General features: G+C 66.2%; 49 protein-coding genes, 1 tRNA gene and 1 riboswitch (2 of these 51 only partly in view). Of the genes, 21 read left to right on the forward strand and 29 right to left on the reverse strand.

What is annotated here, in order from left to right; all coding sequences use genetic code 11:
* The 4 genes from gspK to ACI0FO_RS07415 all read left to right on the forward strand — a co-directional run.
* A protein-coding gene (gene gspK, locus ACI0FO_RS07400) for a type II secretion system minor pseudopilin GspK (protein ID WP_416025391.1) crosses the window boundary here: on the forward strand, window positions 1–673 show its 3' portion. 281 nt of this gene lie to the left of the window's left edge; the window shows 673 of its 954 coding nt (coding positions 282–954); the start codon falls outside the window, past its left edge; it ends in the stop codon at window positions 671–673.
* Window positions 674–914: 241 nt separating this feature from the next.
* The gene (gspL, locus tag ACI0FO_RS07405; protein WP_416025392.1) at window positions 915–1907 is read left to right on the forward strand and encodes a type II secretion system protein GspL; all 993 of its coding nucleotides are present in this window, start codon (window positions 915–917) and stop codon (window positions 1905–1907) included.
* Window positions 1904–2491, forward strand: coding sequence for a type II secretion system protein GspM (gspM, locus tag ACI0FO_RS07410; RefSeq protein ID WP_416025394.1), 588 nt, complete (start codon window positions 1904–1906; stop codon window positions 2489–2491). Before gspL ends, gspM begins: the two co-directional genes overlap by 4 nt.
* Window positions 2491–3249: a type II secretion system protein N gene (locus tag ACI0FO_RS07415; RefSeq protein ID WP_416025396.1), complete on the forward strand. Its 759-nt coding sequence runs from the start codon at window positions 2491–2493 to the stop codon at window positions 3247–3249. The genes gspM and ACI0FO_RS07415 overlap by 1 nt, the downstream gene beginning before the upstream one ends.
* A gap of 101 nt (window positions 3250–3350) precedes the next feature.
* Here ACI0FO_RS07415 and gspE read toward each other — a convergent pair whose 3' ends face one another.
* Window positions 3351–4778 carry a type II secretion system ATPase GspE gene (gene gspE, locus ACI0FO_RS07420; RefSeq protein WP_416025398.1) on the reverse strand — a complete coding sequence of 476 codons (1428 nt, stop codon included), beginning with the start codon at window positions 4776–4778 and terminating at the stop codon, window positions 3351–3353.
* On the reverse strand, window positions 4775–7153 hold the full coding sequence (gene gspD / locus ACI0FO_RS07425) for a type II secretion system secretin GspD (RefSeq protein WP_416025400.1): 2379 nt from the start codon (window positions 7151–7153) through the stop codon (window positions 4775–4777). The genes gspE and gspD overlap by 4 nt, the downstream gene beginning before the upstream one ends.
* A gap of 177 nt (window positions 7154–7330) precedes the next feature.
* Between gspD and gspF the strand changes: the two genes are divergently transcribed.
* Window positions 7331–8536: a type II secretion system inner membrane protein GspF gene (gene gspF, locus ACI0FO_RS07430; protein WP_416025402.1), complete on the forward strand. Its 1206-nt coding sequence runs from the start codon at window positions 7331–7333 to the stop codon at window positions 8534–8536.
* A 130-nt stretch (window positions 8537–8666) separates the two neighbouring features.
* On the opposite strand, the gene ACI0FO_RS07435 is transcribed toward gspF, so the two are convergent.
* From ACI0FO_RS07435 to ACI0FO_RS07445, 3 genes are all read right to left on the reverse strand, one after another.
* Complete coding sequence (locus tag ACI0FO_RS07435; protein WP_006218942.1) at window positions 8667–9005, reverse strand: P-II family nitrogen regulator; 339 nt, start codon at window positions 9003–9005, stop codon at window positions 8667–8669.
* 118 nt (window positions 9006–9123) lie between these two features.
* Entirely contained in the window at window positions 9124–11190 is a 2067-nt protein-coding gene (locus ACI0FO_RS07440) for an NAD(+) synthase (protein ID WP_416025404.1), read from the reverse strand.
* 76 nt (window positions 11191–11266) lie between these two features.
* Window positions 11267–12631 carry a mechanosensitive ion channel family protein gene (locus tag ACI0FO_RS07445; RefSeq protein ID WP_416025405.1) on the reverse strand — a complete coding sequence of 455 codons (1365 nt, stop codon included), beginning with the start codon at window positions 12629–12631 and terminating at the stop codon, window positions 11267–11269.
* 147 nt (window positions 12632–12778) lie between these two features.
* Between ACI0FO_RS07445 and argH the strand changes: the two genes are divergently transcribed.
* Both argH and ACI0FO_RS07455 read left to right on the forward strand, forming a co-directional pair.
* Window positions 12779–14200 (forward strand): argininosuccinate lyase, encoded by a 1422-nt coding sequence (gene argH / locus ACI0FO_RS07450; RefSeq protein ID WP_105560116.1) that lies wholly within the window; start codon window positions 12779–12781, stop codon window positions 14198–14200.
* 255 nt (window positions 14201–14455) lie between these two features.
* Complete coding sequence (locus tag ACI0FO_RS07455) at window positions 14456–16471, forward strand: PEP/pyruvate-binding domain-containing protein (protein ID WP_416025408.1); 2016 nt, start codon at window positions 14456–14458, stop codon at window positions 16469–16471.
* Window positions 16472–16502: 31 nt separating this feature from the next.
* Here ACI0FO_RS07455 and ACI0FO_RS07460 read toward each other — a convergent pair whose 3' ends face one another.
* On the reverse strand, window positions 16503–17663 hold the full coding sequence (locus ACI0FO_RS07460) for a CaiB/BaiF CoA transferase family protein (RefSeq protein WP_416025410.1): 1161 nt from the start codon (window positions 17661–17663) through the stop codon (window positions 16503–16505).
* A gap of 117 nt (window positions 17664–17780) precedes the next feature.
* A complete protein-coding gene (locus ACI0FO_RS07465) occupies window positions 17781–18683 on the reverse strand; it encodes a LysR family transcriptional regulator (RefSeq protein WP_416025685.1) in 903 nt (300 codons plus the stop codon).
* A gap of 211 nt (window positions 18684–18894) precedes the next feature.
* On the opposite strand from ACI0FO_RS07465, the gene ACI0FO_RS07470 reads away from it, so the two are divergent.
* On the forward strand, window positions 18895–19884 hold the full coding sequence (locus ACI0FO_RS07470) for a tripartite tricarboxylate transporter substrate binding protein (RefSeq protein WP_416025412.1): 990 nt from the start codon (window positions 18895–18897) through the stop codon (window positions 19882–19884).
* 51 nt (window positions 19885–19935) lie between these two features.
* Window positions 19936–20397 carry a MaoC family dehydratase gene (locus tag ACI0FO_RS07475; protein WP_416025414.1) on the forward strand — a complete coding sequence of 154 codons (462 nt, stop codon included), beginning with the start codon at window positions 19936–19938 and terminating at the stop codon, window positions 20395–20397.
* Window positions 20398–20537: 140 nt separating this feature from the next.
* Here the strand turns inward: ACI0FO_RS07475 and lpdA are convergent, their stop codons facing one another.
* From lpdA to ACI0FO_RS07525, 10 genes are all read right to left on the reverse strand, one after another.
* Window positions 20538–21941, reverse strand: a complete 1404-nt coding sequence (gene lpdA, locus ACI0FO_RS07480) for a dihydrolipoyl dehydrogenase (RefSeq protein ID WP_416025415.1) — start codon at window positions 21939–21941, stop codon at window positions 20538–20540.
* Window positions 21942–21943: 2 nt separating this feature from the next.
* Complete coding sequence (locus tag ACI0FO_RS07485) at window positions 21944–23302, reverse strand: dihydrolipoamide acetyltransferase family protein (protein ID WP_416025417.1); 1359 nt, start codon at window positions 23300–23302, stop codon at window positions 21944–21946.
* 1 nt (window position 23303) lies between these two features.
* Complete coding sequence (locus ACI0FO_RS07490; RefSeq protein ID WP_416025418.1) at window positions 23304–24347, reverse strand: alpha-ketoacid dehydrogenase subunit beta; 1044 nt, start codon at window positions 24345–24347, stop codon at window positions 23304–23306.
* Between the two features lie 2 nt (window positions 24348–24349).
* Window positions 24350–25582 (reverse strand): 3-methyl-2-oxobutanoate dehydrogenase (2-methylpropanoyl-transferring) subunit alpha, encoded by a 1233-nt coding sequence (locus tag ACI0FO_RS07495; RefSeq protein WP_105560109.1) that lies wholly within the window; start codon window positions 25580–25582, stop codon window positions 24350–24352.
* 204 nt (window positions 25583–25786) lie between these two features.
* Entirely contained in the window at window positions 25787–28180 is a 2394-nt protein-coding gene (locus tag ACI0FO_RS07500; RefSeq protein WP_416025421.1) for a TonB-dependent siderophore receptor, read from the reverse strand.
* A gap of 61 nt (window positions 28181–28241) precedes the next feature.
* On the reverse strand, window positions 28242–29213 hold the full coding sequence (locus tag ACI0FO_RS07505; RefSeq protein WP_416025423.1) for a FecR domain-containing protein: 972 nt from the start codon (window positions 29211–29213) through the stop codon (window positions 28242–28244).
* Window positions 29210–29722, reverse strand: coding sequence for a sigma-70 family RNA polymerase sigma factor (locus tag ACI0FO_RS07510; RefSeq protein WP_416025425.1), 513 nt, complete (start codon window positions 29720–29722; stop codon window positions 29210–29212). Before ACI0FO_RS07510 ends, ACI0FO_RS07505 begins: the two co-directional genes overlap by 4 nt.
* A gap of 100 nt (window positions 29723–29822) precedes the next feature.
* The gene (locus ACI0FO_RS07515; RefSeq protein WP_416025427.1) at window positions 29823–30416 is read right to left on the reverse strand and encodes a nitroreductase family protein; all 594 of its coding nucleotides are present in this window, start codon (window positions 30414–30416) and stop codon (window positions 29823–29825) included.
* A gap of 90 nt (window positions 30417–30506) precedes the next feature.
* Window positions 30507–30941, reverse strand: coding sequence for a Cd(II)/Pb(II)-responsive transcriptional regulator (gene cadR / locus ACI0FO_RS07520; protein ID WP_416025429.1), 435 nt, complete (start codon window positions 30939–30941; stop codon window positions 30507–30509).
* A gap of 79 nt (window positions 30942–31020) precedes the next feature.
* Complete coding sequence (locus ACI0FO_RS07525; protein ID WP_416025431.1) at window positions 31021–31308, reverse strand: hypothetical protein; 288 nt, start codon at window positions 31306–31308, stop codon at window positions 31021–31023.
* 9 nt (window positions 31309–31317) lie between these two features.
* On the opposite strand from ACI0FO_RS07525, the gene ACI0FO_RS07530 reads away from it, so the two are divergent.
* Window positions 31318–33483, forward strand: coding sequence for a heavy metal translocating P-type ATPase (locus tag ACI0FO_RS07530; RefSeq protein ID WP_416025433.1), 2166 nt, complete (start codon window positions 31318–31320; stop codon window positions 33481–33483).
* A 39-nt stretch (window positions 33484–33522) separates the two neighbouring features.
* On the opposite strand, the gene speG is transcribed toward ACI0FO_RS07530, so the two are convergent.
* Window positions 33523–34107 carry a spermidine N1-acetyltransferase gene (gene speG / locus ACI0FO_RS07535; RefSeq protein WP_105560101.1) on the reverse strand — a complete coding sequence of 195 codons (585 nt, stop codon included), beginning with the start codon at window positions 34105–34107 and terminating at the stop codon, window positions 33523–33525.
* 325 nt (window positions 34108–34432) lie between these two features.
* Here speG and ACI0FO_RS07540 point away from each other — a divergent pair, with 325 nt between their 5' ends.
* Window positions 34433–35926 (forward strand): M81 family metallopeptidase, encoded by a 1494-nt coding sequence (locus ACI0FO_RS07540; RefSeq protein WP_416025435.1) that lies wholly within the window; start codon window positions 34433–34435, stop codon window positions 35924–35926.
* 54 nt (window positions 35927–35980) lie between these two features.
* Here the strand turns inward: ACI0FO_RS07540 and ACI0FO_RS07545 are convergent, their stop codons facing one another.
* Both ACI0FO_RS07545 and ACI0FO_RS07550 read right to left on the reverse strand, forming a co-directional pair.
* The gene (locus tag ACI0FO_RS07545; protein WP_416025437.1) at window positions 35981–36685 is read right to left on the reverse strand and encodes a riboflavin synthase subunit alpha; all 705 of its coding nucleotides are present in this window, start codon (window positions 36683–36685) and stop codon (window positions 35981–35983) included.
* Window positions 36686–36797: 112 nt separating this feature from the next.
* Window positions 36798–38234, reverse strand: a complete 1437-nt coding sequence (locus tag ACI0FO_RS07550) for an aldehyde dehydrogenase family protein (RefSeq protein ID WP_416025687.1) — start codon at window positions 38232–38234, stop codon at window positions 36798–36800.
* 272 nt (window positions 38235–38506) lie between these two features.
* Between ACI0FO_RS07550 and ACI0FO_RS07555 the strand changes: the two genes are divergently transcribed.
* The 4 genes from ACI0FO_RS07555 to ACI0FO_RS07570 all read left to right on the forward strand — a co-directional run bounded on the left by ACI0FO_RS07555 (window position 38507) and on the right by ACI0FO_RS07570 (window position 41841).
* Window positions 38507–39310: a FadR/GntR family transcriptional regulator gene (locus ACI0FO_RS07555; RefSeq protein ID WP_416025439.1), complete on the forward strand. Its 804-nt coding sequence runs from the start codon at window positions 38507–38509 to the stop codon at window positions 39308–39310.
* Window positions 39311–39422: 112 nt separating this feature from the next.
* Window positions 39423–40661 carry a hypothetical protein gene (locus ACI0FO_RS07560; protein WP_416025440.1) on the forward strand — a complete coding sequence of 413 codons (1239 nt, stop codon included), beginning with the start codon at window positions 39423–39425 and terminating at the stop codon, window positions 40659–40661.
* A gap of 253 nt (window positions 40662–40914) precedes the next feature.
* Window positions 40915–41697: an exodeoxyribonuclease III gene (xth, locus tag ACI0FO_RS07565; protein WP_416025441.1), complete on the forward strand. Its 783-nt coding sequence runs from the start codon at window positions 40915–40917 to the stop codon at window positions 41695–41697.
* Window positions 41698–41765: 68 nt separating this feature from the next.
* Window positions 41766–41841: transfer RNA gene (locus ACI0FO_RS07570), tRNA-Ala, on the forward strand.
* Window positions 41842–41993: 152 nt separating this feature from the next.
* Here ACI0FO_RS07570 and ACI0FO_RS07575 read toward each other — a convergent pair.
* Window positions 41994–43445: a sodium:solute symporter family protein gene (locus ACI0FO_RS07575; RefSeq protein WP_416025443.1), complete on the reverse strand. Its 1452-nt coding sequence runs from the start codon at window positions 43443–43445 to the stop codon at window positions 41994–41996.
* Window positions 43446–43549: 104 nt separating this feature from the next.
* Window positions 43550–43657: riboswitch (TPP riboswitch) on the reverse strand.
* A 112-nt stretch (window positions 43658–43769) separates the two neighbouring features.
* Between ACI0FO_RS07575 and ACI0FO_RS07580 the strand changes: the two genes are divergently transcribed.
* Both ACI0FO_RS07580 and ACI0FO_RS07585 read left to right on the forward strand, forming a co-directional pair.
* Window positions 43770–44552 carry a 3-oxoacyl-ACP reductase gene (locus ACI0FO_RS07580; protein WP_416025445.1) on the forward strand — a complete coding sequence of 261 codons (783 nt, stop codon included), beginning with the start codon at window positions 43770–43772 and terminating at the stop codon, window positions 44550–44552.
* Window positions 44553–44557: 5 nt separating this feature from the next.
* Window positions 44558–45844: an LLM class flavin-dependent oxidoreductase gene (locus tag ACI0FO_RS07585; RefSeq protein WP_416025447.1), complete on the forward strand. Its 1287-nt coding sequence runs from the start codon at window positions 44558–44560 to the stop codon at window positions 45842–45844.
* A 433-nt stretch (window positions 45845–46277) separates the two neighbouring features.
* Here the strand turns inward: ACI0FO_RS07585 and ACI0FO_RS07590 are convergent, their stop codons facing one another.
* On the reverse strand, window positions 46278–47333 hold the full coding sequence (locus tag ACI0FO_RS07590; RefSeq protein ID WP_416025449.1) for a DUF4105 domain-containing protein: 1056 nt from the start codon (window positions 47331–47333) through the stop codon (window positions 46278–46280).
* The gene (locus ACI0FO_RS07595) at window positions 47320–48006 is read right to left on the reverse strand and encodes a MarC family NAAT transporter (protein WP_416025451.1); all 687 of its coding nucleotides are present in this window, start codon (window positions 48004–48006) and stop codon (window positions 47320–47322) included. Before ACI0FO_RS07595 ends, ACI0FO_RS07590 begins: the two co-directional genes overlap by 14 nt.
* Window positions 48007–48131: 125 nt before the next feature.
* Between ACI0FO_RS07595 and ACI0FO_RS07600 the strand changes: the two genes are divergently transcribed.
* Window positions 48132–49304, forward strand: coding sequence for a hypothetical protein (locus ACI0FO_RS07600; protein ID WP_416025453.1), 1173 nt, complete (start codon window positions 48132–48134; stop codon window positions 49302–49304).
* Between the two features lie 74 nt (window positions 49305–49378).
* On the opposite strand, the gene ACI0FO_RS07605 is transcribed toward ACI0FO_RS07600, so the two are convergent.
* Window positions 49379–50764 (reverse strand): amidase, encoded by a 1386-nt coding sequence (locus ACI0FO_RS07605; RefSeq protein ID WP_416025455.1) that lies wholly within the window; start codon window positions 50762–50764, stop codon window positions 49379–49381.
* Between the two features lie 76 nt (window positions 50765–50840).
* Window positions 50841–52139: an MFS transporter gene (locus ACI0FO_RS07610; RefSeq protein ID WP_416025456.1), complete on the reverse strand. Its 1299-nt coding sequence runs from the start codon at window positions 52137–52139 to the stop codon at window positions 50841–50843.
* A gap of 108 nt (window positions 52140–52247) precedes the next feature.
* Between ACI0FO_RS07610 and ACI0FO_RS07615 the strand changes: the two genes are divergently transcribed.
* From ACI0FO_RS07615 to ACI0FO_RS07625, 3 genes are all read left to right on the forward strand, one after another.
* Window positions 52248–53219 (forward strand): LysR family transcriptional regulator, encoded by a 972-nt coding sequence (locus tag ACI0FO_RS07615; protein WP_416025457.1) that lies wholly within the window; start codon window positions 52248–52250, stop codon window positions 53217–53219.
* 141 nt (window positions 53220–53360) lie between these two features.
* Window positions 53361–54164: an N-formylglutamate deformylase gene (gene hutG / locus ACI0FO_RS07620; RefSeq protein ID WP_416025459.1), complete on the forward strand. Its 804-nt coding sequence runs from the start codon at window positions 53361–53363 to the stop codon at window positions 54162–54164.
* Window positions 54165–54196: 32 nt separating this feature from the next.
* The gene (locus ACI0FO_RS07625) at window positions 54197–55210 is read left to right on the forward strand and encodes a LysR family transcriptional regulator (protein ID WP_416025461.1); all 1014 of its coding nucleotides are present in this window, start codon (window positions 54197–54199) and stop codon (window positions 55208–55210) included.
* Between the two features lie 53 nt (window positions 55211–55263).
* Here the strand turns inward: ACI0FO_RS07625 and ACI0FO_RS07630 are convergent, their stop codons facing one another.
* The 4 genes from ACI0FO_RS07630 to ACI0FO_RS07645 all read right to left on the reverse strand — a co-directional run.
* On the reverse strand, window positions 55264–56193 hold the full coding sequence (locus tag ACI0FO_RS07630; protein WP_416025463.1) for an electron transfer flavoprotein subunit alpha/FixB family protein: 930 nt from the start codon (window positions 56191–56193) through the stop codon (window positions 55264–55266).
* The gene (locus tag ACI0FO_RS07635) at window positions 56193–56942 is read right to left on the reverse strand and encodes an electron transfer flavoprotein subunit beta/FixA family protein (RefSeq protein WP_416025464.1); all 750 of its coding nucleotides are present in this window, start codon (window positions 56940–56942) and stop codon (window positions 56193–56195) included. Before ACI0FO_RS07635 ends, ACI0FO_RS07630 begins: the two co-directional genes overlap by 1 nt.
* Before the next feature lie 66 nt (window positions 56943–57008).
* Window positions 57009–57563, reverse strand: coding sequence for a HutD family protein (locus ACI0FO_RS07640; RefSeq protein ID WP_416025466.1), 555 nt, complete (start codon window positions 57561–57563; stop codon window positions 57009–57011).
* Window positions 57547–57671, reverse strand: partial view of an NAD(P)/FAD-dependent oxidoreductase gene (locus ACI0FO_RS07645; protein WP_416025468.1) — the 3' portion only. 1063 nt of this gene lie beyond the right edge of the window; the window shows 125 of its 1188 coding nt (coding positions 1064–1188); its start codon lies beyond the right edge, outside the window — the gene reads right to left on this strand; it ends in the stop codon at window positions 57547–57549. The genes ACI0FO_RS07640 and ACI0FO_RS07645 overlap by 17 nt, the downstream gene beginning before the upstream one ends.

Consider the following 57671-nt stretch of genomic DNA (forward strand, 5'->3'; position numbering starts at 1 on the left):
TGGCGACGAACGCGTCGCCGTATTCTCGGGACGCGTCCAGGACGAGCAGGGGAAGTACAACCTGAGCAATCTGGCCCGCAACGGTGTGCCGAACCCCGAGCAGGAAAAGGTGTTGCGCCGGCTACTGAACATCCAGCAACTGCCCGACAGCCTGGCCGGCCACATCATCGACATCATCGCCGCCGCCCAGCCACCGGCGCTGGCGGCGGACTCGCCGTCGTCGTCGAATGGCCGGCCCGTCGCCGCGCCCGACGCGCGCGCGCCGCTGCCCCGAGGCGTGGACGAGATCGCCGCCCAGCTTGGGCTGGAACCGCCCGCGCGCAACGCGATGCGCCTGACGATGACGGTCTTGCCAGTCGCCACCAGCGTCAACGTCAACACCGCGCCCGCCGAGGTCATCGCCGCGCTGGTGCCCGGCCTGTCGCTCAGCCAGGCGCGCGCGATAACGGGCGAGCGCGACCGCGGCAACTGGTTCAACAACACCGGCGACTTCGCCAACCGGCTGACCGGCACCGGCGTGGACTCGCCCGCGCCCACCGTTACGACGGCCAGCGGCTGGTTCATGGCCAGCGGCACCGTGGTCTACGAACGCGCCCGGGTTTCCATGCAAGCCCTGGTACGCAGCGCGCCGCCGGCGGCGCCCGACACGATATGGACACGAGAAACCCCTTGAATAACGCCCCCACGCTACATCCGCTTCGCGGACTTGCTGCCCCCCAGGGGGGCCTTTTCATCTCTGGGACGGCCCCGCTGAATAATGCCCCCATGCCGCACCCGCTTCGCGGACTTGCTGCCCCCCAGGGGGGCCTTTTCATCTTGGGGACGGCCCCGCTGAATAATGCCCCCATGCCGCACCCGCTTCGCGGGCTTGCTGCCCCCCGGGGGGGCGTTTTCATCTTGGGAACGGCCCCGCGATGAAAAACTCCCTGCGTATCGCGTTACCTGTTCTGGATGAGTTCGGCGCCGGTTCGCCGTTGCCTTATGCCTGGTTTGACCGGCGTGGGCGTTGCGTGCAGCAAGGCGAAATGACCTTGCAGGCGCTGGGCAACGCCTATCCGAATGCCGCGTGCGAGGCGGTGCTGCATCCCGCGGATGTCATCGCCACCACCGTGCAGATTCCCGCCGTCGCCCGCGCGCGCATGGCCGCCGCGGTCCATAGCGCCCTGGAACCGCTGGTGCTAAGCGATCTGGACGCGCTTGCGATCGGCTATGGCCCGCGCGGTGCGGACGGCAAGGTTCCGTTGGCCTGGGCGCCGCGCGAACCCGTGCGCCGGGCCTGGGGCCTGCTGAATGCGCAAGGCTTGCGCGCGCATGCGCTCATCGCCCCGCAGACGCTGGCGCCCGCCTCGGATGCCCCCTTGCGAGACCCGGCGGATCCGCGTTGGCAGGCGGCATCGCCGTCGTGGTCGCTGGCAATGCCGCAATTGGCCCCCGCCCGTGTCTCGCGCTGGCGTCCCGTCTGGCGTTGGGGCGCGGCGGCAGCCGTGGTCTGGATCGCAGGCCTGAACATCCATGCGGCGCAATTGAGCGCCGAAGCCGACGCATTGAAGAACGGCATGCGCCAGCAGGTGCTGGCCGCCTTCCCCGACTTGCCCGTGGTGCTGGACCCGGCACGGCAGGCCCAGCAAGGCCTGGACGCGCTGCTGGCCAATCGGGGTTCGGCCAGCGCGGCGGACTTCCTGCCCCTGGCCCGCGCCGCCGCGCAGACGCTGCCCTTCGCGGCCGACAAGGTGGCACGCCTGAGCTATGCCGACCAGGCGCTGACCCTGCAACTGGCCGATGCCGGCGAGCAAGCCCAACGCGTCGCGGAAACCCCGGCGCTGATCCAGCAGGCCGCCGCATTGGGCCTGAAACTGGAGCGCAGCGACACCGACAACACCTGGCGCATCCTGCGCAAGCAACCATGACCCTGAACCAACGCCTGCAACACGCCTGGCAATCCGTCCGCAAACCCGTGGACCCAGCGCTGGCCCGCGCGCGCCAGCGCTACGCGGCGCTGGCGCCGCGCGAACGCCGGCTGGTCACCGGCGCAGCCGCGCTGTTAGGCGCGGCCATTGTCTTCGTCGTCTTCATCGAGCCGCCTTTGAACACCGTCCGCAAGCTGCAAGCGGAATTGCCCGCGCTACGCACCCAGGCCGCCAGCGTCGCCGACCTGACATCACGGGCGCGGTCGTTGCGCCAACGCTCGGCTGCCCCGGCCGCCAGCATGCCTACCCCGGCGGAATTGGGCGCCAGCCTGGAACGCGGCGGCCTGCCGGCGGGCATGTGGACGCTGGGCCAACCGGAATCCGGCAGCGGTGTACGGCTGGAACTGAACCAGGCGCCATCATCGGCGCTGCTGCGCTGGCTGGAAGGGGCGGGCCGCGATTGGGGGTTGTCCACGCAAAAGGTCGAGTTGACCCGCGCCGCCAACCCGAACGGCCGGCCGCTGCCCGGTCTGGTCAACGGTCAGGTGACGCTGGCCTTGCCGGACAAGGCAGGCGCCCGCTGATGGCCCTGCCCCCGATCAACAAACGCGCCGCCGCCCTGCTGCTGGCCAGCGGCGCCTGTGCGGCTGCCGCCGGTATCAGCGTGCTGCCGGCGCGCTGGCTGCTGGCTTTGCAGCCCGAGCCCGCGCTGGTGACGCTGGCCGACGCCAGCGGCACCTTATGGCAAGGCAGCGCCTGGATCGCGCTAGGCGCCCAGGGATCGCGGCGTGTTCTGCCGCAAGCGGTGCAATGGCGATGGCGCTGGGATGCGATGGCGCTGGAAGTCTCGCATCCGTGGCTGCAAGGCCCGCTTCGCGCCCGCGTGGGCTGGGCCGGCATCTCATTGCCGGCCCAGTCGCTGCGCGTGCCGGCGTCCGTCTTGCCCGCCCTGGGCGCGCCGTGGAACACGTTGGCGCCCGAAGGCATGCTCGAGATCAGCTGGCAGGCATTGCGCCTGGGCGGCGCCCTGCCGTCCGGTCCGATCGCCGATCTGCGCTGGCGTAATGCCGGCACGGCCTTGACCTCCGTTGCGCCGGTGGGCACCTACCTGCTGCGGCTGCAAGGCACCGGCAAACCGGGCGCCGCCCTTCTCCTCAGCACCGAAAACGGCGTGCTGGCAGTGTCCGGACAGGGCAGCGTGACGGCGCGCGGCGTCAATTTCGAAGGCCAGGCCACGTTCGCGTCTTCGGCGACGCAAGCGCAACGCGCCGCCCTGGACGGACTGATGTCGACCCTGGGGCGGCGCACGAAGGATACGGTGGTGTTCGGCGTCGGCAAGTAGCGTCGACCGGCGCCTGGCCGCGCGCGTGGCGCGGGCGCCAGAGCCTCCAGATTCCGGGCGCCGACTTGCCGCCGGCGCCACCCGCTACGCCATGCCAGGCATCATGCGTCGCGCGTCACGCGCACGATTTCCTCGGGCGCCGTCTGCCCCCCATCCACCCAGCGCTGGCCGTCCTGGCGCATGGTGCGCATGCCCGCCGCCACCGCGGCCAGGCGCAATTCGCGTTCGTCGCGCCCCTCGTGGATCAGGCGCCGGGCCTCGTCGTCCACCGTGAATAGCTCGTGGATGCCCGAGCGCCCGCTGTAGCCCGTGTGGTTGCAGGCCGGACATCCGACCGGGTGGAACACCTGTTTGCCATCCAGCATGGCGGGCTTCTTGCATTCCGGGCAAAGCTTGCGCACCAGACGTTGCGCCAGCACGCCAAGCAGCGACGACGCCAGCAGGAAGGGTTCGACGCCCATGTCCGTCAGGCGCGTCACCGCCGACACGGCATCGTTGGTGTGCAGCGTGGCCAGCACCAGATGGCCCGTCAGCGACGCCTGCACGGCAATCTGCGCCGTCTCAAGATCGCGGATCTCGCCAATCATGATCACGTCGGGATCCTGGCGCAGGATGGCGCGCAACGCCAGCGCGAAACTCATGTCTATCTTGGCGTTGACCTGGGTCTGGCTGATGCCGTTAAGGTCGTACTCGATCGGGTCTTCGACCGTCAGGATGTTGCTGGTGGCAGCGTCCAGCCGACTCAGCGCGGCGTAAAGCGTGGTGGTCTTGCCGCTGCCCGTCGGGCCGGTCACCAGCACGATGCCGTGCGGCTGGCGGATCAGGCGATCCAGTTGGGCCAGCACCTCGGGGCACATGCCCAGCCGCTCCAGCTGCAGCCGCCCCGCCTCCTTGTCCAGCAGGCGCAGCACGGCGCGTTCGCCATGCCCGGTCGGCAACGTGGATACCCGCACGTCGATCGGCCTTCCCCCCACGCGCAGCGCAATGCGGCCGTCCTGCGGCAAGCGCTTTTCGGCGATATCCAGATGCGCCATGATCTTGATGCGCGAAATCAGCGCGGCGTGCAGCGCCTTGCGCGGCGACACCACGTCCCGCAAGGTGCCGTCCACGCGGTAGCGCACCACCGAATGCGTCTCGAAGGGCTCGATATGGATGTCGCTGGCGCCGTCGCGCGCCGCTTGCGCGAACAGCGCGTTGATCATCCGGATCACCGGGGCGTCGTCCTGCGCGTCCAGCAGGTCCGCCACTTCGGGCATGTCCTGCAGCAACCGGTCCAGATCGATTTCGTTTTCGGCCACGCCCATGACGGACGCGGCGTCCTCGGAATGGCTGTAGGCCGCCGTCAGCAAGGTTTCCAGCGCGTCGTCGTCCACCTGCGTCAACGCGACATCGCCGTGGCAGCGCCGGATCTCGCGCACCGCCCATTCCGGGGTGCGCGGGCTGACCGTCAACTGCACCTGCCCCGCGCGCAGCGACAGCACGGCGCGCTGTGCGCGCGCCCAGGCATAGGGCAAGGGATGCGCGCTCATAGCAACGACTCGGGGTCCACTGCCACGCCCATGGTGAGCGACCGCGACACGCGAAACGCCGTCGAAGCATCGCGCTGGGACGCCATGCCCGGCACCTGCCGGACGGCGAAGGATTCAACGGTGGCGGGCGGCGGGCGGCGCATCGTGGCCGCCTGCTGGTCGGGGCGCAGGTCGTAAGCATTGTTCGACACCGACGGCGGGGAGCCCGCCGCGGGCAGCATCGGCGCCTGCATGTCCGGCAGCGCCCAATGATTGGCGGGCTGCGCCACCCCTTGCGCGCGGCGCATGTAGTCGTAGCGGTCCATGGTGACGCTGGCGCTGCGGTTCGCATCCCGCACGACATAGGGCCGCAAGAAGACCATCAGGTTGGTCTTGGTGCGTTTGCGCGAATCGTAGCGGAACAGCGAACCGATCACGGGCAGCGAACTCAACCCCGGCACGGCGTTGGTGGTCAACGTCACGTTATCTTCCAGCAGGCCGCCCAGCACGATGATCTGGCCGTCGTCGATCAGCACGCTAGTGTCAATGGCGCGCTTGTTGGTCACGATGCCGGTGGTAGAGTTCGAACGGCTTTCGTCGATGCTGCTGACTTCCTGATAGATATCCAGCTTGACCGCGCCGCCTTCCGATATCTGCGGTCGGATGTTCAGCTTCAGGCCCACGTCCTCGCGTTCGATTGTCTGGAACGGATTGGAACTGCCGTTGCTGCCCGAGGTCACGTATTGGCCTGTCACGAACGGCACGGTCTTGCCCACGAGGATGCTGGCGGACTGGTTGTCCAGCGTCAGCAGGTTCGGCGTGGACAGGATGTTGGCTTCGCCCGAATTCTGCATGGCGCGCGCCAGCACGCCCAGGTTGATGACCTCGTTGCCCAGCACGTCCACGGTGCCCTTCACCACGCCCAGGCTCAAGCCACCGCCCAGCGCGTCGATGGATGTCGGGCCCGTGCCCGTGATGCCGCTACCGCCCAGGTTGGTGCCGCCGATGAAGCTGGTGCCGCCACTGTTGATGTTGCCTGCGCCCGTCATCCACTGGATGCCGAATTCCGCCGCTTTCTGTTCACTGACTTCAACAATCAGGCTTTCCACCAGCACTTGCGCGCGCCGCTGGTCCAGTTGGTCGATCACTTCGCGCAGGCTGCGGTACAGCGGTTCCGGCGCTGAAATGATCAACGAATTAGTCGCCGGGTCCGCCTGGATGGTGGCGCCGCCCGCCGAATACGAGACGGCCTGCGTATTGTTGTCTTCGCGCGCGATGCGTTCCTGTTCGCCTGACAAGCCGCCCTTGGACGACCCCGACATGCCTTGCCCCATCTGGCTGCCAGGATTCGTCGCGGTGTTCTGCGGACGCGCGCCGCCTTGCGCGCCACCCGTGGGCGCCGACGCCCCGCCGGCGGCGCCGTTGGCGCCCGGCGCGGCATTCGCCTGCCCGGTCAGCAAGCCGCCCAGCACTTCGGCGATGCGCGTGGCCTGCGCGTTGCGCATATAGACCACATGCAGATTGCCCGCCCGGTTTTGCTGCGCATCCAGTTTCAGAATCAGATCGCGGGCCAGCCGTGTGCGCGCGGGGCTGCCGGACCGCACCAGCACGCTGTTGCTGCGCGGATCGGCCACGACGGCAATACGCTGCGTGGGGTCGCTGCTTTGCGTATCCAGCAACTGCGACGCCAGGATGGCGATGTCGGTCGCGATGCCGGATCGCACGGGCACCACGTCCGTGTCGATGGAACTGGGCACGTCGATGCGCGCAATGACTTGCGCGATTCGTTCCAGGTTGTCCGCGTAGTCCGTCACCACCAGCGTGTTGTTGCCGGGGTAGGCGTTGATGGGATTGTTCGGCGGCACCATGGGCCGCAGCACCGGCACCAGGTTCGCGGCGTTCTCGTATTTCAACGGGAACACGCGAGTCAGCATTTCGCCGCTGCTGCTGCCTTTGGCGAACGCCGCCACCGGCACCGGCCCGCGTGCCGCACCGCCGGCAGGCGCGCCCGGCGCGGGCGCAGCGGGCCGTGTGTTGCCCACGACTGCGCTGCCTTGCAGCTTGGCGTCAGCCTCGGGAACCACGCGCGTCACGCCATCGACATCGACGATCGCGAACCCCTGCAACCGCAGCGCGCCTGTCAGCATGGCCAGCGCCTGTCCGCTATCGACGGGCCGGTCCGACACCAGCGTGAGCTTTCCCTTGACGCGGGGATCCACCAGAAAATTCCGATGCGTGAACAGCGACAGCGCGCGCAACACGGCGGGAATATCGGTGTCGACGAAATTCAGGCTGACACGGTTGTCTGCCTGTTGGGCGTGGGCGGTGCCGAGTGCCGGTCCGATTTGGCTTGCTGCTAGCAAGACCGCAAGGCTGAACTGCGCAAGATGACGCATGACGAGATAGGTGCCTGAGACGTGAAATCGTGTGAAAAAACGTGAAAGCGCGTCGGAGTATACGGGGTGACAGTGCAACACTACGGTCATATTTGACATGCAACATACTGGCTGGAAACCCTTTAAATTCGGGGCTTTTGCACGTTTCGCTTTTGCGTGCGGCCCATGCCTTTCACCATGCCTTCCTTCCGTTACGAAGCCACCGACGCGCTTGGAAAAATCGTGCGCGGCACGATCGATGCCGACTCCGAGCGCGGTGCCCGCAACCAGTTGCGCGGCCGCGGTTTGTTGCCCTTGTCGACGGCATTGGCGGCGCGCGCGGAAGGCTTGGGCGCCAGCTTGCGCACCCGTCTATCCGACGCCGATCTGGCGTGGCTGACGCGTCAGCTGGCCAGCCTGCTGGCCGCGCGGCTGCCGTTGGACGCCGCGCTGTCCGCGACGCTGGAGCAGGCCGAAAAAAAGCACATCGCCGCCACGCTGGGCGGCGTGCGCGATGACGTGCGCGCCGGCCACCGGCTATCCACCGCGTTGGCGGCGCGGCCGCGCGACTTCCCCGAGATCTACCGCGCGCTGATCGGCGCGGGCGAAGAGTCCGGCGATCTGGCGCAGGTCATGGAAAAGCTGGCGGACTACATCGAAGAACGCAACACCCTGCGCAGCAAGGTGATGACGGCATTCATCTACCCCGCGGTCGTGGGTAGCGTGTCGATCATCATCGTGATCTTCTTGTTGGGTTATGTGGTGCCGCAGGTAGTGTCCGCCTTCAACCACGCCAAGCAGCAGCTTCCGTTACTGACCCGCGTGATGCTGGCGTTGTCCGACTATGTGCGCGAATGGGGCATGGCCACGGGCGTGGCGCTGGTGCTGCTGATCGCGTTGTGGCGCTATACCTTGCGGGCGCCGGCGGCACGGCGCGCCTGGCACGCGCGCGTGTTGCGGCTGCCGCTGGCGGGACGCTTCGTGCTGGGGGTGAATGCGGCGCGCTTCGCGTCCACGCTGGCGATTCTGTGCGGCAGCGGCGTGGCGCTGCTGACCGCGCTGGACGCCGCCCGCCGCACATTAAGCAACGATGTGCTGCGCCAGGCCGTGGACGAAGCGTCGGCGCGCGTGCGCGAAGGCGCCGCGCTGTCGGCGTCGCTGGGCGCGCAAAAAGTGTTTCCGTCGCTACTGGTGCACCTGATCGCCAGCGGCGAAAAGACCGGCCGCCTGCCCGAGTTGCTGGATCGCGGCGCGCAGAACCTGTCGCGCGACCTGGAACGGCGCGCGATGGCGATGACGGCGTTGCTGGAGCCGGCGCTGATCCTGCTGATGGGGGGATTCGTGCTGCTGATCGTGCTGGCGGTGATGATGCCGATTCTTGAGATGAACCAGCTGATCCGCTAACGCGGACCCGCGCCGCCATCCGCGCGCACATGCGGCCCGGAACACGATTGCCGTGAAGACGGCTGCACCGAAAAGGGCCGCCCCGCGCGGGGACAGCCCTCTGGTTACTTCAATGATCGACAGGCAAGGCTCACAATGCCTCTTCGTCGCTTTCGCCGGTGCGGATACGGATGGCTTGTTCGACCGGGCTGACGAAGATCTTGCCGTCGCCGATCTTGCCGGTGCGCGCGGCCTTGACCACGGCTTCGATGGCGGCTTCCACCTGGTCATCGGGCAGCACGACTTCAACGCGGATCTTGGGCAGGAAGTCCACCACGTATTCCGCGCCACGGTAGAGCTCGGTATGGCCTTTCTGACGGCCAAAACCCTTGACCTCGGTCACGGTCAAGCCGCTGACGCCGACTTCGGCCAGCGCTTCGCGAACTTCGTCGAGCTTGAAGGGTTTGATGATGGCGGTGACTTGTTTCACGTTGGTCGTCCTGGGTTTTTGATCTGTTGCGGCGCCCTGCCGTACCGTTCCGGCAGGCAAGGCGCAATGAATAAGAGAATACCACCGGCGTCGCGCCGCACTAGCGGGAGAACCCGTATCAGGCGTCCGGGGCCGTGTCCGGAATGCGATCGGCGTCGCGCAACCACACGACAGATTCGGAGTCGCTGGGCGCCCGCCAGTCCCCGCGGGGGGACAACGAACCGCCCGACCCGACCTTGGGCGCGTTCGGCACGCAGGTGCGCTTGAACTGGCTTGTGCGGAAGAACCGGTCCAGGAAGATCTTCAGGTTGCGCTTGATGGCGGCCAGATCGTACTGGTTGCGCACCACATGAGCGGCATCGGGCCAGGCGCCGGCATCGCGGTCGCGCCAGGCTGCCAGCGCCAGGAAAGCCACCTTGGTCGGCGCGAAACCGTAGCGCAGCGTGTAGTACAGGTTGAAATCCTGCAGCTCGTAAGGGCCGATGGACGCTTCGCTTTTCTGTACCGGTTTGTCGTCGGCGCTGCCCGGCACCAATTCGGGGCTTACGTCCGTTCCCAGCACGTCCAGCAGCACCTCGGCGCCCTCGCCGCCCAGGCGGCCGGACTCGGCCACCCAGCGCACCAGATGCGTGATCAGCGTCTTCGGCACGCTGGCGTTGACGCTGTAGTGCGACATGTGGTCGCCCACGCCATACGTGCACCAGCCTAGTGCAAGTTCGCTCAAATCGCCCGTGCCGATGACGATGGCGTTGCTGAAGTTGGCCAGGCGGAACAGATGGTTGGTGCGCTCGCCCGCCTGTACGTTCTCGAACGTAATGTCGTAGACCGGCTTGCCGTCCGCATAGGGGTGGCCCAGGTCTTTCAACATTTGCAGGCAGCTGGGGCGGATATCGATTTCAGAAGCCGTGCAGCCCACGACCGCCATCAGCCGGCGCGCCTGCTGCAGCGTGCGGGTACTGGTGGCGAAGCCCGGCATGGTGACGGCCAGGATGTTCGAGCGCGGCAAGCCCAGCGTATCCATGGCCTGGGCGCACACCAGCAGCGCGTGAGTGGAATCCAGCCCGCCGGAAATGCCGATGACGACCTTCGACATCTTGCTGGCCGACAGACGCTGCGCCAGCGCCTGCACCTGAATGCTGTAAACCTCTTTGCAGCGGGCATCCCGGCGCAGCGGATCGGCCGGCACATAGGGAAAGCGCGCCACGCGCCGCTCCAGCGGCAGCTCGGCGTCGTCCAATGGCGGGGTCACCGGCACCGGCACGGCGCGGAACTTGCGCACCTCGTCCTGGTGGCGGCGGGCCGACTGGCCAAACGTGGTCTGGCGCATGCGCTCGCGCGACAGGCGGTCCAGGTCCACGTCCGAGAAAAGCAGGTGGGAATGGTTCAGGAAGCGTTCGGATTCGCCCAGCAATTCGCCGTTTTCGTAAATCAGCGCCTGGCCGTCCCAAGCCAGGTCGGTGGACGATTCGCCCCGCCCCGCCGACGTGTACATATAAGCCGACAGGCATCGGGCAGACTGCTGCGCCACCAGTTGGTGCCGGTATTCCGACTTGCCGACGACGATGTTCGAGGCCGACAGGTTCACCAGCACGGTGGCGCCGGCCAGCGCGGCGAACGAGGACGGCGGGATGGGTACCCAGACGTCTTCGCAGATTTCAACGTGGAACTGGAACAGCGGCAGCTTTTCCATCTGGAACAGCAGCTCGGGCCCGAAAGGCACCGTTTCGCCCAGCAGGCGGATCTCGGTCGCGGCGGCGCAATCGGCGGCGCTGAACTGGCGCGCTTCGTAGAATTCGCCATAGTTGGGCAGGTAGCTTTTGGGCACCACGCCCAGCACGCGCCCGCCCGCGGCCACGATCGCGCAATTGAACAACTGGTGCGACACGCGCAGCGGCGCGCCGACGATGACGGCAATATCCAGTTCGGCCGTGGCCTGCACCACTTGCGCCACCGCTGCCTCGCATTCGTCCAGCAAGGCCTTCTGGTGGAACAAGTCGTCGCAGGTATAGGCCGACAGGCCAAGTTCGGGAAACGCCACCAGCACGGCGCCGCCCTGGGCGGCCTGCTGCGCCAGCTCGATGGTTTGCGCGGCGTTGAACGCCGGATCGGCGACGCGGCATTCGGGCACGCCGACCGCCACCCGGGCAAAGCCATGGGAATACAGGTTGAAGAACGGGTTCGACATCGGGGTGATCGCCTGGGTCAATGATGACTGAGTTCCAACCCCCGCATTATCTCACGGCGCTCCCCGGCGCCGCCGGCTAGCTGGGCATCTTGCCGTCGGTCAGCCCGCGTTCGAGCGGCATGGCGTCGATCGGCGGGGCCAGGGCCTGGCGGTCGCGCTCGCCGGCCAACGCGGCCTGAACCGCGCCCTCGCGCAGGTAGCTGCCCATTGCGCCGATATCCGCGCCTGAAGGCTGCTGATACAGCCGCAGGCCCAGTTCCGGCAGGATGGCCAGCAGGTGGTCGAAGATGTCGCCCTGAATCCGCTCGTATTCCACCCAGGCCGTCACTGCCGTGAAGCAATAGACCTCGACCGGAATGCCGTCCGACGTGGGCTCCATCATGCGGACCATCATCGCCATGTCCTGGCGGACTTCCTTGTTCTGCTTCAGGAACGCCAGGCCATAGGCCCGGAACGTGCCGATGTTGGTCAGGCGGCGCCGGTTGGCCGGTACGCTGGCCAGTTCGCCCATTGTCTGGTTCGCCTGGGCGATGTCCTGGGTCTTGGCTTGCAGATAGTCGTGCAGCAGGCGGAAACGCATCAGGCGCTGGGCTTCGTCGTCCGTCAGGAAGCGCACGCTGGAAGCATCGATCCGCAGGGTGCGCTTAATGCGCCGGCCGCCGGACTCGAACATGTGCCGGTAGTTGCGGTAGCTTTCCGAAAAGAGCTTGTAGGTCGGCACGGTGGTGACCGTGTTGTCCCAGTTCTGCACTTTGACGGTATGCAGCGCGATGTCCTTGACGAAGCCGTCGGCGTTGGATTGCGGCATTTCAATCCAGTCGCCGATGCGCAGCATATCGTTGCTGGTCAGCTGCGTGCTGGCCACCAGCGACAGCAGCGTGTCCTTGAACACCAGCAACAGCACCGCCGACAACGCGCCCAGGCCCGAGATCATCCATAGCGGCGACCGGTCGATCAGAATAGAAAGCACCAAAACGGTGCATACCGCCATCAGAATCAGCTTGCCGATCTGGATATAGCCCTTGATGGACCGGGTTTGGGCCCGCGTCGTGGCCGAATAGGTGTCCTGCCAGGCGCTTAACACGCCCGAGAACGCGACGAACACGCAGATCCAGGCGCCCGCGTGCGCCAGCCGGCCGACGATGGTCACCGCCTTTTCCACGTGGGGCACCAGGTCGATGCCCAGCGACACCACCGCGAAAGGCACGGCATACCAAAGGTTCTGATAGGCGCGGCGGCGCTGCAAGGCCTGATCCCAGTCGCCGCGGCCGCTCAGCACCAGCACGCGGTGCGCCAACAGCAGCACCACCCGGGCGACGACCCACTGGACAAACAGCGCCGTCAGAATCAGCACGCCGATGCCGACCAGCGTCTGCGCCCAGGCCTCGTGCGGCATGTGGGTATCAAGTTGGGTAACCAGTTCTTCCCATTCCAGGGGCATATATCGTGTACTCGCTTTAAGGTCTTGGAACTGACTGTGGATTATCCGACAAGTCGCGCCGGGCCGAGGCTGCGGCGCGGCGATATGGGGCCATGCTACCCCGCCGCGTGCGCCCCGGCGGCCGCAGGCCCTATAATTCCGCCCATCATGGCAAACACTCCCTCCTCCGATCAAAACCAGTTCGCCAATAAGGCGCAGGCCTGGTCCGCCCGGTTCTCGGAACCGGTTTCCGAACTTGTAAAGCGCTACACGGCGTCCGTGGATTTCGACAAGCGCCTGGCGCGCCACGACATCCAGGGCTCGCTCGCGCATGCCGACATGCTGGCCGCCCAGGGCATCATTGGCGCCCAGGATCTGGCTGATATCCAGCGCGGCATGACCCAGATCCTGTCCGAAATCGATGCCGGCAGCTTCCAATGGCTGTTGGACCTGGAAGACGTGCACCTGAACATCGAGAAGCGCCTGGTGGAACTGGTGGGCGATGCCGGCAAGCGCCTGCACACCGGCCGTTCCCGCAACGACCAGGTCGCCACCGACATCCGCCTGTGGCTGCGCGACGAAATCGACAACCTGCAAGACCTGCTGCGCCAATTGCGTCATGCGCTGGCCGCGGTCGCGCTGGACAACGCCGGCACCATCATGCCGGGCTTTACCCACCTGCAAGTCGCCCAGCCCGTCACGTTCGGCCATCATTTGCTGGCCTACGCTGAAATGTTCGGCCGCGATGCCGAACGCCTGGCCGATTGCCGCCGCCGCGTGAACCGCCTGCCCCTGGGCGCCGCCGCGCTGGCCGGCACGTCGTTCCCGATCGACCGCGAACGCGTCGCCAAGACGCTGGGCTTCGACGGCGTCTGCCGCAACTCGCTGGATGCCGTGTCCGACCGCGACTTCGCCATCGAATTCTGCGCAGCCGGCGCACTGATCATGACGCACGTGTCGCGCCTGTCCGAAGAGCTGGTGCTCTGGATGAGCCCGCGCGTGGGTTTCATCGACCTGGCCGACCGCTTCTGCACCGGCAGTTCGATCATGCCGCAAAAGAAAAACCCCGACGTGCCCGAACTGGCCCGCGGCAAGACTGGCCGCGTGAACGGCAACCTGGTCGCCCTGCTGACCCTGATGAAAGGCCAACCCCTGGCCTACAACAAGGACAACCAGGAAGACAAGGAAGGCTTGTTCGACACCGTGGACACCGTGCGCGACACGCTGACCATCTTCGCGGACATGGCTGCCGGCATCAAGGTGAAGGCCGACAACATGCGCGCCGCCGCGCTGCAAGGCTTCGCCACCGCCACCGACCTGGCCGACTACCTGGTCAAGCGTGGCGTGCCTTTCCGTGATGCCCACGAAGTGGTGGCTCACGCCGTGCGCGACTGCGAACAGCGCGGCTGCGACCTGGCCGACCTGTCCACCGACGAACTGAAGGCATACCACGCCCAGATCGGCGACGACGTCCATCAAGTGCTGACGCTGGAAGGCTCGGTCGCCGCGCGCAAGCACATCGGCGGCACCGCCCCCGAGCGCGTGGCCGAAGAAGCCAAGCGAATCCTGGCGGAAACGGCTGAAGGCTGATTCCGGCTCAGGCTGGCGAAAAAACAGGGCCCCCTTTTGGGGGCCTTGTTGCATGTGGGCAATGCCAGCAGCGGCGCGACACTCCGCCGAACCCGATTTCACGGGAATCGCGGGGTCAGCGTATCCCTGGAATGGGGTATTTGTAAGCCCGAACGCCTTGACGACAATGACTTGGTACATCTGGACACATCGTTCCACGGCGCCACGCGGCGGCTCCGATATCATCGCAACTCCCTGCGACCCGCCCGTCTTTTCATGCGCCCACCGCCTGCATTACATCGTCTTGGCCCGCGCCGGCCAAGCCTGATTGTCCTGACCGCGTTCGGCCTTCTGGCCGCCAGCATCAGCGCCGCGCCTCAGGCGCAAACCGCTCGTAAGCCCTCCCCCTATGAAAACGCCCGGCCCTTGCGGCCGGACGAGATCGAAGCGCGCAAGCCCGAGGACGCCAAACGCGGTGGCCCCGCCTTCCTGGGCCAGATCCGCACCCCAGAAGAATTCCAGCAGCTGGCCCGCGTGTACAACGCCGGCACGCCGCTCGAAATCCCGCACGTGCTATTCGTGATCGACCGCAAGCACGCCGACCGCATCTATTACATCGATACGCCGCGCTATACGCTGCACGAGAACTTCGCCCGCGAACGTCGCCTGTTGCCCGACTCGGACAAGGCTACGCTGATCGCCCAATATAAGGATCCGCAACGCCGGCTGCTGTTCGGCACCCTCAGCTGGCAGCGAGACCTGCCCGGCTACACCTATGAGTTCTGGGAAGGCGACCGGCTGACGCCCGAACTGCTGGCCCTGACCGGGGAACGGCTGCGTGCCACCTTCTACGCGCCGCTTCGCTTCAAGGCCAACTCCACGATGCACGAACAGACGGCGCAACACGCCGGTCTGGACGTCGTTACCCAGGAGGCCCTGCTGCGCGAACAGACGTTCCTGCCGTTGAACACCGGAAGCGCCCAAGGCCGCCTGCGCATCATCACCTCGGTGGAAGACACCCCCGATCTGATGCCGACCGACATCCTGGTGCTGGACGAAGTGCCGGTCGCGCTGCCGCCCGTGGCCGGCCTGATCACGCAACGGCCCTCCACCCTGCTGTCGCACGTGAATCTGCTGGCCAAGGGCTGGCGCATTCCCAACGCCTATGTGCGCGACGGGGTTGCCACGCTGCGCGGCTACGACGGCCAGTGGGTAGCGCTGAATGTTTCCAGCAACGGCTATCAGGTACAGCCCATCGCCAAGCCCGATGCGCCCGCGACGCCCGGGCCCAAGGCGGGCGGCCTGCCGCTGCCCAAGCCCGACCTGACCGTCAAGGCCATCAAGCCGCTGACCGGCATGGCAACCCGCGACAGCCGCCATTGCGGGGTCAAGGCGGCCAACCTGGGCGCGCTGAAATCCGCGTTGGCGCCGCTGGCGAGCGTGCCGGACGGCTTCTGCATCCCCTTTGCCCAATACGCCGCGTTCATGCAGCAGTTGCACGTGCCGCAACGCGTCGCCGCACTGGAGCAGCGGCCAGACTTCGCCAGCGACGCCAATGTCCGCCGTGCCGAGCTCGCCGCCTTGCGCCAGGACATCATCAATGCCCAGCCCGATCCCGCGCTGGCCGCCGCATGGCGCAATCGTTGGCAATCGCAATTGCAAGGCCGCGGCGTATTCGTGCGCAGCTCGTCGAATTCCGAAGACCTGCCCGGGTTCAGCGGCGCGGGGCTCTACACCACGGTGCCCAACGTGACGCAAGCCGACGCGCTGCCCCGGGCGATCCAGACGGTGTGGGCGTCCATCTACAACTTCGAAGCCTACGAGGCCCGGCGCGCGGCAGGCATCGGCCAGGACGGCGTGGTGATGGCCGTGCTGGTACAGCAGGCAGCGGCCTCGGACAGTTCAGGCGTGATGATCACGCGCGACCCCTTCGACGCGTCGCGGCGCTACGTGACCTACATCTCGGCCAAACGCGGCCTGGGAATCAAAGTGGTGGAAGGCAAACGCCAGGCAGAGCAACTGATGTATTCCAGCTGGTCCAAGGCCGTGCAGGTGCTGAGCCGGTCGGCCGAAGACACGCAACTGGTGCCAAACGCGGCGGGCGGCGTGCGCGAGGTACCGATCGAAGGCTCCCGCCAGGTACTGACCGACGCGCTGGTCGCCCGGCTGGCCGCCGTGGGCAGCCAGATCAAGCTGCGTCTGGGCAACGTGGACCAGGACATCGAATGGGCCGTGCAGGGGGACAAGATTCTGATCCTGCAATCCCGGCCGTATGTGGATGGCAGCCGGTAGCGGCGCGCCACGGCCACTTCCGCAAGCGGCGTCAAGCGGCCAGCGTGACGCCCAATTCGGCCAGGATCGCCTGCGTGTGCTGGCCCAGCGCCGGCACGTCGCCCATGGCCGCCTCCATGCCCGACAGCGTGGCGGGAGGCAACAACGCCCGGATCGGCCCTGCCGGCGTGACGACATCGCGCCACCGGTCGCGAGCGGCGAACTGCGGATGGTCCCAGACGTCATGCATGGTGTTCAGCGCGGAATTGGCGATGCCCGCTTCGTCCAGCCGACGCAGCACCTCCTTGCGCGTTAGCGGCGAGAAGCATTCGGCGATGCAGGCATCCAGGGCCTGGCGGTTCGCGACGCGCAGGACGTTAGACGAAAAGCGCCCGTCTTGCGCCAGGGCCGGATTCCGCAGTACCCCTGCGCAGAAATGCCCCCATTCGCGTTCGTTCTGCAAGCCAAAAATGATCTCCTTGCCGTCGCCCGCCTGATACTGACCGTAAGGGGCGATGGCCGGATGGGCCACGCCGTTGCGCGCTGGCGGCGAGCCGCCATAACGGGCAGCATTCAACGGGTACGACATCCATTCGACTAGCGCCTCCAGCATAGTGACCTCTACCCGCAGCCCCTTGCCTGTGCGCCCTCGATGCAACAAGGCCGTCAGGATCCCCGAATACGCGTACATGCCTGCGGAGATATCGGCAATCGATATGCCGGTGCGCGCAGGCGCGTCAGGGGTGCCCGTCACTGAAATCAAGCCAGCCGCGGCCTGGATCAGCAGGTCATAGGCCTTTTTCTCGCGAAATGGCCCACTGTCGCCATACCCCGAAACATCGCACACGATCAGCCGGGGAAAGTCGGCATGCAAGGTGGCAAAGTCCAGCCCCTTGCGTTGTGCCGCTCCCGGAGCCAGGTTCTGGATGAAGACGTCGGCGTCGGCCAGCAGCCGCTGCAGCACGGCGCGCTGGGCGGGCTGTTCAAGGTCCAGGCACAGGCTTTCCTTGCCCCGGTTGGCCCACACGAAGAATGAAGACTGTCCGTGCACCGCGGCATCATAGCCGCGCGCGAAATCGCCCGTGCCGGGGCGTTCGATCTTGATCACGCGGGCGCCAAGATCCGCCAATTGACGGCTGGCGAACGGTGCCGCCACGGCATGCTCAAGCGCGACGACTGTGATGCCGTCCAGAGGTTTCAAAGCTGCGGTCATATCGTCTTGCGCCTCCAAGGGCGCCGGCCCGTGAGCCGGCCGGCAATGCAAGAAAATTATAGGAATGCCCTACGCGCCGCCGCCAGTCGATAATTTTTAATCGCGCTTCAGAATTCTCTAATCGCCAGCGTCGGCGGGGGTAAGCTCGGTGACATAGCCCACGAAATCGCGTGCGAAGACGGGCAACGCCTCCATGCTGCGCATCACCACGCGCTGCTCGCGCACTGCCCACGCCTCTTCGATTTCCACGCCTTCGATCTTGCCCTGCGCCAGCGCCGCGGCAGCGACCGAACGGGGCACGAGGGAAATGCCCGCGCCCTCCTGCACGCACCGCAGCACCGCATCGAAGTTGGGCGCATGCACCCGAACCCGTGGCTTGATGCCCAATTGCTCGGCCATCTGCTGCAAATACAGGAAATTGCTGCTCTTTCGACCGATCGCCACGATATCGTGTGCCAGGGCGGCCTCCAGCGACACGCGCACGTGCAGGCCCAGCGGATGGCGCGGCGGGATGATGAACAGCAATTCGTCCTTGCCATAGGTAATGAATTCCAGGCCGCGCATCTCAATGGCGCCGGCCACCAGCCCCACGTCCGCATGTCCATCCAGCACGGCCTTGACCGTGTCGGCGCTAAGGCGTTCTTCCAGGTCAATGTTGACGTTGGGATAGGCCGCCAGAAATCGGCTCAGCGCGGCAGGCAGACCGCTCATCGTGCTGCTGTTGGCAAACACGCGAATATGCCCCTCGACGCCGTCCGTGTGCCGGCGCATTTCGCCCTGCAGGCGTTCGACATTGGCGAAGATCGTCTGCGCATAGCGCAGCACGGTCATGCCCGCAGGCGTCAGCGACATGCCCTTCTGCGTGCGTATGAACAGCGGCACCCCCATCGCCTGTTCCAGGTTCTTCAGCCGGTAGCTGGCCGATGGCGCGGTCAGGTGCAGGTCGGACGCGCCGCCCGTCAGGCTCTTGGCTTCGGCGATAGCCATGAAAACTCGCAAGTCGGTCAGTTCGTAGCGCAACGCCATCCCCCGCAACCCCCGCCATGCCGGCAAGGAAAGCCACTGTTAGAAAGGTTCTAAGCCGACGAAAAAACATTCGACTGTTCGCCCCGGATCATCGTCTTTATATTCTGCCGAAACCAGGGAACAAACCCGAAGCCGCCGCCATCTGTCGGGACCACCCGGCGGCATCCGGCAGACAGGCAGCCAGAACAATGAATGGAGACAAGCAATGATCCCCCTATCCCGCTGGGCCGCGCCGGCCCGAAAGCTGACTGTGGCCATCGGCCTGCTCATAGCCGCCCCCATCGCGTGGGCACAGTCCGGCTTTCCATCGCGGCCGGTGAAATTGGTGGTGCCCTACGCGGCAGGCGGCCCAACGGACACCTTCGCCCGCGCCCTGGCCGAAAGCTGGGGCCGCCAGGCGGGCACGACCATCATCGTTGAAAACCGCACCGGCGCGGGCACGCTGGTCGGCACGGAGACGGTCGCGAAGGCGCCGCCTGACGGCTACACCTTGCTGCTGACCACCGTAGCGCACGCCGTCAACCCGAGCATCCATGCAACGCTGCCCTACCGCACCATCGAAGACTTCGCGCCGGTCGGTTTGGCCGCCAAGGCGCCGCTGGTGCTGGTCGTCAATAAATCCCTGCCGGCCCGGACCCTGCCGGAGTTCCTGGCCTATCTGAAATCGCACCCGGGCAAGGTCAACTACGGGTCCGCCGGCATCGGCAGTGCGCCGCACCTGGGCGCTGAACTCGTCAACTACCTGGCCGGCACGCGCGCCATGCACGTGCCCTACCGAGGCAGCGCTCCCGCCATGGCGGATGTCATCGGCGGACACCTGGAATTCATGATCGACAGTGCCCCCACCGGTCTGGCCCAGGTGCATGCCGGAACGGTGCGCCTGCTGGCGACGTCGATGAGCCAGCGCTTGCCGCAGACGCCCGACACACCGGCCATTGCCGAAGCCGTTCCGGGCTACGAGGCCTACACCTGGAACGCCGTGTTCGCGCCTGCCGGCACGCCTGCGGCGGTGATCAAAACGCTGACGTCGACCCTGCAGGCCGCGCTGCAGGACGAGGCGTTGAAGCGCCGCGCCTACGACATGGGCCTGGTGCTGGAAACAGAACCGTCGCCTGCGGCACTGGCCACCTTTCTGGATAGCGAGTTGAAGAAATGGAGCCAGGTCGCCCGCGCGGCCAACATGACCGCGAACTGACGCGCCCCGCCCGATCCCCCCATGCAACCCTTTTCCAGACAGGACCCCGGCATGATCAAGCATCAACTGTGCGCGCAGCGCTACTTCGAGGACTTCGCGATCGGCGAGGTCTTCAACCTGCCGTCCCGCACCATGACCGACGCGCTGTTCGCCGCCTTCCAACTGGCCAGCGGCGACAACCACCCGGTGCATTACGACGTGGAGTATTGCCGTGCCCATGGCATGCCGCACCTGCTTGCGCACGGGTTTCAGGTGGCCATCCAGACCGCGGCGGGCGCCGGCCTGTTCCCGCACATGGTGGAGGATTCACTGAAGGCCTTCCTGGAGCAAAGCAGCCGCTTCTTGAAGCCGGTGTTCTCGGGTGACACCTTGTATGCGTCCCTTCACGTGACCGAGCTTGCCCCCGGCCGCAGCACCGGCGTGCTGGCCATGCGCAGCGAAGTGCGCAACCAGCACGGTGTACTGGTGATGGAGGGTCAGCAGAAGTACCTCTTGCGCAAACGCCCCACCTGAAAAGGGGCCCCCACGCCGCACACGCCGTGCCTGTTTGCTGCCCCCAAAGGGGGCGTTCTTATCTTGAGGCGGCCCGGCGAAAAGAAAAACCGCCGCGTCCGGTGGCCCGGCGCGCGGCGGTGCGGTACGGGCTTGGCGAATCAGATATGCAGCGCGTGGCCCAGCGCCTTCAGCGCCGCTTCCTGCACGGCTTCACCTAGGGTCGGATGCGCGTGGATGGTGCCCGCCACATCTTCAAGCGTCGCGCCCATTTCCAGCGATTGGCCAAACGCCGTCGACAGTTCCGACACGCCGCGCCCCACCGCCTGCCAGCCCACGATCAAGTGGTTGTCGCGCCGGGCAACCACGCGGACGAAGCCGTCGGTGGACTCCAGTGTCATGGCGCGCCCGTTGGCGGCGAACGGGAAGGACGCCGTCAGGCAATCCAGCCCCGCGCTTTCCGCCTCGGCCGGCGACAACCCCGCCACCACGACCTCGGGATCGGTGAAGCACACGGCCGGGATCGAAGCCGGCTGGAAATGCCGGCGTTTGCCCGCCACCAGTTCGGCCACCATTTCGCCCTGCGCCATGGCGCGATGCGCCAGCATGGGTTCGCCGGCGATATCGCCGATGGCCCAGACATCGCGCATGGACGTGCGGCACTGGTCGTCGATGCGCAACGCATTGCCCTTGCGGTCAAGCTGCAGGCTTTCCAGCCCCCAGCCTTGCGTGCGCGGACGGCGTCCCACCGCGATCAGCACGCGGTCTGCGGGCAGCAGGGTTTCGACGCCTGCCGCGTCCTGCACCCGCACCGCGTCGCCCGCGCCGTTCAGGCCCAGTACTTTGCGATTCAGGTGTAGCGCCACGCCCATCTTCGCCAGCGCGGCGGCCACGGGTTTGGTCAGTTCGGCGTCATAGGTCGGCAGGATGCGGTCCTGCGCTTCCACCACGGCGACTTCGGCGCCCAGCTTGCGGTACACGGTGCCCAGCTCCAGGCCGATGTAACCGCCACCGACCACCACCAATCGCTTGGGGATGCTGACAGGCGACAGCGCTTCGGTGGAAGACACGACGATGCCGCCGAACGGCATGGACACAAGCGGCGTGGGCTCGGAGCCGGCCGCCAGCAGCAGGTGTTCGCACTGAATGCGCACGATGGTCCCATCCGCCGTGGTGACTTCCGCCGTCTTGCCGTCCAGCAAACTGGCCCACCCCTGCACCACTTCCACGCCGTTCTTCTTCAACAGCGCGGCCACGCCGCCCGTCAGCTTGCCGACAATGCCGTCTTTCCATGCCACGGTCTGCGTGATGTCGATGGCCGGCGCCGACACCGAAATGCCCAGCGGCGACTGGTCCGCGTAATGGCGCGCCTTGTCGAATTCCTCGGCCGCGTGGATCAGTGCCTTGGATGGGATGCAACCGATGTTCAGGCAAGTGCCGCCCAACTGGCCGCCTTCTACCAGGAGGGTCGGCACGCCCAATTGGCCGGCGCGGATGGCGGCCACGTAGCCGCCGGGGCCGCCGCCAATCACCAGCAAGGTCGTTGTCTTTGTGATCTGGCTCATGCTTACTCCACGAAAAGCAGCGCGGGTTGTTCCAGCAGCGCGCGTACCGCCTGAATGAATCGCGCCGCGTCCATGCCGTCCACCACGCGGTGGTCGAAGGACGACGACAGGTTCATCAGCTTGCGCGCCACCACGGCGCCGTTGCGGAAAGCCGGCCGCTCGACGATGCGGTTCACGCCCACGATGCCGACTTCGGGATGGTTGATCACCGGTGTCGTGACGATGCCGCCCAAGGGCCCCAGGCTGGTGATGGTGATGGTGGACCCGGACAGTTCGTCGCGCCCCGCGGTGCCGTTGCGCACCGCTTGCGCCAGCCGGCCGATCTCGGTGGCCATCGACCAGAGATCGCGCGCCTCGGCGTGACGCATCACCGGCACCATCAGGCCGCCATCGCTTTGCGTGGCGATGCCAATGTGGACGGCGCCGTAGCGCGTCACCACGCCGCCTTCATCGTCGTAGCGCGCATTAATCTGCGGGAAGTCCCGCAACGCCACGACCATGGCCCGCGCCAGCAGCGGCAACAGCGTCAGCTTGCCGCGCGATTCGCCCCATTTCTGGTTGAGCTGCACGCGCAGGTCTTCCAGTTCGGTCACGTCGATTTCTTCGACATAGCTGAAGTGCGGAATGCGCCGCTTGGACTCGGCCATTTTCTGGGCGATCTTCCGGCGCAGGCCGATGACGGGCACGGCTTCTTCGTCATTGCGCTGCGCATAGGCCGAGCCGCCGCGGGCGGCCCCGCCCGAACCCTGAGACTGCAAATAGGCGTCCAGGTCTTCGTGCATGACCCGGCCGGCCGGACCGCTGCCTGGCACGTAGCGCAGTTCAATCCCCAAGTCCCACGCACGCTTGCGCACGGCGGGCGATGCCAACGGCTTGTCGCCCGGCTGGCGCGCCACGACGGGCGCGGCGCTGGCCGGGCGCGAGACGGCTTGCGGCTTGGCCGCCGGCGAACTTGCCGCCGGCGAAACGGACTCCGGCGAAACGGACGCCGCAATTTGGCCGGCGATGCCACCCGCGGCTGCCTTCGCGGCGCCCTCCGGCTTGGCCGGCGCGGGCGTGTCGGACGCGGCAGGCGCCGCCTTCTGGGGCGCGGCCGATCCCGCCTTGACGTTGCCCTCGCCTTCCACTTCCAGGCGGATCAGTTCGCCGCCCACGGCCATGACCTGGCCCACGTCGCCGCCCAGGGCGACCACCTTGCCGACCACGGGCGACGGAATTTCCACCGTCGCCTTGTCGGTCATCACATCGGCCAGCGGCTGGTCCTCGGCGACGGTGTCGCCCACTTTGACGTGCCAGCCCACCAGTTCGACCTCGGCAATGCCCTCGCCGATGTCCGGCATCTTGATGATATGGATCCCCATCTCACACCTCCATCGCGCGTTTGAACGCTTCGCCGACCCGGCGCGGGCCCGGGAAGTACGCCCATTCCTGCGCATGCGGATAGGGAGTGTCCCAACCGGTCACGCGCTCGACGGGCGCCTCCAGGTGATGGAAGCAGTGTTCTTGAACCAGCGAAATCAGTTCCGCGCCATACCCGCAGGTGCGCGTGGCTTCGTGCACCACCACGCAACGGCCGGTTTTCTTCACCGAGTTCACGATGGTTTCCAGGTCCAGCGGCCAAAGGCTGCGCAGATCAATCACTTCGGCGTCAATGCCGGTCTCTTCGGCGGCGGTCAACGACACATACACCGTGGTGCCATAGGTCAGCACCGTCAGCGCCTTGCCCGGCCGCACGATGGCGGCGGTGTCCAGCGGCACGGTGTAGTAACCGGTGGGCACCACGCTGCCCGGACGCCCGGTCCACGGCGTCACCGGGCGGTCGTGGTGACCGTCGAAGGGGCCGTTGTAGAGCCGCTTGGGTTCCAGGAAAATCACCGGGTCGTCGTTTTCGATCGAGGCGATCAGCAAGCCCTTGGCCTCATAGGGGTTGGACGGCATCACCGTGCGCAACCCGCAAACCTGCGTGAACATGGCTTCGGGGCTTTGGCTGTGCGTCTGCCCGCCGTAGATGCCGCCGCCGCAAGGCATGCGGATGGTCATCGGGGCGATGAACTCGCCCACCGAGCGGTAGCGCAGGCGCGCGGCTTCCGACACGATCTGGTCGGAAGCGGGATAGAAGTAGTCGGCGAACTGGATCTCGCATACGGGCCGCAGGCCATAGGCGCCCATGCCCACCGCCACGCCCACGATGCCGCCTTCCGAGATTGGCGTGTCGAACACGCGCGAGCTGCCGTACTTGGTCTGCAAGCCCTCGGTGCACCGGAACACGCCGCCGAAATAGCCGACGTCCTGGCCGAACACCACTACGTTGTTGTCACGCTCCAGCATCACATCCATGGCCGAGCGCAATGCCTGGATCATGGTCATCGGCGCAGAGGCCGGACCAGCGTTGTTATCAATTGCCATGATCAGACTCCGAGCTGCTGGCGCTGCCGGCGCAGATGCTCCGGCATGTCTTTGTAGACGTCTTCAAAGATGCTGGCCGCGCTGGGGACGTGGCCGTCCACCAGGGTGCCGTAGCTTTCCGCTTCCTTTTGTGCCGCGACGATCTCGGCGTCCAGTTCGGCGCGAACCGCATCGTGTTCGGCGTCGGACCAGATACCCAGGCCGATCAGATGCTTCTTGAAGCGTTCGATCGGGTCGCCCAGCGGAAAGTGCGCCCAGTCGTCGCCGGGGCGGTACTTGGAAGGGTCGTCGGAAGTCGAGTGCGGACCGGCGCGGTACGTCACCCATTCGATCAGGGTCGGGCCCAGGTTGCGGCGGGCGCGTTCGGCGGCCCAGCGCGAGGCGGAATAGACGGCCAGGAAATCATTGCCGTCCACCCGCAGCGACGCAATGCCGCAGCCCACGCCGCGGCCCGCGAAGGTCGCGCCCTCGCCGCCGGCGATAGCCTGGAAGGTGGAGATGGCCCATTGGTTGTTGACCACGTTCAGGATGACCGGCGCGCGGTACACGTGCGCGAACGTCAGTGCGGTGTGGAAGTCGGCTTCGGCGGTGGCGCCGTCGCCGATCCAGGCCGACGCGATGCGCGTGTCGCCCTTGATGGCGGACGCCATCGCCCAGCCCACCGCCTGGATGAACTGCGTGGCCAGGTTGCCGGAAATGGTGAAGAAACCGTTTGCCCGGTCGGAGTACATCACCGGCAGTTGGCGCCCCTTGAGCGGGTCGCGTTCGTTCGACATCAGCTGGCACATCATGGTGACCAGCGACACATCGCGCGACAGCAGGATGCTCTGCTGGCGGTAGGTCGGGAAACACATGTCGCCCTGTTCCAGCGCCAGCGCATGCGCCGTGCCAATGGCTTCTTCCCCCAGGCTCTGCATGTAGAACGAGATCTTCTTCTTGCGCTGCGCCGTCAGCATGCGGCCGTCGAAAATCCGGGTCTTCAGCATGGCCCGCATGCCCGCACGCAGTTGATCGTTGCTGATCTCGGGCGCCCACGGCCCAACCGCGCGGCCGTCGTCGTCGATCACCCGGACCAGGCTGTACGCCAGTCCGCCAGTATCGACCGCGGCAACATCAATGGGGGGCTTGGGCACCTCGCCGGGCGGCGACAGATGCAGATAGGAAAAGTCAGTCTTGCAACCCGGACGCCCGGTGGGCTCGGGGACGTGCAACTTCAGCGGCCCATATTGGCTCATATATTGTCTCCACGCTTGATCGTGTCATGCGTTTTCTTCCTACCAAGACATTGCCAAAGGCGTGTGACCTTAAGCGCTGCCATCGTCGGCCTGCGCATAGGGATAAATATGCGTGGCCGTCGACGAGATTAGCACAGGGGACGGGGTCGCCGAGACGGGCCAGCATGCATGCGGGCCCGTAACTCACTAGGGGTTTTCCAGCGTTTACCAGCGATAGCTCAGGGTGGCATATAGCGTGCGCGGATCGCCGTAGCGGCATCCCGTCGCCCCCGCGCAAGCCAGGTAGCCGCGGTTGAACAGATTGCGCGCATTCACCGTCAACGACAGGCCGGACATGGCGGGGTCCAGCGCGCCGAAGTCATAGCCGGCCAGGGCGTCAACCAGGAACTGGCCGGGCACATTCGCGGGGTAGCCTGGCAAATTCGTCGAGCTGGCATAACGCACGCCCGCGCCGACGGTCAGGCCCGGCACGCCGGCGGCGGTCAGGTTGTAGTCGGCCCAGATGGAGGCGTTGTGCAGCGGCACCAGCGCAATGCGCTGGTCGACCAGCGACGCCACCTTGCTGCGCGTGGTGCGGGCGTCGGTGTAGGCATAGCTGGCCGTCAGGTTCAAGGCGCCCAGGCGTGCCTTGGCTTCCAGTTCCAACCCCCGCGACCGCGCCCGGCCGGTCTGCACGGAGTACGTCGCGTCGGCCGGGTCGCCGGTCAGCGCATTGGTCTGCGTCAGGTCATAGACTGCCGCGCTGTACAGCATGTTGCCGCCCGGCGGCTCATAGCGCAGGCCCAGTTCGTACTGCGTGCCTTTGGTCGGCTTGAACGCGTTGCCCGCGCGATCCACGCCGATCGTCGGCGCAAACGACTGGCTGGCGCTAAGGTAAGGCGCCAGGCCGTTGTCGGCCAGGTACACCAGGCCCACGCGGCCGGTCGTGGCGCTGTCGCGCAGGCGTGTCGTGGCGCCGGTGGCGTAGTTCCTCTGGTCGGTATCGGCCCAATCCTGGCGGCCACCCAGCACCAGCACCCACTTGTCCTGGATCTTGATCTGATCTTGCAGGTACAAGCCCAGCGAATCGGAACGCGTATTGATGCCGTAGTCGGCGGCAGTGTTCAACGTCGGCACCGCGCCATATACGGGGTGATAGATGTCCGCCAACGCCGCCACGGTGCCGGCATGACGATGCGAGTCATAGCCGCTGCGGTAGTAGTCCAGCCCCGCCAGCACCGTGTGTTGCAACGGCCCGCCATCCAGCTTCAGTTCCAGCGACGTATCGGTTGCGACGCCATACGAGTGTTCGCTGCGGCTGACCACACCGCGCCGCAAGGTCCGGCCATTGGCCTGCAATGCGCCGAAGCTCAAATAGTCCCAAGTACCGTCCGCCGTGAAATACCGGGCGCTCTGGCGCAGCTTCACCCGGTCGTTGAACGCGTGCTCGAACGCGTAGCCGACGGTGTAGGTATCGGTGTCGTAGCGATCGAAATCCGGTTCGCCGATGAAGAGGTCGCGGGGGATCTGGCCGTTCAGGGTATTGGCGGCGGGCATGGGCGCGGCAAAGCGCGTGCGGATACGCTGATAGCTGGCCAACAGCGTCAGCGACGTGGCCGCAGAGGGCTGCCACGTCAAGGCTGGCGCCAGATAGGTCCGGTCGTCCGGCACATGGTCCACCCAGTTGTCCGCATTGCGGGCAAGGCCCGTCAGCCGGTACGTCCAGGCACCGTCCTCGGTCAGCGCCCCGGTGAAGTCGCCCGACACCTGGCGGCGCCCGTAGCTGCCGGTATCCAGGTTCAGTTCGCGCAGGGTATCGGCCGAGGGGCGTTTGCTGACGGTGTTGACCACGCCGCCCGGGCTCAGTTGCCCATACAGCACCGAAGAGGCGCCGCGCAACACCTCCACCCGTTCCAACCCGTAGGGTTCCTGCCCGCCGTCGTAGACGCTGGACTGCAGCTTCAGGCCATCGCGCAGTTGCCCGGAGTTCCCGGCGGCCACATTGAAGCCGCGCAGCATCAGGTCGTCCACCATGCGGCTGAAAGCAGGAGATTGCGCCGACACGCCGGGCGTGTAGCCCAGCGCATCCGCCACCGAACCCGCCTTGATTGCGCGGATCTGGTCGCTGGTGACGACCGATATGGATTGCGGCGTTTCGATCAGCGGCGTGTCCGTCTTGGTGCCCGACAGCGCGCGTTGCGCCACGTAGCCGTCCACATGCGCGGTGGGCGATTCGATAGAACCGGTCACGCGGACCGGCTCCAGCACCGTGGCGCCTTCGGGCGCGCGCCGCGCGCTCAGCGTGCCATTGGCCGTGACGGCCAGTTCCAGGCCACTGCCGGCAAGCGCGCGCCGCACCGCGTCTTCCACCGTGTAATCGCCAGCGATGGCCGGCGCCGTGCGGCCCGCCACCAGGGCGGGATCGACGGACACCGCGCGCCCGCTCTGGCGTGCGATGCGGGTCAGCGTATCGCCCAGGGCGCCGGCGGGCAGGTCGAAGCGCAGGACGGCGCGGGCGGCGGCAGGGCCGCCCGGTGGGGTTTGGGCATGGACCGCAGGCGCGGCCAAGGCAATGAACAGCGCGGCAGCCAAGGGCCGGAGCGGGCGACGATGAAACATGGATTCTCCTGCAACAGTTTGGTGTTTCAGGAGGGATGTCCAACGACGCGGACAAAAGTGATCATTTATTTTCTGAACGGGGATCGCGCAGGTCGATGCTGACGAACCACCCGCCCAGCGACGTGATGTCGATCGGCAGGGTTTGGCGCAGCGACTCCAGTGTGCGGCCCGTGTCGTCCAGCGGAAACGCCCCCAATACGCGCAGCCGCGCCGCAGCCGGCGTGATCCGGATGATGCCGCGCCGGTAGGGCCGCAACGCTTGCACCACCGCACCCAGGGGCTCGTCATGCACGACCAGCATGCCGCTTTGCCAGGCGGCGGCGTCGGCCAGTACGGGTTCCGGCGCGCCCAGGCCCTGCGCATCGAACCGCAAGCCCTCGCCTGCCCGCAGCACGCGGCGTTGGCCAGCGGCGCGCACTTCGACGCGATGCTCGACCACGCTGGCGACACAAGCCTCTTCTTCCCGAGCCACGCTGAACACCGTGCCCAGCGCCTGCACTTCGCCCTCGGCGGTCGAGACGATGAACGGCCGCGCAGCGTCGGGCGCCACGCGCGCATAGACCGCACCCGCCCGCAGGCGCACGCGGCGCATGCCGGCGCTGAAATCCAGATCCACGGCCGACCGCGCATTCAGCGTCAACTCGCTGCCGTCCGGCAAGGCATAGACGCGACGCTCGCCGGTGCCCGTGCGCAGGTCGGCGGTCAGCATCCCCAGCGGGGTCTGGCGATCGGCCAGCGCGGCCACTCCGCCCGCCGCCAGCGTCAAGCCCAGCGCATTGCGCAGCATCCGCCGCCTGGCAGGCGGGGTCAGCAAGGCGCGACCCGCCGCCTGGCGCTGCTCGCCCCCGTCAAGCGCCGCAAAAGAACCCTTGACGGCGGCGTTGACCTTGTTCCAGGCCGCGTCATGGCAAGGATCCGCCAGCCGCCACTGCTCGAATCGCGCACGGTCCGCGGCAGCCACGCTGCCCGACGACAACAGCACCATCCAATCCACGGCCGCTTCCAGATCGGCCGGCAGCAACGGCGCCGTCATGCGGCGAGGCGCGCCGCCACGCACAGCGTGATGGCCTGCTTCATATAGCGCCGTACCGTCATGACGGATACGCCGACACGCACGGCGATCTCGGCGTAGCTGAGTCCGTCAAGCTGGCTGTACAGGAAGGTCTGCCGCGCCTTGAGCGGCAGGCGTTGCAACGCGCGGTCGATATGCATCAGGGCCTCGACCACCAGTGCGCGGCTCTCTTCGCTGGCCACGGTGGCCGACGGCAAGGCGCCAAGGCTGTCGAGATAGGCGCGCTCCAACTCGCGGCGGCGCCAGAAGGTGAACAGGGTACGCTGCGCCAACGTGGTCAGGAACGCGCGTGGTTCGCGGATGGTGTCGGTCTGGCGGCCGGCCAGGACACGCACGAACGTATCGTGCGCCAGATCGGCCGCATCATGGCGGCATCCCAGCCTGCGCCGCAGCCACTCCTGCAACCAGGAGTGATGCGCGTCATACAGCTCGGCAGCGGAATGCTCCGTGGGCTGTGCGGATGAGGACATGGAAAGGCACCAGGCTAATTAACAATAAGAATTATTGTCATTTATTACCTGGCGCGCAAGCGTCCTATTTCAGGCGTGCCGCAATTTACGCCTATCGCGTTCAGACCGGACCGGTCCACTCCGTGACGAAGTCGCGGTAATCGGGACGATTGGCGGGCGGCACGGCGCAACCGGGCGTGCCGATGGCCAGATAGCCCAGGAAACGGTAATCCAGCGAATCCAGGCCCAGCGCGTTTTGCACATCTTCGACGTAGGTACCGACCCCGGTGCTCCAGAACGCGCCATAGCCCAGCATATGGACGGCGTTCAGGATGTTCATGACCGAGCAACCCGTGGCCAGCAGTTGCTCGTGTTCGGGGATCTTGGTGTTGTCGTGCGCGATCTTCTGCGCCACGGCGATGAACAGCGGCACGCCTGCCATCCATTCGCGCACCGACTTTTCCTTTTCAGGCGTCATCCGCGGGTCGCCGCTGCGCTTGACCGCTTCCAGCGCCACATCCGCCAGCTTGCCGATGGCCTCGCCCTGGATCACGACAAAACGCCACGGGCGCAGCGCGCCATGATCGGGCGCCGACATGGCGGCTTGCAGGATTTGTTCAAGTTCGGCGGGCTTGGGCGCCGGACCGCGCAGAAACTTCACGGAACGGCGCGTGGTCAGGGCGTGCAGCGGAGTGGCAGTGGTGGTTACGGTCATTGATTCGGGCGCAAATGGGAAAGAAACAGATTCTCATATTAAGCGATGGCGGCAGCCGAGGCGGGTATCCCCCGGCCCGCAGCAAGGGCATCAGCCCAGGTGCGTATGCCGCTCCTGGCGTTCTTCGACCTGCATTTCAGAGAGGCCATGCAGGATGCCGCAGTCTTCCGCGTCGGGGTGCGCGGACAGGCAGCGTTGCCGCAATTCGGTCAGTTGCGTCTTCAGTTGCGTCAGTTCGGCAATGCGTTCATCCACGTGCGAAATGTGCTCGTCGAACAGTTCGTTAATGGGGCCGCAGCCGGTCTGATGGTTGTCGGCCAGCGACAGGATGGCGCGGATTTCGTCCTGCGTCATGTCCAGCGCCCGGCAGTTCCGGATCAGCCGCAGCCGTTCCAGATGCGGTTGCCCGTAGCTTCGATAGTTGTTCAGGCCGCGTTCCGGGGCGGGCAGCAGCCCTTCTTTCTCGTAGTACCTGACCGTTTCGACGGTGGTGCCGGCCGCCGTGGCCAATTCGCCAATACGCATCACGCCTCCTGGATCGCATCCGCTTGAAATAAGGGGTTGACCCTATAGTAACTCCAAGGTGTGGAATACGGCCATCAGCTTACATAAGGCGAAGAAGATGTCCCTCCCTCCTGTCAAAACCCTCAACTCCCAGCCCGCCGGGCACGACGGCGCCTGCTGCGGCAGCGGGCAAGGCGAACACGCACACGGCAAGGCGGGTCACGTTCACGCAACGGACGGCGGGAGCCACGGGCGCGCGCACGATCACGACCATGACCACGCTCATGACCATGACCACGATCACGATCACGATCACGGCCACAAGCATGACCACGGCCATGATCACGGCCATCGCCACGCGCAACCGGAGGCGGCTTGCTGCAGCCACGCCCAAAGCATGGAGAACATGTCGCTCTCTGGCGACGGTGGCGCCACGCTTGTCGCCGGGCCCGGCCAGTTGCTGGCACGCCTGCGCATCGGCCAGATGGATTGCCCCACCGAGGAAACGCTGATCCGCAAGAAGCTGGGCGGCCTGGATGGCGTGCATGCGCTGGACTTCAACCTGATGCAGCGCGTGCTGACGGTGGTGCACGCCGAGGGCGCGCTGGACCGCATCATGGCCGCCATCAAGTCGCTGGACATGACGCCGGAACCCCTGACCGACGGCGCGGCGCGTCCCGCTGCCCCCGACGCCAAACCCGTGAACTGGTGGATGATCGGCGGCTCGGGCGTGCTGGCCGCCTTGTCGGAGTTTTCGCATTTTGCCGGTTGGCCGCTGGGCGCCACCGCGGCATTCGCCGTGGCCGCCATTCTGGCTTGCGGCCTTACCACGTACCGCAAGGGCTGGATCGCCGTGCGCAACGGCAACCTCAACATCAATGCCTTGATGAGCATTGCCGTGACCGGCGCCGTGCTGATCGGCCAATGGCCAGAAGCGGCCATGGTGATGTTCCTGTTCAACGTGGCCGAATTGATCGAGGCGCGTTCGCTGGACCGCGCCCGCAACGCCATCCGCGGGCTGCTGGACCTGGCTCCCGAAACGGCGACCGTGCGCCAGGCAGACGGCCGCTGGCTTGAAGTGCCCGCCGCGCAATTGCAGGTAGGCGACGTGGTGCGCGTGCGCCCCGGCGAACGTATTGCCGCCGACGGCATCATCGTCAGCGGCAGTTCGGCCGTGGACCAGTCGCCCATCACCGGCGAAAGCCTGCCCGTGGAAAAAACGCAGGACGATCCGGTATTCGCGGCCACCGTGAACGCGTCGGGCTCGTTCGAATACCGCGTGACCGCGGCCGCCGGCAACACGACGCTGGCCCGCATCATCCACGCCGTCGAACAAGCGCAGGGCGCCCGCGCGCCGACCCAGCGCTTCATCGACCGCTTCTCGCACATCTATACGCCCGTCGTGGTGGCCGTGGCCGTGCTGGTAGCCGTGGCGCCGCCCCTGCTTTGGGGCCAGCCGTGGTTCGATGCGATCTACCGCGCGCTGGCGCTGCTGATCATCGCCTGCCCCTGCGCGCTGGTGATTTCCACGCCGGTCAGCATCGTCAGCGGCCTGACCGCCGCCTCGCGGCGCGGCATTCTGGTCAAGGGCGGCGTATACCTGGAAGAAGGCCGCAACCTGAAGTGGTTGGCGCTGGACAAGACCGGCACCCTGACGCACGGTAAACCGGTGCAGACGGACTTGCAGGAATGGGATGTGTCCGACCAAGCCCGCCAGCCCGCCGCCCTGATCGCCGCAAGCCTGGCCGCCCGTTCCGACCACCCGGTGTCGCTGGCGGTGGCCAATGCGGCCCGCGACGCGGGCGAGACCTTATTGGAGGTCGACGCCTTCACGGCCCTGCCCGGCCGCGGCGTCAGCGCCCAGATCGACGGCGTGACCTACCAATTGGGCAACCGCCGCCTGATGCGCGAACTGGGCGTGTCGAGCCCCAAGCTGGAAGCTCGCCTTGACGAACTCGAACGCCAGGGCAAGAGCGCCATCGCGCTGACCGACGGCCACCGGGTGATGGCGTTGGCCGCCGTGGCCGACACGGTCAAGCCCACCAGCGCGGCCGCCATCGCCGACCTTCACTCGCTGGGCGTGCGCACCCTGATGCTGACGGGCGACAACACCCCTACCGCCCAGGCCATCGCAAAACAGGTAGGCATCGACGAAGCTCGTGGCGATCAATTGCCTGAAGACAAGTTGGCCGCCATCGAAAGCAAACTGGGGCCCAGCGGGCGCGTGGGCATGGTGGGCGACGGCATCAACGACGCGCCCGCACTGGCCCGCGCCGACATCGGCTTTGCGATGGGCGCCGCCGGCACGGGCACGGCCATCGAAACCGCCGATGTGGCGCTGATGGACGACGACCTGCGCAAGATCGGGACGTTCCTGCGCCTGTCCCGCGCGACCCATCGGGTACTGATGCAGAACATCACGCTGGCGCTGGGTATCAAGGTGGTATTCCTGACGCTTGCCATGACCGGCAACGCGACGCTGTGGATGGCGGTGTTTGCCGATGTCGGCGCCAGCCTGCTGGTGGTCGCCAACGGCCTGCGCCTGCTGCGCGCGACAGCCTGACGCGCAACGCGTCACGATGGGAAACGAATGGACGGGCGATCAGCCCGTCTGTTCTTCCTGCGGCCAATCACGCAGCACAGGCGCATCCGGCGCGCCGGGCCCCACATCGCGCAGATGCTCGTGCTGCAACAGCGCCATACGGTAAGCGTCGCGGTAGGCGCCATTGGAAAAGAACTCTTCCTTCAGCAATCCCTCGATCTGAAAGCCGCAGCGTTCGTACACGTGCACGGCCGCCATGTTGTCCTTGTCCACCACCAGGTAGACCTTGTGCAGGTTCAGCACGCGGAACGCATAGCCCACCGCGATGCGGGTCGCCGCTTTGGCGTAGCCCCGGCCCTGATAACTGGGCGCGATGATGATCTGGAATTCCGCGCGGCGGTGGATGTAGTCGATTTCCACCAGTTCCACCAGGCCCGCGGGTTGGCCGGTGTCGTGTTCGATGATGAAACGCCGCTCGTTCTGGTCATGCAAGTGGCGGTCATAAAGGGCAACCAGTTCGTCGTAGGCCTCGTAGGGCTCTTCGAACCAATAACGCATGATGACGTCGTTATTGTTGATCTTGTGCACGAAGTGCAGGTCGCCGCGCTCCAGGGGGCGTATTTTGATATCGGATATGACCGACATAGAAACCTCCGAAAGTGCCGCAATTGTATTCGAATCCGCCTAAAACGCCCTTTTCATGGGCATTTCGGTATTTTATTGGCCATTTACGGGCCTCTTGGAGCATAACTGCCCGGACACCGTTGTTATGGCTTGATCTAAAAAACACAAAACATGAAAAACCAGCATCATTCAAAGCCGCGAACCCGATGCGGATACGGATACGGATGCCGGCGATCGTCCGTCCACCCCATGACGATTCACCCCTGTTTTCCGGATGCCTGCCCGCTTCTCTCGTGCCACACTGCCGGATAGTTGCGCGCTATCCCAATGAACAAGAGGAAACGACATGCATATCCTGGTGGCAGGTTTTCAGCACGAAACCAATACCTTTGCGCCCTCCAAGGCCGGCTACGACAATTTCGTCCGGGGTGAAGGCTTTCCCGCCATGGTGCGCGGCGAAGATATGCTCGCGCTGCGCTTAGTGAACATTCCTGCCGGCGGGTTCCTCAACGCCATCCAGGCCCAGGGCCACACGGTCCGCACCGTGATCTGGGCGGGCGCCAGCCCTTCCGCGCACGTCACCCGCGACGCCTACGAACGCATCGCCGGAGAAATCATCGACGCCGCGCGTGCCGGCCCCTATGACGCCGTCTATCTGGATTTGCACGGCGCGATGGTCACCGAACACCTGGACGACGGCGAGGGCGAGCTGCTGGCGCGCGTGCGCCGGGTCGTGGGGCCCGGCGTACCCATCATCGCGAGCCTGGATCTGCACGCCAACGTCACCGCGGAAATGCTGCGCGAAGCCGACGGGCTGGCCGCCTTCCGCACGTATCCCCACGTGGATATGGCGGACACCGGCGAACACGCCGCGCGCCTGCTGCTGGCGCGCATCGCGGCGGGCCAACGCTGGGTGCGCAGCGAACGCCGCCTGCCCTTCCTGATTCCCATCAACGGCATGTGCACGATGCTGCAACCGTCGCAAGGCGTGTACGACGCGCTGGCGCAACTGGAGCAGACGCCTGGGGTCGCGTCCATTTCGTTCGCTCCCGGTTTTCCGGCGGCGGACTTCCCGGAGTGCGGTCCGGTGGTCTGGGCCTACGGCACCGATGCGGCGGCGGTCGAACAGGTCACGGAAACGCTGTACCGCCAAGTGCTGGAACTGGAGCCGCAATGGTCGCCCGATTTCCTTGAACCCGCCGAAGCCGTGCGGCGTGCGCAGGCGCTGGCGGCGGGCGCATCGCGTCCTGTCGTCATCGCCGACACGCAAGACAATCCGGGCGCGGGCGGCGACGCCAACACCACGGGCATGCTACGCGCGCTGGTAGAAGCGGATGCGCAGAACGCGGCGTTGGGGCTTTTCTATGACCCCGACGCCGTGCGCGCCGCCACCGCCGCCGGGGTCGGCAAGACGGTCACGCTACGCTTGGGCGGCCAATCAGGCGTTGCCGGCGACTCGGCTTTCGAAGGCGAATTCCTGGTGGAAACGCTATCGCCCGGCAAGCTGCGCTTCGATGGCCCGATGATGCACGGCATGGATGTGGACCTGGGCGCCGTGGCCGGCCTGCGGATTGGCGGCGTGCGCGTCGTGGTCAGCGCCAGCAAGGCGCAGATGCTGGACCGCAACCTGTTCCGCGTGGGCGGCGTGCAGCCCGAAGAAATGGGGATACTGGTCGTGAAGAGCTCGGTGCATTTCCGCGCCGACTTCCAGCCCATCGCGCACGAGGTGCTGGTGGCCAAAGCGCCCGGGCCCATGCAGGCCGACCCGGCGGATCTGCCGTGGACCCGCTTGCAGCCGGGCATCCGCGTGCGCCCGCAAGGCCAACCGTTCGGCGGGTGACGGGGGCCATGGCCCTGGCGCGGACTTCCGGGCCAGGCGCCCCGGCCCCGCGGCTTACTTCAGCTTGCCCTGCGGGCTGACGAAGTCTTCCAGGGTCAGGCCCTTTTCTTTCAGGATGGCTTCCAACAGCGGTTGCAACTTGCCCAGGCTTTCCTGGACGGTTTCGCGCACGGTGTCCACCACCACCTGCGTGCTGCGTTCGATTTCGATGTTGACGAAATCGCCCACCTGTTTGTCTTCAAAGACGGTCATGCGGCGGGTTTCGGGAATCAGCCAGACTTCGAACCAGCCTTCGGCGCGGTTCACTTCCGACACGGTCAGGCTGGCGCCGTTGATGGCGATATAGCCCTTGGCGAACACGTACTTGCGGAAATCCGGGGGGATGCTGAAGCGCATCAGGCGATTGGTGTCGGACGACTTCACCATGATCACTTCGGACGTGAAGTCCACATGCCCGGACAGCGGATGCCCGCCGATCTCGGCCCCGTCCCTGGCGGCGCGCTCGACGTTGGCGCGGTCGCCTTCGGCGTAGCTGCCCAACGTGGTGATGGCCAGGCTTTGCAGCATGACATCGAAGGTGGCCTGATTGTCCGGCAGCAGTTCCGTGACGGTCAGGCAAACGCCGTCCGTCGAAACGCTGGCGCCAATGGCCAGGTCGACACAGAAACCAGGGGGGAATTCCAGCGTGAAGGTGCGCAGGCCTTCGCGATCCGCGATCTTCGCGATCTTCGCGGTGCCTTGAACAATACCGGTGAACATACGGATCCTGAATACGGGGCGGCAGGCCCCTGAAGCAAAACATCAACGTTAACCGATATTTTGCCAGGAACCGCCCCGCAAGACCGGGTGGCGGACGCCACCCGCCGCGATATCAATGACGGATCGCGATGGTCTTCAGCGTCGTGAAGCCATACAGCGCTTCGAAGCCTTTTTCACGGCCATAGCCCGACTGGCGCGAACCGCCGAACGGCAGTTCCACGCCACCGCCAGCGCCGTAGTTGTTCACGAACACTTGGCCGGCGCGCAGCTTGCGGGCCAGGCGCATCTGGCGCGCGCCGTCGCGGGTCCACACGCCCGCCACCAGGCCGTACAGCGTGCCGTTGGCGATTTCCAGCGCTTCTTCCTCGGTGTCGAACACCATGGCGGCCAACACGGGGCCGAACACTTCTTCCTGCGCCAGGCGGCTATCGGGCGGCACGTCGCGAAACAGCACGGGCGGCTGGTAATAGCCGGATTCCGGCGTGCCGTTGGCAAGCTGGCCGCGCGCGGCGACCTTCAGGCCTTCGGCCTCGGCTTCCGCCAGGAAACCGCGCACGCGGTCGTGCTGGCGGGCGCTGATCAGCGGCCCCACGTCCAGGTCTTGCGCCGCCGGGCCGGTGACGGTGGCCGAGAACGCATCCGACAAGCGCTTGAGCACGGTTTCGTACACGCCACGCTGAATCAGCACGCGGCTACCCGCCGAGCAGGTCTGGCCGGCGTTTTGAATGATGGCGGCCAACAGCACCGGCATGGCGGCGTCCAGGTCGGCATCGTCGAACACGACTTGCGGCGACTTGCCACCCAGTTCCAGCGTGACCGGCACATGGTTTTCCGCGGCGGCGTGCGCCACCATCTTGCCCGTCTGCGGCGAACCGGTGAACGAAATGTGGTCGATGCCCGGATGCGCGGTCAGCGCCGCGCCGGCCTCGTGGCCATAGCCGGTGACGATGTTCAGGGCGCCGGCGGGCAGGCCCACTTCGGCGGCGATCTCGGCCAGCTTCAACAGCGACAGGCACGCGTCTTCGGCGGGCTTGACCACGCAGGCATTGCCCGCGGCCAGCGCCGCGCCGACGCTGCGGCCGAAGATCTGCAAGGGGTAGTTCCAAGGCACGATGTGGCCGGTGACGCCATGCGCTTCGCGTATGGTCAGCACCGTGAAACCTGGAGTGTAGGGAATGGTCTCGCCATGCAGCTTGTCGACCGCACCGGCGTAGAACTCGAAATAGCGCGCCACCGCCGCGGCATCCGCGCGCGCCTGCTTGATGGGCTTGCCCGTATCGGCCGATTCCAGCTGCGCCAATTCCTCCTGGCGGTCCAGCAGCGCGAACGCGATGCGCATCAGCAACCGGCTGCGCGCGGCCGGCGCCATCTGACCCCAGTCGCCTTCAAACGCCTCGCGGGCAGCCTGCACGGCGCGGTCGATATCCGCTTCGCCCGAACGGGCGATCGCCTCGAAGGCCTTGCCATCGGACGGGTTCAGGACGGGAATGGTTTCACCGGCGGCAGCAGCCACCCATTGGTTGGCGATAAAGTTCTTCTGAGTCACGATGTGCGGAGTAAAGTAGCGGCCCAATGGCCGGTTGCGAAAAGGACACGTGAGGCAGCGATGGCGTCACGCAGCACGGAGCAATGGTTTCAAGCAAGGTACGAGAGGCCACCGCAACTTGTCAATTGAATTGACAGCTTTTATCCCAAGCTTCAGGACATTTCCCTGGCGCCTCGGGTAATCCCTAATATTTCAAGGATTCACGTGTGAATCCCTTCCCGCCGCAACTTGTCATCCTGAATGACAAGCGCGGCACACTAAACAGGAGCGCGCTGATGAGCGATGTGCGTGACCCGCAGCTGGAATCGTTGTTGGAAGCCGCCGCCCGCCCCCGTCCGGAACTGGACGTGCTGGCCGACGTGGCATCTGGCATGGGGTATGTGCGCGCCGAGCGCTTTGCCGAACGCGTGTACGAAAGCCTGTTCTACGCCATTGCCACCGGCAAGATCGCGCCCGGCAACAAGCTGCCCACGGAATTGGAACTGGCCGCGTTGTTCGAGGTGTCGCGCCCCGTGGTCCGGCAAGCGCTGGACCGTTTACGCGACGACAAACTGGTGGACTCCGTCCGCGGGTCCGGCACCTACGTGCGCGCCAAGCCCGACCTGATGGGCGGCATGCCCGCCGTGGACCCCGCGCGCCGCGTCGGCCATATCCTGGAAGGCCTGGAACTGCGCATGGTGATCGAGCCCGAATGCGCCTATTTGGCCGCCCTGCGCCGCAGCGCGGACGACCTGCGCGAAATGGACCGGATGCTGACGGGCTACGAAGAAGCCGACGCCTCGGGCGCCATCGCCCACCATCACGACTACGGCTTTCACCGCGCCATCGCGGCCGCCACCAGCAACCAGCGCTTCGTGCAAGTGTTGAAATCGCTGGAATACGACGTCAGCCACGCCGTGAACGTCATGCGCCATCTCGTCCACAGCGAACCCTGGAAGCGCACCCGCGCCGCCATCGACGAACACCGACACATCTACCTGTTGATCCTGCAACAGGACGCGGACGGCGCCCGCAATGTCATGCGCGCGCACATCGAAAAAGCGAAGAGCCGGATGCTGAACAGCGGCTCCGAGCATTGATCGCGTATTTCCAAATGCAGCGGCCGGAAACGCCCGCGCGCTAGCGAGCACGCATCGGGAACCGATATGGGGATGGGGTAACTCATCGGATCATTGCACCAAGGCGCCGCCCATGATCTCTCCCCCCAAATCCAATTCCCATCCGTCACTTCCCATCACCGCTCATCAAGAGGGAGCAAGCAGCGGGTTAATCGGGCCACATCAGGTACAGGTAAGCGACTCGAACAAGGCGATCGTGCCATGGCGGGGCACACCCGAATCGACGGGGGCATCTCCCAGTTGGGTGGAATCGCCACCGACGGTGCCACTCCTGCCGGGCAAGCCATTGGCCGCGCCCCACTTGCCTGCGGCCAAGGAAAAAAAGCCAGCCCTGGTTCAGGACCTGAAGAGCGTGCCCAATTACTTGCGCGACGAGATACTGCGACTGGCTGCTTCAGACTTGCGGACAAACGTCGCCTGGCGCGGCCGCTTGTCCAAGGCGCGGGATGCCCAGGGCCGGCACCAAGCGGAAGGCATCGCAACGCTGCACCAAAGCACGCGACCCGTGTTTCGCGGCGCTATACACACTTTGCATGACTTGAAGTTGGGGACCAAGTGGGCCGGGATGGAAATCGGGTATCTCAGGATCACTTTTGACCTGGACTCGGACGATATGGAGCACATCCCTCCCAGAATCCATACCCTGGAGCTCCAGCCGGGATTTGGCGCTGACAGCCGCCCGCGTTTCAGCGTACCAGCAGGCATTGGCACAAAGGACATTTGCGCGCTACGGCTGACCAACATGATGGTCTTTAACTGTGACATCACCGACATCGCACATATCGAGAACTTGGATCATCTTACCGTCGCGCACGGATGGATCTTCCTTGATGGCTTAACCGACGCGCTGAAGGCGGCTACCCGTCTCCACGATTTCCGCTTGGTCGATGCCGCACTGCGCGGGAGCGATCCCGGATTTCGGCCCGGTGCATCCACATCGTATAGCTGCCTCAATCTCATGCGGGGGCTGGCGGGGATCCCGCATCTCCTCTCTCTGACGTTGGCGGGCGTCGGGGGCATCATTCCGGCCTCCCCATCCGAAGCGCAAGAGGCCCAGACAGAGTCCCCGAGCGCGCCTTCTTCCCGACTGCGACGGCTTACGCTGACGGACGTTACGCCTTTGCTGACCGGTTGCCAAAAGCGCCTGGATCTTTCGAACAACCAGATCGCCTTCGATCGCGACACGATTCCCGAGCTGGGGCCCAACCTTGAATGGCTCAATCTGAAGGGCAATGGCATCTTGCCCGACACGATCCAGCAAATGCGCAACCGCTACCCCGACAAGCGCATTGAGGCTGACGACACGGTGTAATCCGCCACTGCCGCTCAACCCCATGAGTGCGTTGACGCGAGGCGGTCCGCCGCTTTCGCTAGCGAACGTCACCGGCGACAAGGCGCCGACCGAACGGAACGAGCAAAAGAAGGCAGCATGAGCAGGTATCATCTGGCCTTGTCCCCGGCGAACGCCAACCACGCCCCGGATGAGTCGCCAGATGAGTAGCCAGTCCGGTTTTTTGGAAGGCATCACCCCTTGGAACCGCATAAATAAACGGCCTGCGAAGAACATGAAATTAGCCACTTGGAACGTGAACTCCCTGAATGTGCGCCTGCCGCAAGTGCTGGACTGGCTGGCCGCCAATCCGGTCGACGTGCTATGTATCCAGGAACTGAAGCTTGCCGACGACAAGTTCCCTGAAGCCGCTTTCAAGGAAGCCGGCTACCACGCAGTCTGGGCCGGCCAGAAGACCTATAACGGCGTCGCCATCATTTCGCGCGTGCCGGGCACGTCGATGGTGCGCAACATCCCCGGCTACGAAGATCCGCAACAACGCGTCCTGGCCCTGACCTTCCCCAGCCCCGAAGGCGACGTGCGAGTCGTGTGCGCCTACTGCCCCAACGGCCAATCGCTGGATTCCGACAAATACGTCTACAAGCTCGCCTGGTTCGACGCCATGCGCAACTGGCTGGCCGAAGAGATCAAGCAATATCCCCGTCTGGCCGTGCTGGGCGACTACAACGTCGCCCCCGCCGACGAAGATGTGCACAATCCCGAAAAATGGGAAGGCCAGGTCCTGGTGTCTGAACCCGAACGCGCCGCTTTGCGCGCGCTGCTGGATCTGGGCCTGACCGATTCCTTCCGCCTGTTCGAACAGCCGGAAAAGTCGTTTTCCTGGTGGGATTACCGTCAATTCGCCTTCCGCCGCAACGCCGGGCTGCGGATCGACCACGTCTTGTTGTCGGCGCCGCTGGTCAAGCGTTGCATCGCCTGCGCAATCGACAAAGAGCCGCGCCGCAACGAGCAGCCCTCGGATCACGCGCCGGTCGTCGCCACCCTGGAATTCGTCTGAAAATTTTTGTCGGGCGGTGTGTTGCGCGCCGCCGGATTGTTCCTGTATAGTTTTGGTCTTGCTTCATTGGGGCGGTAGCTCAGCTGGGAGAGCGTCGCGTTCGCAATGCGAAGGTCGGGAGTTCGATCCTCCTCCGCTCCACCAAATTCCAGACAGAAAAGCCTTGGACACGTAAATGGTCCAGGGCTTTTTTGTTTTGTTGTGTTTTGCCGGGCGGCCAGCCCGTTCAGCGGGGCCGCGCACCCGATCGGCGGCTTACCCCCCCGGCCCCATATCGAGCCCCCGCTGAATCGGGCCTACACCGCGTCGCGATCCAGCCTGCGCACTGCCGCGCTCAGGGTCGAAAAATCGAATTCCTGGCGGCCGCGCCGCGCCAGTCGCATGAGCACCGTCGTAACGACCGGCACAAACGCCGCCAGCAGGAACGATTCCAGCAGGAACGTGGGCTTGTCGCCCGGCGACGGGAAGAAGAACAGGCCCGCCGCCAGTCCGGTGATGGTCGCGACGGTCGCCGTCAGGCCATCATGCTTGCGGCTGAACAACCCATAGAACACCGGGAAAGCGGCCGCCGAACACAGCAGGTCGGCCAGCAGGAATAGATACAGCACGCTGTAGCCCTGCGAGGCCACGACCATGACGGGGATGGCCAGCAGCAGCACCGCCCATCGGGCAAGCCGCTTCATGTCCATGCCATTGGCGTTGGGCATCAGCCGCCGCATGTCGACCGCGACGATGCTGGACACTGCGCTGATTGCCGTGTCGGCCGTGCTCATCACCAGCGACAAGCCCAAAGGGATCAGCGCGATCACGAACCACGCGGGCGCGTGCGGCATGATGACGCTGAACAGCGCGATGGAACTGTCGCCCGCCGGCGCCAGGCCCACGAAGGCCAGGCCGAACAAGCCCATCAGGAAGATGAACGGCGCGGCCAGGATGCCGCCCAACAGGAAGCCGTTGCGCATCGAACGCACGTCTTTGGCCGCATAGATACGCTGCCAGTTGCCCTGATGGAAAATGCCAGTCAGCAGGATGGCCACGAAGAAGGTCAGGCCCGCTTTCACGCCGCCAGGATCGGTCACGTCCAGCAACTGCGGGGCTTTGGCCTGCAGCGCTTCGATGGTGGGCAGCGCGCCGCCCGCGGCTTGCCAGCCCACCACGCACAGGACCACCAGCAGCGGCACGATGACCATCATCTGCACCTGATCCGTGAAAATCGACGAACGCAACCCGCCGTAGGTGGTGTACAGCAGCGTCGTGCCCATCACGATGGCGGCGGTGGCCCACAGCGGCACCGGGGCCAGCATGGTGACCAGTTTGGCGATCGCGGTGACTTCGGCCGACAAGGCGATGAACAGGTAGAACAGCATGATGAAGAGCGCCAGCCCGTACATCGGCCGTCCGTAGCGCGCCATCAGGAATTCGGTCAGCGTGTGCCCGTGCGGAATCAGTTCTCGCATGCGCCGGCCAAGCGGGATCATCACCAGACGCGGGGACATCGATCCCAGCGCATAGCCGATCACCGCCGCCAGGCCGCCCCACGTGGCCGCCTGCGCCGGCGAAAACAGGATCCATGCGCCCAACGTGGACGCCATCAGGGTCAGGATCGTGCCGAACGCGCCCTGGCTGTTACGGGCGACGATGTAGTCTTCCAGGGTGCCGCGCTTGCGCCGCGTATAGAGCACGCTGGCCAGCGCGAAGCCGCCAGAAAACAGCAACAGCCACATCAAGGCGGTGGATTGGGTCAACATGCGGAACGGCCCTCCCGCTACCGGCGGCAAGCCGGGCGCGCAACATGGCGGCCCGCCCGGACGCAGGGGGCCGCAAGATGGATGAAAGTCTAGGGAGGGCGCGCGAGTCGTGCGATGTCCTTCCCTTCGCCGGCATTACCCGGATCAGGTTCAAAGGGTTACCGCGATGACGCGGAATCTCAGCCCGAAACAGGGCTCCCCCAGGAATTGCCGCAAGGTTAGGAGAGCGGCGAAGCAATGTCAACGGCGCGTTGATTCATGCTAAGTTCGCCCGCTTGCGGCACCGGTTTTGCGTGCCTGCCGATGGAATCGACGAGTCTCACCATGTCTCCTGCACACTCTGCCCCCGCCCTGAACGAACAATTGGTCCTTGTCACGGGCGGCGCCCGAGGCCTGGGCGCGCATATCGCCCGCGCCTTTCTTCGGGAAGGCGCGCGCGTGGTCATCAATTACCTGAATAGCGCCGATGCCGCCCAGGCGCTGGCCGCCAGCGCGCCGGACCGCGCGCTGGCCGTGGCCGCCGACGTGCGCGACGCGCAAGCCGTTCACGCCATGGTGGCGCTAGCGCAACGCCATTTCGGCATGCCGGTGACAACCGTCGTGAACAACGCCCTGCCCGCCTTCCAGTTCAATGGCGACGCCCGCCCGCACGCCGATACGCTGACCTGGGACAATCTGAACCACCAGATCGAAGGCTGCGTGCGCGGCGCGTTGAACACGGTGCAGGCCACCCTGCCCGGCATGCGGGACGCCGGCGTCGGCCGCATCATCAACATCGGCACCAACCTGGTCCAGAACCCGGTCGTGCCGTACCACGACTACACGGCCGCCAAAGCCGCGCTGCTGTCGTTCACCCGGACGCTGTCGCATGACCTCGGCCCGCACGGGATTACCGTCAACATGGTGTCGGGCGGCTTGCTGCGAACCACCGACGCGTCGGCCGCCACGCCCGAGGCGGTGTTCGATCTGATCGCCGCCAGCACGCCGCTGCGCAGCGTCACCACGCCCGAGCAATTCGCCGACGCCGTGCTGTTCTTCGCCAGCCCGTGGTCGCGCAGCGTCACCGGCCAGAACCTGGTCGTGGACGGCGGCCTCGTCAAGAACTGACCGCCATGCTGCACCTGAACCTGTTCATCTTCGGCTGCGGCCACCACCGCGCGGCCTGGCGCCACCCGGATTCGGCCGCCGAGCGACTGGGCGACATCGGCTATTACGAGGCGTTGGCCCGCACCGCCGAACGCGGCAAGCTGGACGCGATCTTCTTCGCCGACGGCCAATCCACGGACAACATCGGCGACGGCCCGCGCTGGTACCTGGAGCCGCTGACCGCCATGGCTGCGATCGCGCGGGCCACGACCCATATCGGCTTGATCAGCACGGTCTCCAGCACCTTCTTCACCCCCTTCCACGCCGCCCGCATGGTGGCGTCGCTGGACCACATTTCGGGCGGCCGCATGGGCTGGAACGTGGTGACGTCCATGTTCGACGCCGAAGCCCGCAATCATGGCTACGAGGCCATGCCGGGGCACGACTGGCGCTACGCGCGCGCCGAAGAGTTCGTGGACGTTGCACTGCGCCTGTTCGATTCCTGGGAAGACGAAGCCCTGGCGATCGACCGCGAGGGCGTCTATGGCGTGCCGGAGCGCATCCACCCGATCCATCACCATGGCGACCATTTCCTGGTCGATGGCCCGCTGACCGTTCCGCGCCCGCCCCAGGGGCACCCCGTTCTGTTCCAGGCGGGCGCATCCGACCAGGGCCGCGACCTGGCTGCCCGGCGGGCCGAAGCCATTTACGCCGTGGCATACGACCTGCCCGCCGCGCAGGCCTATTACCGCGACATCAAGCAGCGCGTGCGCGCCGCCGGCCGGGACGCCTTCGTCCCGATCATGCCCGGCCTGGTCACCTATGTCGGGTCCACTGAAGCCGAGGCACGCGCGAAACAGCGCGAATTGGACGAGCTGCTGCCCAGCGACGCGTCGCTGCGGCAATTGGGAACTTTCGTGCTGCAGGACTGCAGCGGCTGGAAGCTGGACGCGCCGGTGCCGACGCTTCCTTCACTGGCCGATTTCAAGGGTCCGAAAGGCCGGTACGCGACCATTCTTAGAATCATCGAGACCGAACAGCCCACCGTGCGCCAGTTGCTTGGACGGCTGGCCGCCGGCGGGGGCCACTGCACGATGGTCGGCACCCCCGAGCAAATCGCGGATCAGATGGAAACCTGGTTCAGGAACGAGGGGGCGGACGGCTTCAATTTGATGCCGCCCGCGTTGCCCGGCGGTATCGACGACTTTGTCGATCAGGTGATTCCGGTGCTGCAGCGACGGGGACTGTTCCGCACGGAATATGAGCACCGCACGCTGCGCGGGCATCTGGGCCTGCAAAGACCTCGGGGGTAATCCAAAAACTACCCCGCCAGGACGGGACGCCCCGGGCGCTCATCCGCGCGCGGCGAAGGTTGAGCGACGGGCGCCGCGGGGCGCGCGCGAGCAGTCATCCGACGGGAAGCAATCCAGTCGTACAAGACAACGCCGGGGTGGCGCAGCAGCACCGCGCCAACGGCCGCCGCAATAATCAGGACAATGCTCAGGGTCGGCCAGAACATCTTGGCGCCCTCCTTCCAAACCGCCCGGTTCCGATACCGGGCCCAAAACTCACGTGAGAAATGCGCACGCGTGAAGCGCTTGAAATTCGACGATACCGCAGCTTACCCGTCGAAAAGTGGCGAAGTACGCGTGGAATCGCACTTTGGAAACGCCGCGAAACAGATACCTGCGGTCTCATGCGGCTTCGCGTTGCTTGCACTGTCCCGGAAGGCGATGCTGGCGGTTTCTACGGGTTTGGGCGTGCCGGCGCCGGCGCCCCATGCCGCCGGATCTGGCGCGAAAAGGCCACGGGATCGTCCCCGGGCGCGGTCAGCGGGCCGACGGCTGCCTGCTGGCGCAACACCTCCAAAGGCACGCTGGCGTCCAGGCCGCCCTGCTCGTACAAGTATTCGGGCAGATATCCCGACAACAGGATGCGGGTGTCCAGCGGCAGCCCCGGAACGATGGCGCGCACCATCTGATAAACCAGCGTCGTGCAATTGGCGGTCACCGTGTGATAGAAACGGGGCGTATCGACCAGCGCATTGGCGGTGGTTACGTATGACAGAAACAATTCGCGCATGGCGGTAGCCGGCATGCGCACCGGATACAGGTACACGCTTTCGCCGCGCGGCCCTGCCCGCACGTAGAGGATGTCGCGTTCCTCTGCCGCCACCACGCTTAATTCGAACTGTTTGAAGAAGCCGCCGATCTCGGAGAATTTCTCACCGCGTTCTTTGCGGATCTCGACAGAGAAGACCACGTGACGGCCGTCTGAAAACCCGAAGGACACCAGGGTGTGGGCGATGGCGGGGCCCGACCAATATGACAACGCCATGTCCACCGCGACAAGCTGATCCAGGTTGTACTGGCGGGTTTCCCAGCGCGGAGTGTAGTCGTCGTCCGAACGCCAATCGAAGTTGCGCACGTTTTCCAGGGTGACGACCGGCCCTTGCACCGTCCCGCGCAGCATCCGGGCGACGTCATCGGCCCAGACGCGGTCATTCGAAGGCGACAGCGTCTGCCACCCGCTGCACAGCGTGACCAGGCCCGCCAGATAGAGCCAGCCGGCTCGCCGACGCCAGCGCCCTCGACGCCACAACGCGACGAGCGCGCCCGCGCACAGGCCCGCCCAGAGCAGCGCGGCCGCCCCTTTGCCCCACACCCCGCCCGGTGCCTGATAGGCGAGCGCCAACATACCCCACAAGGCGGAGCCTGCCACCAGCAGACTGCCGACGACGCGCCCCACGATGGCTACGCCGCGCCGCAGCCTGCCGTGCAATACCTGGCTATCCGCCGGCATGCTGCGTGATGATTTCAAGCACGCCGTTAATCACGAATTGGACGCCCATGCACACCAGCAGGAAGCCCATGACGCGCGAGATGGCCTCGACACCGCTTTGGCCGATCACCGCCACGATGCGGCCCGCCGAGCGCAGGCAGATCCAGAAAAGCACGCCAAGCAAGGCAAACACGATGACCGGCGTCACCGCGATCACCCACGGTGCGTAGTCCGGCGTGATCGCGGTATCCACCGACGCGGCCCCACTGATGATCATGGCGATGGTGCCCGGCCCCGCAGTGCCGGGCAGCGCCAGCGGCACGAAGGCGATGTTGGGCGTTTGCCGCTGGTTCTGGGCATCGGCGGCCGCCTCGGCTTCCAATGCGCGCGACTCGCCCTTTGGAAACAACATGCTGAATCCGATGCTGACGACGATCAGCCCACCCGCGATCCGCAGGCCGGGGATGGATATGCCGAAGGTGTGCATGATCCATGCGCCGGCATAGTAAGTCACCAACATGATGCCCACGACATAAAAGGCTGCCTGGGTGACCTGGCGTTCGCGCTCTTTGTAGGGAATCTGCTGGCCCAGGGAGAGCAGCAGCGTCATGGAGGTTAGCGGATTGGCCAGCGGCAGCATCAGCGCCAGGCCCAGGCTGATGAGTTTGCCCAGTTGGATCAGGTCGTCGATCATGGCGCTCACAAAAATTTAGGCGTGGGCCGCAACGAGCGGCTTGCCTGGTTCAACGGTTCAATCGTGTAATGCACTGTACATCACCCACTTCACGCCGCACCTTGACGCTGACTCCCAAGCCCTTCTTGTTCGCCGCCCTTCTGGCGCTGGCGCCTCTTGCCCCACCCGCGCTGGCTGCGGGCATGAATTGCGCGCAAGCGAAAACCCCCACTGAAGTGACCATCTGCGCCGACGCGGAGCTGCTGCGCAGCGCCACGGCCTACGTGCCGGATGAAACCGATCGGCAGGCGCTTGAAGACCTGCGCCAAGCGGTAGAGGCCGCAAGCCGGCACAACGCCGAGTTCCCGCTGGAAGACGCGTTGGCGTCCCTGTCCATCAAGCGCGGCACCACCACGTTCTCCAATGTCCGAGCGAACGAGGATGATGATGAAGCCAGGTTCCCGGTCACGCGGCCCGACGGCGTCACGCCGGACGAATGGAAGGCGCTACAAGCGTCCGGCATCGATGCGGGCGGCGAAAACGGCGCCGCCTCTTACTCTTTGATGGACCTGGACGGTGACGGCCAGCGCGACCTGGTGATCAATTCCTACACTGGCGGCACCGGCCTGTTCTCGGACATCAGCGCCTTGCGGCGCGCGGGCGGCCGCTATGCCGAAGCCATCGACGCCCATGGCAATGCCGCGTCCAGCCTGTACACGCTGAACGGCCGCGGCTCGAACCAGGCCGGCGAGTGGATCCGCCTGCGCGGCCGCGTCTACGCGGCATACCGCAACAGCTACTACGGCGTCGATCATGTCCATCTGTTGCGGCCGCTGCATGCCGTGGGCGAAGTCCCCACCCTGACCATCCAGTACCGCTATCAGCTGCAAGTGCCTAAACAGCAGAAGCGCGCCGACAAAGACGCGGTCCGCGTCCTGGACGACGCCTTGCATGCCGGGTTGACGCAGGCGCTGGCAACCGTCGACGCCGAATCCGCGCGTGGCGACGGGGATGCCACCACGCCGGAACGGCCGCTATGCCCGATTCCCGCCGATGTGAAAGAGGACGAGCGGGACCGCTACTACCAATACGGAGCGGGCCACTATTCCTACGAGACCGTGGCCGACGTGGCGGTGCACGTGGGCACGCATTGCTACGTCGCGCGGCTTATCGACTGGTTCGGCGGCTATGACGCGAAATTCGGCTTGTCCGCCATGATGTGGCTGCGTGAGCCCGGCGCGGACGACGGCGATGAAGAGATCTCGGTGCAAGGCAAGCGCCGCGCCATCGGTTTCGGAACGTCGGTCGGACCGATCTAGAACAGCGGCGGGCGATCCTTCGCCCGCCTTGCCAAGTTGCCCGTACCGCAATGCGGCGCCGGCTGGCCATCGAGTCAGTCCGCTTGCGGCGCTTGCCAGCGGCTGGCGGCCAGCGCCAGCAAGGCCTCGTCGGTGCCGGCTGCGGCGACCAGTTGCAAGCCCACGGGCATGCCGTTCACCCAGCCCGCGGGCAGGCTGATGGCAGGCAAGCCCAACACGTTCCACGGGTTAGTCAGGCCCAGCAACGTTTCGCGCACGCCAGCGCTGCCCGGGCCCGCCACGGTGCGTTGCTGCAACGCGGGCGCGGTAATGGCGACGGCGGGCAGCGCCAGAACATCCACCTGCTGGAACAGCCGCGCGAATTCGGCTTGCAGGCGGGTCCTTTCCTTCAGGGCCCGCACGTACTCCCACCCCTGCACCGGGCGCGAGGCGCGCAAGCGTTCCAGCACTTCCGGGTCGAACTTTCCAGGTTCGGATTCGACGCGCTCGGCGTGGACTTCATAGGCTTCGGCGCGCTGGATGGCGCCCAGCGCGCTTTGCAGGGCGCGCGCATGCTGCGTGACGCCGGGCGCGGGCGGCACTGCGCCGCCGGCGAAGCGCTCCGCCGCGGCGCGCACGCATGCGGTGACGGCCGTGTCGTCGATCGCGAACGGTGCGTTGGCTACCCAGCCCATCCTGATGTCATCGGCGGCTGCCGTAACGGGCGCCATCGCGCCGCCGCTCAGCGCCTGCATGAAGACTTGCGCGTCTTCGACGCAATGGGCCAGCACACCGGGATCTTCCAGCGTGGGCGCAAGGGGAAACACGCCCGCGTCGGACACACGGCCATGCGTGGGCTTGAAGCCGACCAGGCCGCACAGGGCGGACGGCACGCGCACCGACCCGCCGGTGTCCGTGCCCAGCGCCACAGGCACCATGCCGGACGCGACGGCCGCCGCGCTGCCCGCGCTGGAACCGCCCGTCATCTGGGTGATGCGCCAGGGATTGCGCGCCGCCCCCTGCACGCTGCGGTCGCCGGTGGGGCCATAAGCGAACTCGTGCGTCAACGTCTTGCCGACCACAATGGCGCCGGCTTCGCGCAACAGCGCCACGCAGCGCGCGTCGGCCTGCGGCCGGTGGCCCAGGAAGTGAGCGGCGCCCATCGTGGTGGGCATGTCGGCCGTGTCGACGTTGTCTTTGATGGCGACGGGAATACCATGCAACGGCCCCCTGACCTTGCCGCTTGCGCGTTCGGCGTCGCGTTCACGGGCGACGGCCAACGCGGCGGCGATGTCGACATGGACGAAGGCGTTCAACTGCGGGTTCAGCCGTTCAATGGCGGCGCCCGCGTGCCGCACCAGGTCCTGGGCTGTCAGCCCGCCGCTGGCCATGGCTTCTTGCAGGTCGGCGATGCGCCGCCCCCGGAAGAAGCCCGGCTCCACGGCAAGACGGGGGAAAGAAGAAGAGGAAAATTGGGTCATTTGGCGGCTTCCGATGGTAGGGCCTGACTGGCGGGCATGCGCGGGCCCGCGCCCGGGCGCACCTGAAGCATAGCGATCATGCCGGCCCGGCGCCAGGCATCCGCCTGGGCTGCCGCGACGCCCATAGCGCGCCCGCCGGCAACGTCATGCATGCCGCCGCCAACCATAGGTTCGTGCGCAGACCCAGCGCATCCACGCTGGGCACGCCCAACAGCGAACCAGCGGCGATACCCAGGTTGAACGTCGCCACGAACAGCGCCGTGGCGGCTTCGATGGCGTCCGGCGCGGCGCGCATCATCCACGCTTGAAGCGACACCGACACGCCGCCATATGCCAGCCCCCACGCCACCAGCAAGACGCCGCTGGCGATAGGCCGATGGCCCAGTCCGGCCAGCAGCGCCAGCGTTGCCAGTAGCGCAATCGCGATCATCAGCAACACGCCCCCGGGATGGCGCGCGGCGGCCGGCCCCGCCATGAAATTGCCTGCGACCCCGGCCGCGCCATAGGCGAATAGCAAGGGGCCGATCCACTGCGGGCCGAAGCCAGCCTGCGATTGCAACAGTGGCCGAACGAAGGTGTAGGCCATGAAGTGACCGGCCACCAAAAACAAGGTGACCAGCAGCCCCACGCGCACCGCCGGATTCAAAAATTGCCGGGCCAGTTGATGCGCGGACAGGCTGCGCGCTGCGGGCAAGCGCGGCAAAGCCAGCCTCATCAGCAGCAGCACCGCCGCGCACCACGCCGCCATGGCGCCGAACGCGGCGCGCCAACCCGCCAGATCGCCGATGAGGGCGCCCAGCGGCACGCCCAGCACCGAGGCCACGGCCACGCCGCCGAAGATGATGGCGGTCGCGGTTCCGACCCCTTGCGGCGGCACGAGCCTGCCCGCCAAGCCGCCAGCAATCGCCCAAATGCCGCCGATGCAGACCCCCACCAACACGCGCGCCGCCAGCAACCAGGGCATGGAGGGCGCCAAGGCGCTTGCCAGGTTGGCGACCGCCAGCAATGCCAGCAATCCGCACAGCAACCGGCGGCGGTCCGTGCGTTTCGCCGCGACCACGACTAGCGGCGCAAACAACGCCGCCAGGATCGCAGGCACGAAGAGCATCAGTCCGCCTTCGCCCACCGACACGCCCAGATCCCGGGTGATGGGCACCAGCAGCCCCACGGGCAGCATTTCGGTGGTGACGACGCTGAAGGTCGCCAGGCCCACCGCCATCACGCCAAGCCAGGCCCGGGCGGGCGCACCGCCGCGGTCACTGCCGTCCGTGGGGCAAGGGGCGCCAGGCGTGCTCGGCGGAGAATGCGGCGCAAGGCCAGCGGGGGTGGCGAGGGCGCGGTTGGGAACGTCGGGCGGAGGAACGATGCGGGTCATCAGGCGAAGCCATCCGGAAAAGACCCGTGACTGGGTCGACCCTTATGCAGTCTACTGTTTCCAATCTGCTGATAAAGTAGTCTGATAGCGAAACATAAGGGACAAATCGTGTTCAATCTAACGTCCTCGTCTTCTCCCTCGTCTCCCTCTCGCCCTTTGGATCACATCGGCGACTTGCTGGCGTTCGTTCGCGTGGCCGATGCACAGAGTTTCACGGCCGCCGCCGACAAGCTGGGCCTGTCGCGATCAGCCATCGGCAAGTGCATCACCCGGCTTGAGCAAGGCCTGGGCGCCCGGCTGCTGCACCGAAGCACGCGCAGCGTCAGCCTGAGCGACGACGGCCGGATCTTCTACGAGCACGCGCAGCGCATTCTGTCCGAAGTAGACAATGCCACCGATGCGATGGCCAACCGCAAGCAAGCCCCGCGCGGCCGCCTGCGCATCGACCTGCCCGTGTCGCTGGGACGCTTGCATCTGATGCCATTGCTGCGCGCGTATTTGCACCGTTGGCCCGACGTCGAAGCGGAGGTCAGCTTCTCGGACGACTACACCGATCTGGTGCGCGACGGCATCGACGTGGCGATCCGCATTGGCGGCGAATCGGACAGCCGGCTGGTGCGGCGCGTGCTGGCGCCGCACCGGCTGATCACCTGCGCGGCGCCGGAATATCTGGGGCGCCACGGTACGCCGGCCACCCCGGACGCGCTGAGTCAGCACCAAACCCTGGTCTACAGCCACGCAGGGCAACGAGTGCCGTGGCGCTTTGCCATCCAGGGCGTGGCGCGCCAGCTGCCGGTGGCGGGACGCCTGCGGCTGGGCCATACCGAAGCGCTGCGCGACGCCGCGCTGGCGGGCGATGGAATCGCGCAACTGGGCGCGTTCCTGGTCGCCGACGACCTGCGCGCGGGGCGCTTGATGCCGGTGCTGGAATCCGTGGCCCCGGCGGGCGCGCCCGTTTGCGCGGTGTATCCGCACCGCCGGCACCTGTCGCCCAAGGTTCGCGTGCTGATCGATGAGATCGCCGGCATCTGGAACACGGATGCGCCTTGGGCGCCCTACGCGCAGCCGTTGCGCCCCTAGCCCTTTGCATCACGCGGCCTGATCATCAACATCCATTAAACTGATGCAATTACCGCGGCGGGCCGCGCTGCCTAGCATACAAGCGCCCGTCGCCTGCGGCAGACCCCGCAGCGCACCGTCTTTGTTACCCGGAGTGTTCCCTTGAGCGATATTTATCATTTCAGCCGCGGCACCGCCCCGCTGCTGATCTCCATCCCCCACTTGGGCAGCCAGATCCCCGACACGCAGCGCGCGCAGATGACGCCGCTGGGCCTGGAGTCCGGCGATACCGATTGGCATCTGGACACGCTGTACCAGTTTTCCCAGGCGCTGGGCGCGTCCGTGCTTGGCGCGCGCTATTCCCGTTACGTGGTGGACCTGAACCGCCCGCCCAACGACGAAAGCCTGTATCCCGGCCAGACCAAGACCGGCCTGTGCCCGACCCAGACGTTCCGCGGCGACGCGCTCTACCAGAACGACGCCGTGCTGACCGACGCCGAACGCGCGCACCGTCTTCAGACCTATTGGCAGCCCTATCACGCCAAGCTGCATGAAGAGCTGGACCGCATCAAGGCCGAGCATGGCACCGTGCTGCTGTGGGAAGCCCATTCCATCGCCAGCGTGCTGCCGCGCCTGTTCGACGGCAAGCTGCCCGACCTGAACATCGGCACGTCCGACGGCGCAGCCTGCGCGCCGGATATCCTGGCGGCGGTCAAGCAGCAGTTGGACGCGTGCGCCGACTACACCTGGGCCGTCAATGGCCGCTTCAAGGGCGGCTACATCACGCGCCACTATGGCGCGCCGGCCGACAACATCCACGCGATCCAGCTGGAAATGTGCCAGTCCACCTACATGGACGAAACGCATCCCTATGGCTGGCGTGCCGACTTGGCCGGCAAGGTCATCCCGGTGGTCGAAGGCATGGTGCAAGCCGCCCTGCGGCAGACCACGGCGCGCCAGCGCTGACCCGCCTCCCCCCTTCCAGGACACGCCAGGCGATGAACCGATTTTCGTTCAGCACGACCGAAAACTATCCGGAATGGAGCCTGTTGCTGACCTGGGTGGCGGTCGTGGAAGCCGCGTCCGTGTCGGGCGCGGCCCGCCTGTTGGGCCTGTCGCAAGCGGCCGTGTCGCAACGGGTCAAGCAGTTGGAAGGCGCGATGTCGACCGAACTGCTTGACCGCAGCACACGGCCGGCGCGGCCCACGCCCGCCGGAGAACTCCTGTTCGACCATGCCGCGCGCCTGCTGGCCCAGGCCGGCGATATGACAGAAAGCGTGCGCAACTTGAGCCGGGCCAAACGGAACATCGTGCGCTTTGGCTGCGTGGACTCCTTCGCGGGCACCTTGGGGCCCACGCTGATCCACGGCCTGTCTGGCGCGTCGCGCCAGATCCGCCTGTGGTCCGGCATCACGCCCGTGCTGGACAAGCAGCTGGAAGACCGGCAACTGGACCTGGTGGTCACCACCAGCGCCGTGGCTGGCAAACCCACCATTAAAAAGGTCAGCTTGTTCAGCGAACCCTACGTGCTGATCGTGCCGCGCACGATGGACATGAACAAGATCGATACGCTGAAGGAACTGGGCACGCGCATGCAGTTCATCCGCTATAGCGCGCGGTCGTTCATCGGCGCAGAGATCGACCGCCTGATCGAATCGCACGACGTGATGATCGAGCGCACCTTTGAGTTCGACAATACGGATCCGCTGCTTAGCCTGGTTACGGCGGGCATCGGTTTCGCGATCAGCACGCCGCTGTGCATCTGGCAGTCGCGCCATTTCGTGGACCAGTTGCGCGTCCTGCCACTGGCGCCCTACCTGGGCGTTGCCCGCGGCGACGACCCCAGCCTGTCGCGCACGCTGTATCTGGCGGCGCGGCAGCAGGAAGTCGGCAAACTGCCCACCGAGGCCCGGGACGTGATCCTGATGGCGATGGAACGCCTGATCCAGAAAGACATCGCCCCGGCCCTGGGGCTGCCGCCCGCCACGCTGTGGCGCAGCATGCGGCGCTGATGGGGCGCTGATGGGGCGCACGAAAGCGCCCTTGAAGCGACATTAGCGCGGCGTCACAGCCCTGCCGTAAAAGCAGGCACCGCGTCGAACAGATCGCCGACCAGGCCGTAATCCGCCACGCCGAAGATCGGCGCGTCGCCGTCCTTGTTGATGGCGACGATGGTGTTGGAATCCTTCATGCCGGCCAGATGCTGGATGGCGCCCGAGATCCCGACAGCCACGTACAGTGCAGGCGCCACGATTTTGCCGGTCTGCCCCACCTGCCAATCATTGGGCGCATAGCCGGCGTCCACCGCGGCGCGGGACGCGCCCAGCGCCGCGCCCAGTTTCTGGGCCAACGGGTCCAGCAGCTTGAAGTTCTCGGCGCTGCCCAAGCCGCGCCCGCCCGAGACCACCACGCGCGCGGCGCCCAGTTCCGGACGTTCGGACACCGCGAGCTCGCGGCTGACGACGCGCGCCCGGCCGCTGTCGGCCACGGCCGCCACCGTGTCTACGCGCGCGCTGCCGCCCTCGGCCGGCGCGGCGTCGAAGGCGGTTGGGCGGATCGTGGCCACGACGACCGCATAAGCGCTTTTGACCGTCGCGATCGCGTTGCCCGCATAGATGGGGCGCTTGAATGTATCGGCCGACAGTACCTCGATCACGTCCGACACCTGCGCCACGTCCAACAAGGCCGCAATGCGCGGCCCCACGCTCTTGCCTTGCGTGGTCGCGGCCAGGAACAGATGCGTATAGCCGCCCGCGACCGCCAGCGCCTGCGTAGCCAGGTTCTCGGCCAAACCGTCGCCAAGGTGCGGCGCGTCGGCCAGCAGCACTTTTTCGACTCCTGCGGTACGTGCCGCGGCGTCCGCCACGGCGTGCGCGCCCGCGCCGGCCACCAGCACGTGGACCGGCACGCCCAGTTTGGCGGCGGCGGCAATGGCGCTGCGCGTGGCGCCGGCAAGCACGCGGTTGTCGTGTTCGGCAATAACCAGGACCGTCATCAGATCACCTTCGCTTCATTTTTAAGTTTGTCGATCAACGCGGCCACATCGGCCACCTTGATGCCCGGCGCACGCGCGGCGGGTTCTTCCACGCGCACCGTTTCCAGGCGCGAACCCGGGTCCACGCCCAGCGCCTCGGGCGTCAACACCTCCACGGGCTTTTTCTTGGCTTTCATGATGTTGGGCAGCGTGACATAGCGCGGTTCGTTCAGGCGAAGGTCGGCGGTGATGATGGCGGGCAGCGCCAATTCCAGCACTTCCAGACCGCCATCCACCTCCCGGGTCACGCGCGCCATGCCGCCATCGATGTCGATCGCGCTGGCGTTGGTGGCTTGCGGCCACCCCAGCAGCGCCGCCAGCATCTGCCCAGTCTGGCAAGCGTCATCGTCGATCGCCTGCTTGCCCAGGATCACCAACGCGGGCTGCTCGCGCTGCACGACGGCGCACAGCAGCTTGGCCACGGCCAGCGGCTGCAACGAGGCATCGGTCTGCACCAGCACGCCGCGGTCGGCGCCAATCGCCAAGGCGGTGCGCAGCGTTTCCTGCGACGACGCCGCGCCGCAAGACACGGCAACCACGTCGGCCGCGGCCCCCTGCTCTTTCAAGCGCACGGCCGCCTCGACGGCGATTTCATCGAACGGGTTCATCGACATTTTGACGTTGCCGATATCCACGCCGCTCTGGTCGGCCTTGACGCGCACCTTGACGTTGTAGTCCACCACGCGCTTGACCGCGGTTAGTACCTTCATGCGAATACTCCTGGATTAAGGATTCATAGGCTGCCTGCGCGCCAGCGGCACGCGGGGCAGGAACAGTCAGGCGGCAGGCGGCGCGGCCACGACGCGCAAGTCCAGTCGCACCGCATCCGGCTTGCCGCCGCGCCACGGCTCGCCGTCGGCCTCGACGGCGAAGCCGAACGCCTGCACCGGGCCAGCGCCCAGCGCCAGCGAACCCACGGCCAAGACGGGCGACGCGGCGCGCCCCCAACCGGAACAGGACACGGCGCCCTGGGCCGCGCCGCGCAACACGAACAGGTTCAAGACCCGCACGGGGCCGCCCAGCAGGCGGGACTGGAACGCGACGTCGCCGGCAAAGGCCGTCGGCACGCCGGGCAGCAAGAGGATCTTCTTGCCCTCGCCTTGCAGCGTTACGCCTTCTCCTGACAGCACGACCGATACGCGGTCCTGTCCGGGGAGTCGCGAATACGGGCCGTCGCGCTCGATGTCCGCGATGCTGACGCGCCACCGTGGCACCGGCTGAGTATCCACGGCCAGCGTGCGGGTGACGCCCGCGCCGTTCTTCCACGGCTCGGGCGGCAATTCCTGCCATTCCGCCTGGGCAATGCGCACGGGGTCAGGAGACGGCGCCAAGGCCGTACTTTCCGGTCAGCAACGCGCCGCGTTCAAAACGGCCGATGTCGTAAGGCTTGAGCGACACGTCGGTCGCCAGGCCCAACGCCTCTTGCGCCAGCACGCGGC

Origin of the sequence: Achromobacter marplatensis, assembly GCF_049060505.1 — a bacterium.
GTDB lineage: Bacteria > Pseudomonadota > Gammaproteobacteria > Burkholderiales > Burkholderiaceae_B > Achromobacter > Achromobacter marplatensis_A.

Bases quoted from the DNA above. Each gene is read 5' to 3' on its own strand.
- ACI0FO_RS07585 (WP_416025447.1), top strand. From the start codon at position 44,558: ATGCTGCACCTGAACCTGTTCATCTTCGGCTGCGGCCACCACCGCGCG.
- ACI0FO_RS07485 (WP_416025417.1), bottom strand. From the start codon at position 23,302: ATGGGGATCCATATCATCAAGATGCCGGACATCGGCGAGGGCATTGCC.
- gspE (WP_416025398.1), bottom strand. From the start codon at position 4,778: ATGAGCGCGCATCCCTTGCCCTATGCCTGGGCGCGCGCACAGCGCGCC.
- ACI0FO_RS07610 (WP_416025456.1), bottom strand. From the start codon at position 52,139: ATGACCCGCATCGTTCCTCCGCCCGACGTTCCCAACCGCGCCCTCGCC.
- ACI0FO_RS07415 (WP_416025396.1), top strand. From the start codon at position 2,491: ATGGCCCTGCCCCCGATCAACAAACGCGCCGCCGCCCTGCTGCTGGCC.
- gspF (WP_416025402.1), top strand. From the start codon at position 7,331: ATGCCTTCCTTCCGTTACGAAGCCACCGACGCGCTTGGAAAAATCGTG.
- ACI0FO_RS07530 (WP_416025433.1), top strand. From the start codon at position 31,318: ATGGAGAACATGTCGCTCTCTGGCGACGGTGGCGCCACGCTTGTCGCC.
- ACI0FO_RS07595 (WP_416025451.1), bottom strand. From the start codon at position 48,006: ATGATCGACGACCTGATCCAACTGGGCAAACTCATCAGCCTGGGCCTG.
- ACI0FO_RS07630 (WP_416025463.1), bottom strand. From the start codon at position 56,193: ATGACGGTCCTGGTTATTGCCGAACACGACAACCGCGTGCTTGCCGGC.
- ACI0FO_RS07490 (WP_416025418.1), bottom strand. From the start codon at position 24,347: ATGGCAATTGATAACAACGCTGGTCCGGCCTCTGCGCCGATGACCATG.
- ACI0FO_RS07475 (WP_416025414.1), top strand. From the start codon at position 19,936: ATGATCAAGCATCAACTGTGCGCGCAGCGCTACTTCGAGGACTTCGCG.
- ACI0FO_RS07540 (WP_416025435.1), top strand. From the start codon at position 34,433: ATGCATATCCTGGTGGCAGGTTTTCAGCACGAAACCAATACCTTTGCG.
- gspD (WP_416025400.1), bottom strand. From the start codon at position 7,153: ATGCGTCATCTTGCGCAGTTCAGCCTTGCGGTCTTGCTAGCAGCAAGC.
- cadR (WP_416025429.1), bottom strand. From the start codon at position 30,941: ATGCGTATTGGCGAATTGGCCACGGCGGCCGGCACCACCGTCGAAACG.
- ACI0FO_RS07470 (WP_416025412.1), top strand. From the start codon at position 18,895: ATGATCCCCCTATCCCGCTGGGCCGCGCCGGCCCGAAAGCTGACTGTG.
- ACI0FO_RS07590 (WP_416025449.1), bottom strand. From the start codon at position 47,333: ATGCCGGCGGATAGCCAGGTATTGCACGGCAGGCTGCGGCGCGGCGTA.
- ACI0FO_RS07625 (WP_416025461.1), top strand. From the start codon at position 54,197: ATGAACCGATTTTCGTTCAGCACGACCGAAAACTATCCGGAATGGAGC.
- argH (WP_105560116.1), top strand. From the start codon at position 12,779: ATGGCAAACACTCCCTCCTCCGATCAAAACCAGTTCGCCAATAAGGCG.
- ACI0FO_RS07635 (WP_416025464.1), bottom strand. From the start codon at position 56,942: ATGAAGGTACTAACCGCGGTCAAGCGCGTGGTGGACTACAACGTCAAG.
- ACI0FO_RS07495 (WP_105560109.1), bottom strand. From the start codon at position 25,582: ATGAGCCAATATGGGCCGCTGAAGTTGCACGTCCCCGAGCCCACCGGG.
- ACI0FO_RS07560 (WP_416025440.1), top strand. From the start codon at position 39,423: ATGATCTCTCCCCCCAAATCCAATTCCCATCCGTCACTTCCCATCACC.
- ACI0FO_RS07545 (WP_416025437.1), bottom strand. From the start codon at position 36,685: ATGTTCACCGGTATTGTTCAAGGCACCGCGAAGATCGCGAAGATCGCG.
- xth (WP_416025441.1), top strand. From the start codon at position 40,915: ATGAAATTAGCCACTTGGAACGTGAACTCCCTGAATGTGCGCCTGCCG.
- ACI0FO_RS07580 (WP_416025445.1), top strand. From the start codon at position 43,770: ATGTCTCCTGCACACTCTGCCCCCGCCCTGAACGAACAATTGGTCCTT.
- ACI0FO_RS07575 (WP_416025443.1), bottom strand. From the start codon at position 43,445: ATGTTGACCCAATCCACCGCCTTGATGTGGCTGTTGCTGTTTTCTGGC.
- ACI0FO_RS07440 (WP_416025404.1), bottom strand. From the start codon at position 11,190: ATGTCGAACCCGTTCTTCAACCTGTATTCCCATGGCTTTGCCCGGGTG.
- ACI0FO_RS07505 (WP_416025423.1), bottom strand. From the start codon at position 29,213: ATGACGGCGCCGTTGCTGCCGGCCGATCTGGAAGCGGCCGTGGATTGG.
- speG (WP_105560101.1), bottom strand. From the start codon at position 34,107: ATGTCGGTCATATCCGATATCAAAATACGCCCCCTGGAGCGCGGCGAC.
- lpdA (WP_416025415.1), bottom strand. From the start codon at position 21,941: ATGAGCCAGATCACAAAGACAACGACCTTGCTGGTGATTGGCGGCGGC.
- ACI0FO_RS07500 (WP_416025421.1), bottom strand. From the start codon at position 28,180: ATGTTTCATCGTCGCCCGCTCCGGCCCTTGGCTGCCGCGCTGTTCATT.
- ACI0FO_RS07510 (WP_416025425.1), bottom strand. From the start codon at position 29,722: ATGTCCTCATCCGCACAGCCCACGGAGCATTCCGCTGCCGAGCTGTAT.
- ACI0FO_RS07455 (WP_416025408.1), top strand. From the start codon at position 14,456: ATGCGCCCACCGCCTGCATTACATCGTCTTGGCCCGCGCCGGCCAAGC.
- ACI0FO_RS07460 (WP_416025410.1), bottom strand. From the start codon at position 17,663: ATGACCGCAGCTTTGAAACCTCTGGACGGCATCACAGTCGTCGCGCTT.
- ACI0FO_RS07605 (WP_416025455.1), bottom strand. From the start codon at position 50,764: ATGACCCAATTTTCCTCTTCTTCTTTCCCCCGTCTTGCCGTGGAGCCG.
- gspM (WP_416025394.1), top strand. From the start codon at position 1,904: ATGACCCTGAACCAACGCCTGCAACACGCCTGGCAATCCGTCCGCAAA.
- ACI0FO_RS07445 (WP_416025405.1), bottom strand. From the start codon at position 12,631: ATGCCCCTGGAATGGGAAGAACTGGTTACCCAACTTGATACCCACATG.
- gspL (WP_416025392.1), top strand. From the start codon at position 915: ATGAAAAACTCCCTGCGTATCGCGTTACCTGTTCTGGATGAGTTCGGC.
- ACI0FO_RS07555 (WP_416025439.1), top strand. From the start codon at position 38,507: ATGAGCGATGTGCGTGACCCGCAGCTGGAATCGTTGTTGGAAGCCGCC.
- ACI0FO_RS07515 (WP_416025427.1), bottom strand. From the start codon at position 30,416: ATGACCGTAACCACCACTGCCACTCCGCTGCACGCCCTGACCACGCGC.